We start from the raw sequence: 56995 nt of genomic DNA, 5'->3' as shown, positions 1-56995 counted from the left end.
GGCGTTCCCACGTCACGTGGAAGTTCGCCGCCACGCTGGACGGCAGGTCGGCCGCCGAGGACGGCACCAGCCAATGGATCACCTCGCCCGAGGCGCGGGCCGACGTGCACCGCCTGCGGGCCGCCTCCGACGCGGTCATGGCCGGCATCGGCACGGTGCTGGCCGACGACCCCCAGCTGACGGCCCGCCCGCCCCGCCCGGCCGGCGCGGCAGGTTCGAGCGGCGCGGCAGGTTCGAGCGGCGCGGCAGGTCCTAGCGGTGCGGCCGGCCCGAGCGGTGTCCAGAAGGGGCCGCTCCGGGTGGTCGTGGATCCGGACGCGCGCACGCCCGCGTCGGCGCGGGTCCTCGACGACCGGGCCCCCACGCTGATCGCGGTGGCCGACGACGTGGACACCGGCCTCAAGGCCGACCTGCTGCGCCTGCCCCGCCACGACGCGGGGCTCGACCTGCGGGCCCTGCTCAAGGAGCTGGCCGCGCGGCAGGTGGTGAGCGTGTTCCTGGAGGGCGGTCCCGCGCTGGCCGGGTCGTTCGTCCGCGAGGGGCTGGTGGACCGCGTGGTGGCGTACGTGGCGCCCGCGCTGCTCGGCTCGGGAAGGGCCGCGCTGGGCACGGCGGGGGTGGGCACGATCGGCGAGCTCCACCGCCTGACATTTGACGAAATTTCCGTAATCGGGCCGGACGTGCGGCTGATCGCCAGGCCCGTCCCCACCCACCGGCAACCAGGCGAGGAGCGCTAGATGTTCACCGGAATCATCGAGGAAAAGGGCGAAGTGACGGCCATCGACCAGGCGGGCGGCGGCGCGCTGCTGTCGGTGCGCGGCCCGCTGGTCACCTCCGACGCGGGGCACGGCGACTCCATCGCGGTCAACGGCGTCTGCCTGACCGTGGTCGAGGTCAAGGACGACGTGTTCACCGTGGACGTGATCAGGGAGTCGCTCGACCGCAGCTCCCTGGGCGGCCTGAAAGAGGGCTCGGCGGTGAACCTCGAACGCGCCGTACGCGCCGACCAGCGCCTCGGCGGCCACATCGTGCAGGGCCACGTGGACGGCACCGCCGTGCTGCTGTCCCGCGAGCCCGGCGAGAGCTGGGACGACCTGCGCTTCACGCTGCCGCCCGCGCTCAGCCCGTACGTCGCGGAGAAGGGCTCGATCGCGATCGACGGAATCAGCCTGACGGTCACCACGGTTGACGACGAAAGCTTCGGCGTGAGCCTGATCCCGACCACGCTCAAGCTGACGACCATGGGCGAGCGCCAGGTGGGTGACGTGGTGAACATCGAGGTCGACGTGATCGCGAAGTATGTGGAGAGGCTGGTGGGCAAGTGAGCTGGGCCGAGGCCGGATTCGAGATATTCGGCACGCATGTGTTGTGGACCGACCTGGTGGGCAACATCGCAGCCCTGGCCACGGTCGTGCTGGCGATGCGCAAGTCGATGTGGACGTGGCCGGTGCAGTTCGCCGGGGCGGTGCTGCTGCTGATCGCCTCGATCAGCGCCCACGTCACCGGCAACGCGCTGAAGCAGGTGCTGTTCGCCGGCCTGGCGATCTACGGGTGGTACGCCTGGCGGCGCGGCACCCAGGACGGCAGGCGGCTGGCGATCAGGCAGGGCGCATGGTGGGAGCGGCTGCTGCTGGTCGTCATCGCGGTGGTGGGCACCATCGCGGTCGCGGTGGTGTTCTGGGTGACGGGCCTGTCGTGGGGCGCGCACGTGCCGCTGCCGGAGGGCGCGGTCCTGGTGGCCGCCGACGCCTACATCTTCGTCGGCAGCGCGCTCGCGACCTGGGCGCAGGGCCGGGCACTGGTGGACTTCTGGATCGTGTGGCTGGCGGTCGACCTGGTCGGGGTGCCGCTGGCGTTCAGCTCGGGGCTGGTGGTCTCGGGCGCCGTCTACGGCGTGTTCTTCGTTCTGGTGGTGGTCGGGTTCGTCAAGTGGCTGCGGGAGTCTCGATCCGCGCCGCTGAGCGTGCCGGTGACCGGGGGAGCGGCCCCCGAGGGAGTGGCCCGATGAGTGACATCAAGCTCGACCCGATCGAGCGCGCGATCGACGACATCCGCAACGGCAAGCCGGTGGTCGTCGTGGACGACGAGAGCCGCGAGAACGAGGGCGACCTCATCTTCGCCGCCTCGAAGGCCACGCCCGAGCTGTGCACGTTCACGATCAGGCACACCAGCGGCATGATCTGCGTGGCCATGGAGGGCAAGGAGCTCGACAGGCTGGGCCTGCCGCTCATGGTCTTCCACAACAAGGAGCGCATGCGCACGGCGTACACGATCACCGTGGACGCCCGCGACGGCGTCACCACCGGCATCTCGGCGGCCGACCGGGCCAGGACCATCCGCACGCTCGCCGACTCGGCCACCGAGCCGGACGAGCTCGTGCGGCCCGGCCACGTCTTCCCGCTGCGCTACCACGAGGGCGGGGTGCTGGCCAGGCGCGGCCACACCGAGGCGGCGGTCGACCTCGCCAGGCTGGCCGGGCTGTCGCCGGCCGGGGCGCTGGCCGAGGTGGTCAACGACGACGGCACCATGGCCAGGCTGCCCGAGCTGCGCCGCTTCGCCGACGAGCACGACCTCGCGCTGGTCTCCATCGAGCAGCTCGTCGATCATCGGCGGCGGGCCGAGAGCATGGTCACCAGGGTCGCCGAGACGCGGCTGCCCAACGCGTACGGGATGTGGCGGGCCTACGGCTACGCCAGCGCCCTCGACGGCGGCGAGCACGTCGCGCTCGTCTACGGCGACCTGACCGGCGGCGAGAACATCCTGGTCAGGGCCCACTCCGAGTGCCTGACGGGCGACGTGTTCGGCTCGCTGCGCTGCGACTGCGGCGTGCAGCTCGACAACGCCATGGCGGCCATCGCCCGCGAGGGCCGCGGTGTGGTCATCTACCTGCGCGGGCACGAAGGCAGGGGGATCGGGCTGCTGGCCAAGCTCAAGGCGTACAGCCTGCAGGACAACGGCAGCGACACCGTCGACGCCAACGTCGAGCTGGGGCTGCCGGTCGACGCGCGGGAGTTCTCCAACGCCGGCCAGATCCTGGCCGACCTCGGGGTCAAGTCCGTCCGGCTGCTCACCAACAATCCGGCGAAGCTCAAGGGCATGGACGGCTACGGCATCAAGGTCGTCGGCAGGGAGCCGATGCCGGTGGCGATGAACCCGTACAACGAGCGTTATCTCACGGCCAAGCGCGAACGGCTCGGCCACGACATCTCGGAGGCGTCATGAGCGGGGAAGGACGGCCGGTCGCGAGCGCGCCGGACGCGGCGGGGCTGACGGTCGGCGTGGTGGCGGCGAGCTGGCACGCCGCGATCACCGACCAGCTCGTGGCGCGGGCGCTGCGGGCGTGCGACGACAGCGGCGCCGGCGCGACCGTGGTACGGGTGCCGGGGTCGCTGGAGATCCCGGTGGTCGCCCAGGCGCTGGCGCGGCAGTGCGACGCGGTGGTGGCCCTGGGCGCGGTCATCCGCGGGGAGACCGCCCATTTCGACTACGTCTGCGACTCGGTGACGTCCGGACTGACGCGGATCTCGCTGGATGAGGCGACGCCGATCGGCAACGGCGTGCTCACCTGCGAGTCGATGGAGCAGGCGATCGACCGCTCCGGCCTGCCCGGCAGTAAAGAGGACAAGGGGTACGAGTCGGCCGTCGCCGCCCTCGAGACCGCCCTGCTGCTGCGCCGGCTCCGCGTCTCCGAGGCCGGGCTGCGATAGGTTTCCCTTCGTGTCAGAGCCCGTATCCCCTCCGCCCCTGCCCGTCACCTGGCGTCCGCGCCGGGCCCGCGTCGTCGCCTACGGCTTCGCCGCGCTGATCGTGGTGGGGGCGGTGGTGATGGCGGTGCTCATCGCGCCGCCGTTCCAGATCGCCGACCGGGTGGCGATCGTGGCGTTCGGGTGCGCGGTGGCGTACGTGCTGCACCTGCTCGGCCGGGTCAGGGTCGAGGCCGACGACGAGGGCGTCACGATCGTCAACGCCGTCCGCACCCACCGCTACACCTGGCCCGAGGTCCTGGAGGTGACGCTGCTTGTGGGCGACCCCTGGCCGCGCATCGACTTCTCCGACGGGCGCACGATCGGGGCGATGGGCATCCAGGGCTCCGAGAAGGCGCGTGCCCGCCAGGCCACCGCCGAGCTGGAGGCCCTGATCAAAGAGCGTGGCGAGGCGCGCGAGTCGCAATGATCCGCGCCGGCCATCGCCTGGAGCGCGGTGGCGACGTAGCCTGAAGGCGTGCTGCGGCGGACAATCAGGGCAACGGACATCGAGTCGCCCGACGAGCTGATCGAGCTCCTCGACCGGCACTCTTACCTGGCCGACGAAGGGCTGGCCACGGCCGCCTTCCTGGCCCTGCGCATGGGCCGGCCGCTGTTCCTCGAAGGCGAGGCGGGGGTCGGCAAGACCGAGCTGGCCAAGACGCTGGCCGCGCTGCTGGACGCGCCGCTCATCAGGCTGCAGTGCTACGAGGGGCTGGACGCCGCCCAGGCGCTGTACGACTGGGACTTCGCCCGCCAGCTCCTCCACCTCAAGGCCGCCGAGGCCGCCGGCATCGCCGACGTGGGCCGGCTGGAGGGCGAGATCTACGACCGGCGCTTCCTCATCGCCAGGCCGCTGCTGAAGGCCATCGAGACGCAGCCGAGCGTGCTGCTGGTGGACGAGATCGACCGGGCCGACGACGAGTTCGAGGCGTTCCTGCTCGAGGTGCTCTCCGACTTCACGATCTCGATCCCCGAGCTGGGCACGGTGAAGGCCGCCACCCCGCCGGTGGTCGTGGTGACCTCCAACAGGACGCGCGAGGTGCACGACGCGCTCAAGCGGCGCTGCCTCTACCACTGGCTCGAACATCCCGGCTTCGAGCGCGAGGTCGCGATCCTGCGGCGCCGCCTGCCCGCCTGCACCGAGACGCTGGCCGCGCAGGTCGCCCGCGCGGCCGGCCGGCTGCGGCAGGCGGACCTGGTCAAACCGCCGGGCGTGGCCGAGACGCTCGACTGGACCGAGGCGCTGCTGACGCTCGGCGCCGAGGAGCTCGACCCCGGACGGGCCGCCGCCACGCTGGGCGCGGCGCTGAAATACCGGGAGGACGTCGCGGCGGTGCTGGGCAACGGGCTGCTGGACAAGGTGCTGCCGGGCCATGAGTGAGCTGGTCGCCACCATGACGGGGTTCGCCAGGACGCTGCGCGCCGCGGGCGTCGCGGCCGACCACGAACGCACCCAGAACCTGCTCGGAGCCCTCGGCCACCTCGACGTGACCGACCCCGCCGAGGTCTACTGGGCCGGGCGGCTGACGTTGTGCGCGGGGCCCGACGACCTGCCCCGCTACGACCGCTGCTTCGCCGCGTACTTCGGGGGCCACAAGGCCGCGCTCACCCGTACGGCGACCGCGACCGTCACCCGCCACCTGGCCGAGCACGATGGCGACGAGGGCGGCGACGGCGAGGACGACGGCACCACCGCGCCCGCCGCCGCCAGCAGGGCCGAGGTGCTGCGGCACCGCGACGTGGCCCGGCTGAGCGAGGCAGAGCGGGCCGAGGTGCACCGCATGCTCGCCCTGCTGAGCCACGGCCGGGCCAGGCGCCGCTCGCGCCGGTTCGAGCCCGCCCGCAGGGGGAGCCTCGACCAGCGCCGCACCGTCCGCGACGCGCTCAGGAAGGGCGACGTGGCCAGGCTCCGCCGCCGCAGGCACAGCACCAGGCCGCGCCAGGTCGTGCTGTTCGTGGACGTCAGCGGCTCGATGGCCCCGTACGCCGAGACGCTGCTGCGCTTCGCCCACGCGCTGGTCAGGACCGAGCCGAGGGCCACCAGGGTCTTCTCGGTCGGCACCAGGCTCACCCCGATCACCGCCGAGCTGCGCCACCGAGACCCCGGGACGGCGCTCAACGAGGTGTCCAAGGTGATCCCCGACTGGAGCGGCGGCACCCGGCTCGGTGCGGAACTGAAGGAGTTCCTCGGCCGTTACAGCGCCAGGGGCGCGATCGCGGTGATCGCCTCCGACGGGTGGGAGCGTGGCGACCCCGCGTTGCTGGGCACCCAGATGGGCCGGCTCGCCCGGCAGGCGCGCCGGGTGATCTGGGTCAATCCGCACAAGGGGTACGACGACTACCAGCCGCTCACGGGCGGCATGCGGGCCGCACTGCCCCACCTCGACGACCTGGTGGCCGGGCACAGCCTGGCCGCGTACGAGCGACTCAGCGAAAGGCTCGCCCATGCGTGACGTGCTGCCGGAGATCATGAAGTGGTGGCGGTCGGGGCTCAAGTTCGGACTGGCCACCGTGGTGGGCACCTGGAGCAGCGCACCACGGCAGCCCGGCGCGGCCATGGCGGTGCGCGGCGACGAGGTGGTCGGCAGCGTCTCGGGCGGCTGCGTGGAGGGCGCGGTCTTCGAGCTGGCCGCCGAGGCCGACGCGCCCCTGCTGCAGCGGTACGGCGTCAGCGACGACGACGCCTTCGCCGTCGGCCTCACCTGCGGCGGCATCATCGACATCCTCGTCGAGCCGGTCTCGATCGAGACCTTCCCCGAGCTGGGCGAGATCGCGGCGGCGGTGGAGGAGCACCGCCCGGTCGCCGTGGCCACCATCGTCTCGGGGCCTGGCCAGGTCGGCGCCCGCCGGATCATCTGGCCCGACCACGCCACCGGCAGCCTCGGCCTGGAGCGCCTCGACGCGGCCGTGGACGACGACGCCCGCGGCATGCTCGCCCAGGGCCTGACCGGCCTGCGGCACTACGGCGGTCAGGGGGAGCGGCGGCTGGACGACCTCGCGGTGTTCGTGCAGTCGTTCGCGCCGCCGCCGCGGATGCTCGTGTTCGGGGCGATCGACTTCGCCGCCGCCGTCGCCAGGGTGGGCAAGTTCCTCGGCTACCACGTCACCGTGTGCGACGCCCGGCCGGTCTTCGCCACCGCCAAGCGCTTCCCCGACGCCGACGAGGTCGTGGTCAAGTGGCCGCACGACTACCTCGCCTCGGTGCAGGTGGACGAGCGTACGGTGATCTGCGTGCTGACCCACGACCCCAAGTTCGACGTGCCGCTGCTGGAGGTGGCGCTGCGCACGAACGCGGGCTACATCGGCGCCATGGGCTCGCGCCGCACCCACGACGACCGCATGGCGCGGCTGCGCGAGTCGGGGCTCACCGAGGACGAGCTGGCCAGGCTGCGTTCGCCCATCGGGCTCGACCTCGGCGCCCGCACCCCCGAGGAGACCGCGGTGTCGATCGCCGCCGAGCTGATCCAGCTGCGCTGGGGCGGCTCCGGCCGGCCGCTGACCACCACGGAGGGCCGCATCCACCACGAGACGCCGTGAGGGACGCGCGGGTGGCCGGGCTGCTGCTGGCCGCGGGCGAGGGGTCGCGGCTCGGGCGGCCGAAGGCGCTGGTCGAGTACGCCGGTGAGCGGCTCGTCGATCGCGGCGTGCGGCTGCTGGCCGAGGGCGGCTGCCATCCCGTCGTGGTCGTGCTGGGCGCGGCCACGGTGCAGGTGCGGGGCGCGGTGACCGTGCGCAACCCCGACTGGGCGAGCGGCATGGGCTCCTCGCTGCGCGCCGGGCTGGCCGCGCTGCCCGCGCAGGCGGAGGCGGTGGTGGTGGCGCTGGTGGACCAGCCGCTGATCGGGCCCGGCGCGGTGCGCGCGCTGATCGGCTCGGGGGCGGGGCTGGCGGTCGCCACGTACGGCGGGCGGCGCCGCAACCCGGTGCTGATCGCCCGTACGCACTTCGCCGGGGTGGCGGAGCTGGCCGTGGGCGACGTGGGGGCGCGGGCGTACCTGAAGGCTCATCCCGAGCTGGTCACCGAGGTGCCGTGCGACGGGCACGGCGACCCGTCCGACATCGACACGCCCGCCGACCTCGACCGGCTGCTGCCCCGCTCCTAGAAGCGCAGGGAGGCGATCGCGGCGCGGTGGTCGCTGCCCGTGGCGGGCGCCACGCCCGCCTCGGTCGCCGTCATGCCGCGGTGGAGGATGTGGTCGGGCCTGGTGATCGGGAACTCGGCCGGCCAGGTGAACCCGAACCCGTCGCCCGCCTCGCTCTGCGCGTCGGTCAGCGGCGGCGTCAGGCCGCTCATGCCGCGGTCGGTGGTGGCGGTGTTGAGGTCGCCGAGCAGCAGGATGCGCTTGCTCGGGTCGGCGTCGACGAGCTCGCGCGCCCTGGCCAGCGAGACGTCGCGCGAGGTGGTGTGTCCCGGCCTGGCCGAGGCGAGGTGCATGACGTAGACGGTGACCTTGCCCTTGGGGGTGGTGACGACCGCCCGCAGGGCGCGCGGCCAGCCCATGCCGACGTCGAGCGGCTTGGTCTCGCTGAGCGGGTAGCGGCTCCACAGCCCGACCGTGCTGACCGCGTAGTGGTGTTTGAACATCTTGTTGAGCTGCTTGGCCGCCGGGCCGCCCCTGGTCAGCTCCTGTGCGGCCAGCAGGTCGAGGTCCTTGGCGATGGCGCGTACGGCCTCGCCCGACGCGTTGTTGGTCACCCCCACGTTGACGGTGCCCACGGCCAGGTCGCTCGGACCGCCAGGCGGGGTGCGCAGCAGCGTGGAGCCGAACATGGCGGCCCAGATCAGGCCGGGCAGCAGCGCGGCGGCCACCGCGCCGGTCGAGCGGGCGACGGCGGCGAAGGCCAGCAGCAGCGGCACCGCGAGGCCCATCCACGGCAGCAGGCTCTCCAGGACGGGGGTGAACCCACCCAGCGCCGGGATCAGCCGATGGCCCGCCAGGGCCGCGGAAACCACGACGGAGACGACGATGACGACCCGCTTCAGCACCTGATCCAGGCTAGCCGCTCCTGCCCGGCGCACCGGCGCGATAGCATGGTGCCGTCTCAACAGAACATCATTCGGTCAGTGGGAGCCCTGAATGCGCATCGGTATGGCACTCAACTACGCGGGCGGCTTCAAGGAGTCGGTGGCCGAGCTGGCCGACTACGAGAAGGCCGGGCTGGACATCGTGTTCGTGGCCGAGGCCTACTCCTTCGACGCCGTCAGCCAGATGGGCTACATCGCGGCCAGGACCGAACGGCTGCAGATCGCCTCCGGCATCCTGCCGATCTACTCGCGCACGCCGACGCTGCTCGCCATGACGGCCGCCGGGCTCGACTACGTCTCCGACGGGCGGTTCACGCTGGGGCTCGGCGCGTCGGGGCCGCAGGTGATCGAGGGCTTCCACGGGGTGCCGTACACCGCGCCGCTCGGGCGTACGCGGGAGGTCATCGAGATCTGCCGGCAGGTCTGGCGGCGCGAGCGCGTCCAGTACGACGGCCGCCACTACACCGTGCCGCTCCCGCCCGACCAGGGCACCGGTCTGGGCAAGCCGCTGAAGCTGATCAACCACCCCGTACGCCCCCGCATCCCCATCATGATCGCCGCCATCGGCCCCAAGAACGTCGAGCTGACCGCCGAGCTGGCCGAGGGCTGGGAGCCGATCTTCTACCTGCCGGAGAAGGCCGCCGACGTCTGGGGCGCCTCGCTGGCCGCGGGGAAGGCGAAGCGCGACCCCGAGCTGGGCGAGCTCGACGTCGTCGCGCACGCCACGCTGGCGATCGGCGACGACGTGGCGGGGCTGCGCGAGTTCGGCCGGCCGATGGCCGCCCTCTACATCGGCGGCATGGGCGCCAAGGGCCGCAACTTCTACAACGACCTGGCCAGGCGCTACGGCTACGAGAAGGAGGCCGAGCAGATCCAGGACCTCTACCTGGAGGGCAAGAAGGACGAGGCCGCCGCGCTGGTCCCGGCCGAGCTGCTGGAGAAGACGTCGCTCATCGGCAGCGAGGGCTTCGTGCGCGACCGGGTGCGGGCGCTGAAGGAGTCGGGGGTGACCACCCTGAATGTGGCGCCGATCGCCAAGACGCACGAGGACCGGGTCAGGCTCATCGAGCAGATCAAGGAGATTGTGTCGTAGATCACACTTCATCAGGGAATTTGCCACATTTCCTGATGGTTATGCCGGGCTGTGAGGTTTTCCGTGGTGATCGTGTGGCTCATCGAGCGGCTGCACATCGATCTGTGCAGGCTGCACGGATCGCTCTGTAGCTGACGCCGCTCTCGTCCCTGTCGTCAACTCCCTCACCCCGGCATGCCTCTGGCATGCCCGCATGCGAAGGCATCCCCCCGTGAAGAGATTCACCTTCTCCCTGCAGTTGCTGCTGGGCCTCGCCGTCGGCATCGCCCTCGGCTTCGTCGCCAAGATCTGGGACGTCGCCTGGCTCACCGAGACACTCACCAAGGTCGGCTCGATCTTCGTCCAGCTGCTCAAGCTCGCCGTACCGCCACTCGTCTTCACCGCGGTCCTGGTCAGCGTGGCCAACCTGCGCAACGTCAACGGCGCCGCCAGGCTCGCCACCAAGACGCTGGTCTGGTTCCTCATCACCGCGGCCGTCTCGGTGGCGCTGGCGATCGGGCTCGGCCTGCTCATCAACCCCGGCCAGGGCGTCACCCTCGACACCGGCGCGGCCAAGGCGCCCGAGCACGCCGGCACCTGGCTCGACTTCGTCACCGGCATCCTGCCCACGAACATCGTCACCGCCTTCACCGAGGTGGAGGTCCTCCAGATCGTCTTCCTCGGCGTCGTGCTCGGCGCGGCCGCCCTGGCCGCCGGCGACAAGGCCGAGCCGTTCCTGAACCTCGCCCGTTCCGTCCTGGAGCTGGTGCAGAAGGCGCTGTGGTGGGTCATCAGGCTCGCCCCCATCGGCACCGCCGGCCTGATCGGCAAGGCCGTCTCCACGTACGGGTGGGACCTGCTCGCGCCGCTCGCCAAGTTCAGCGCCGGCGTCTACATCGGCTGCTTCATCGTGCTGCTCGCCGTCTACCCGGCGCTGCTGGCCTTCTGGGGCAAGGTGAGCCCCGTCCGGTTCTTCCGCAACGCCTGGCCCGCGATCGAGCTGGCGTTCGTCTCCCGCTCCTCGGTCGGCACGCTGCCGCTGACGCAGCGGGTCTCGGTCGAGCGCAACGGCGTGGACGCCGACTACGCCTCGTTCGCCGTGCCGTTCGGCGCGACCACCAAGATGGACGGCTGCGCCTCGGTCTACCCGGCGCTCGCCGCGATCTTCGTGGCCCAGGTGTTCGGCATCCAGCTCGGGGTGGGCGACTACCTGCTCATCGCGTTCGTCTCGGTGGTCGGCTCGGCCGCCACGGCGGGCCTGACCGGCGCGACCGTCATGCTGACGCTCACGCTCAGCACGCTGGGCCTGCCGCTCGAGGGCGTCGGCCTGCTGCTGGCCATCGACCCGATCCTGGACATGATCCGCACCGCGACCAACGTGACCGGGCAGATGGTCGTCCCGGTGCTGGTGGCGCGCTCGGAGGGCCGCCTCGACACGGCCGTGTTCAACGCGCCGCCGCAGCCGCTCGACCAGCCGCGCGTGGCCCGCGTGGCGGAGCCCGCGACGGCCTGAGTCCGTGAAAAAGGGGGGCGGGTGCACCGCCCCCCTTTTTCCTGCCCGTACGCGGCCTGGCAGCGTGTACGCGGGGCGTCGGGGGCCGCGGGGGCCTATGGTAAGTCGGAAATCCTGATAATCCTGATTTCTAAGTATTTGGCGGGGATATGTCCGACGCGGAGCGCGCGCCCTCCTTGATCGCCGGCCGGTACCGGCTCGACGAGCGCATCGGCAGCGGCCCGATGGGCGAGGTGTGGCGGGGGTACGACACGCGGGCCGACTGGGTCGTGGCCGTCAAGGTGCTCGGCGCCAGAGCGGCCGGCCCGGCCACCCGTGAGGTGCTCAGGCAGCACGCCCAGGCCGTCGCCAAGGTCATCCACCCCAACGTCGCCATGGTCCTGGACGTCGGAGAGCACGACGGGGCGCCGTTCCTCGTCATGGAGCACCTGACCGGGCTCAGCCTGGGCGAGGAGCTGGCCGCGCGCGGCAGCCTGACCATCGTCGAGGTGTGCGACCTGATCGGGCAGGCCGCCGCCGGCCTCGACGCCGCGCACCGGGCCGGCGTCGTGCACGGGCAGGTCGATCCCGACGCCTTCAGGATGGCCGCCAGCGGCGTGCTCAAGGTCGTCGGGTTCGGGATGGACGGGCGCGAGCCCGTACGCGGCAGCGGCCGCTACGCCGCCCCCGAGCGGGTCCCCGGCGAGCCCGCCGAGGCGCCGGGCGACATCTACGCGCTGGGCTGCGTCTGCTACGAGCTGCTGTGCGGGCGCCCGCCCTTCGACGACGACGCGCCCAGGGGTCAGGTGGCGCCGCCCGGCGGCATCAGGGCCGAAGTGCCCGCCGAGCTGGACCGGCTGGTGCTCGCCATGCTCGCCGACGACCCGGCCAGGCGGCCGGGCAGTGGCGAGTCCATCAGGCGTACGCTCGCCGCCATCGCCCGCCCCAAGCCCGCCGCGCCGCCCCAGACCGGTGCCTTCCCCGACGGCGCCTTCCCCGACGGCGGCGTCCCGCCCCAGACCGGTGCCTTTCCGCACGGCGGCGTCCCGCCGCAGACCGGTGCCTTTCCGCACGGCGGCGCCCCGCCCCAGGCCGGTCCCGGTCCTGGGCCCGGGGGGATGCCGCAGACCGGGGCCTCGCTGCGCGGGGCCGGGCTCGGGCAGGGGGCCGGCGCCACCGAGGTCTACGCCGTTCCGCCGCGGGCCGGTGACACCGCCGTCTTCCAGGCCGCCGACCTGGAGCCCGAGCCGCCGTCGGGAGCCCGTAACCGCAAGCTGATCCTGCAGATCGGCATCGCCGTCGCCGTCATCGCGGCCGTGACCGTGGTCATGGTCTCGATCGCGGGACAGCGCGAGGAGCAGCCGGTCGCGGAGCCCACCCCCACCGTCGTCCCGACCGACACGCTGCAGGAGGTGGAGCCCAGCTCACCGCCGCCCAGCCCCGACCCCACGCCGGAGACCGTGGCCACGATCGGCGAGGACGACATCACCTCGCTGAACGAGGCCGTGACCCCCAAGGCCACCCTCGGCGGCAGGTCCGAGCCGGCCGGCGGGTACGGCACCTGGCTCCAGCGCTTCGACCAGGCCCTGATGGCGCAGGAGGCGACGGGCGGCATCGACCCCCGCGTCTCCGGCAAGGCCCGCGAGAAGCTCAGGAAGGCCGCGAGGAAGCTCGGCGAAGGCCACCTGGACTCGACGCTCAACCACGTGGCAGGCGTCTACCGCGACCTGCTGCGGGCCCAGGAGAAGGGCGACATGCGGTCCTCCGGCCCGGCTGCCGAGTTCATGCGCGACTGGCGCCTGCCCGGCCACTGACCCAGCCTGGGAGCCCGCCTGGGAGCCCGCCCGGGAGCCCGCCCGGGACAGGCGGGGTGAGCGTGTGCGGACGGTGTCCTTGTCGCCCGGGGGGCGTAGATTGGCGGAATGACCTTCGACTACGCGGCGCGGCGGGCGCGGCTGGCCGAGTCGCTGGCCGGCCACGAGGTCCACGCGCTGCTCGTCACCTCGCCGGTCAACGTCCGCTATCTGACCGGCCTGGCCAGCTCCAACGCCGCCGTCCTGGTGGGCGCCGACGGCGGCGCGGTGCTGGCCACCGACAACCGTTACATCGGCGCGGCCAGGGCGCTCGACCTGCCCGTGGTGGAGGCGGCCGACGTCGCGGCGCGGCTGCTCACACCCAGCCCCGGCGCGCAGGAGGGCACCAGAGGGGTGGGCATCGAGGCGGGGTGCATGAGCGTGGCCACATACCTGCGGTTGGGCGAGGGTCTCGTGCCGCTCGGGCCGGTCGTGGAGCGGCTGCGCGCGGTCAAGGACGAGCAGGAGCTCGACCTCATCCGCACCGCCTGCGCGCTCACCGACCAGGCGTTCGCGGACGTCGCGCCGCGCATCGCCCCCGGCATGACCGAGCGCGAGCTGGCCCGCCTGCTGGAGCAGCGGATGGCCGAGCTGGGCGCCGACAAGCCCGCGTTCGACACGATCGTGGCGGCGGGGGAGAACGGCGCGGTGCCGCACCACAGCCCCACCGGCCGCGAGCTGCGCGCCGGAGACCTGGTCACCATCGACTTCGGCGCCCGCTACCAGGGCTACCACGCCGACATGACCCGCACCGTCAGCCTGGGCCCGCCCGCCGCCTGGCAGCGCGAGCTGTACGACCTCGTCGCCGAGGCCCAGCGCGCCGGACGGCATGCCCTGACCCCGGGCGCCGGGGCCAGGGAGGTCGACTCCGCGGCCAGGTCGATCGTGGCGCTGGCGGGCCACGGCGAGCACTTCAGGCACGGTCTCGGACACGGTGTCGGCCTGGAGATCCATGAGGAGCCGTTCCTCGGCCCGTCGAGGACCGGTAGACTAGAGGATCGAGTTCCGATCACCGTCGAGCCGGGGGTCTACCTCCCGGACCGGGGCGGGGTTCGCATCGAGGACACGCTCGTGACACGTGAGGGCGGGCCGGAACTCTTCACCAAGACGACCAAGGAGCTGCTCGTCCTTTAGAGCGGCCGCACGCGGGAGAAGAACGAGTGGCGACGACCAACGACCTCAAGAACGGCATGGTGCTGAAGCTCGAGGGCGGTGAGCTCTGGAGCGTTGTCGAGTTCCAGCACGTCAAGCCGGGCAAGGGCGGCGCGTTCGTGCGCACCAAGCTCAAGAACGTCCTCTCCGGCAAGGTCGTCGACAAGACCTTCAACGCCGGGGTGAAGGTCGAGGTGGCCAACGTCGACAAGCGCGAGATGCAGTACTCGTACAAGGACGGCGACGACTTCGTGTTCATGGACACCGAGACCTACGACATGGTCAACGTGCCGGCCGGCACCGTCGGCACCGCGGCCAACTACATGCTGGAGAACACTCTGGCCACGGTCGCGTTCAACGAGGGCTCCGCGCTCTACGTCGACCTGCCCGCCGCCGTCGAGCTGACCATCTCCAACACCGAGCCCGGCCTGCAGGGCGACCGCTCCACCGGCGGCACCAAGCCGGCCACGCTGGAGACCGGCGCCGAGATCAAGGTGCCGCTGTTCATCACCACCGGCGAGAAGGTCAAGGTCGACACCCGCAGCGGCGAATACCTCGGCCGGGCCTGAGGTGTCGGCACGCGGCAAAGCACGCAGGAGAGCGCTCGACATCCTCTTTGAGGCCGAGCTGCGCGACGAGGATCCGCTGAAGATCCTCGCCGAGCGCGTGGAGCGGCAGGAGCCGCCGGTCAACGAATACACCTCGACCCTCGTCGAGGGGGTCGCGAGGCACCACGCGCGCATCGACGAACTCATCACGACGTACGCCGAGGGCTGGACACTCGACCGGATGCCGGCCGTCGACCGTAATCTGCTGCGCGGCGGCACGTACGAGCTGTTGTGGATGCCCGGCGTGCCCGAGGGCGTGGTCATCAGCGAGTGGGTGCACCTGGCGGGGGAGCTGTCCACCGACGAGTCGCCGCAGTTCATCAACGGGCTGCTGGCGCGCTTCAAGCAACTCAAGCCAAGCCTCACCCTTTAGACACCCATTAGGTACCCCGTTTCGGGGGACCGGAGGGCCACGTTCGGGGTACGTTTCCAACCACGCCGGTCCGTACGGATAAGGGGCGCGTCACCAGCCGCGACGCGCCCTTTTCCCGTTCTCGCAGGTGAGCGACCGGGTTTTCGTCGGTGCCGCTGGCTAGGGTGACCGCATGGTGACAGAGGACGACGTACGCGGGCTGGCGCTCGCGCTGCCCGAGACCGCGGAGCGCGCCATGTACGGCACGCCCGCCTTCTACGTGCGCGGCAAGTGGTTCGCCCGGATGCGGGAGGAGGGCGACCTGCTGGTGCTCCCGGTGCCGTCCGAGGAGCACAAGCACGAGCTCCTGACCGCTGAGCCCGCCACGTTCACCACCACGCCTCACTACGACGGGCACGCGATCGTGCTCGTGCGGCTGGCGGCGGTCGATCCCGGCGAGCTGGGCGAGCTGCTGGCGGAGGCGTGGCGGTTGCGCGCTCCCAAGGGCCTGGCGGCCGCCGCAGAGCCGGCTGACGGCCACGGGCGCGGCTCACCGTGACCCACGGGTGGCCCGGCCGCCGCCCGCAGGGCTGAGCGCCGCTCAGACGGTGACGCGCCGGCTTTCCGTAATGGGTCCTTCAGCGGGGGAGCGGGTGCTCCCGCGTACGGCGTAGGCTGGGGCCCGTCCATGGAGAATGCCGTCCGCGAAGTGCACGTTTCGCGAGACGCGCGAGCCGCGTCTCGCGGCGGCCTGCCCGGTCGACCCGGGCGCCGCCCGTGGGGCGCCGGTCGCGGCGGAGAGGGAGGCGAGCCGAGGTTGCGTGCAGAAGGCGTCACCACGAGGACCCCGGCGGTGCGCACCGCCGTCGTCTGGGACGCGTTGCGATCCATGCTGGCCGAGCGCACGGCGGCCACCGGGCGGACGTCGCTCGACATCGTCGACGCCGGCGGCGGCACCGGCGGGTTCGCCGTGCCGCTGGCCGAGCTCGGCCACTCCGTCACCGTCGTCGACCCGAGCCCCGACTCGCTGGCCGCGCTGGAGCGCCGCGCCAAGGAGCGCGGCGTGAGCGTGCGCGGCCTCCAGGGCGACGCCGCCGACCTGGGCGAGCTGCTCAGCCGCGACGCCGCCGACCTGGTCCTGTGCCACAGCGTGCTCGAATACGTCGAAGACCCGATCAGCGCGCTCACCGCCGTTGCCGGGCTGCTGCGCAGGGGCGGCACGGTCAGCGTGCTGGCCGCCAACCCGGTAGCCAGCGCCATCCACCGGGCGCTGACCGGGCAGTTCGACGAGGCCAGGGCCGTGCTGAGCGACCCGGGCGGCACCTGGGGCGACCGCGACCCGACGCCGCGCCGCTTCTCCGCCGAGACGCTGGCCGAGCTGCTGGGCGCCACCGGGTTCACGATCGGCTCCATCCACGGCGTGCGCGTCTTCGCCGACCTGGTGCCGAGCCGGCTGCTCGACGGTGAGCCGGGCGCCGCCGAGGCGCTGGTCGCGCTGGAGCAGGCCGCCGCCACCCATCCCGTGCTGCGCGACGTCGCGACGCAGCTGCACGTGCTCGCCCACCGGACCTGAGCCCGCGGAAGGGAAGAATCGATGACCGCTCCCCTCGGTGTAGAACGCCTGTTCGGATAGAATCGGCGGCGTGTCTCGCAAGCAGATCACCGGCATCGGCCCCGCTCCGCGGACCGGGGTCGATGACAGCGGCTGCCCGATCCTCCACGTCGACATGGACGCCTTCTACGCCAGCGTCGAGCTGCTCGAGCGGCCCGAGCTGAAGGGGCGTCCGATGATCGTGGGCTCACCGGCCGGGCGCGGCGTCGTGCTCAGCGCCACCTACGAGGCCAGGGCGTTCGGCGTGCACTCGGCGATGCCGATGAGCCGGGCGCGCCGGCTCTGCCCGCAGGCCACGATCATCCCGCCGAGTCACGGCAAATACTCCGAGGTCTCCAAGGGCGTCATGGAGATCTTCCACGCCATCACCCCGCTGGTCGAGCCCATCGCGTCCGACGAGGCGTTCCTCGACGTGGGGGGTGCGAGGCGGCGGCTCGGCCCGCCCGCGACGGTGGCCGCCATGATCAGGGAGCAGGTGTCGGAGCGCTACGGCATCACGTGCTCCGTGGGCGTGGCGAGCAGCAAATTCATCGCAAAACTCGCCTCCAAGCAGTGCAAGCCCGACGGGCTGCTGGTGGTGCCCGCCGACGAGGTGGTCGACTTCCTCCACCCGCTGCCCGTCTCGGCCCTGTGGGGCGTCGGCGAGCGCACCGAGCAGTCCCTGGTACGCCTCGGCATCCGCACGGTCGGCGACCTCGCGAGGGTCCCGCCCACCACCCTCCAGCGCGAGCTGGGGCAGGCGGTGGGCGGCCATCTGGCGGCGCTGGCCTGGGGGCGCGACGAGCGTCCTGTGACCGCCCATGTCCCCGACAAGAGCATCGGCAACGAGGAGACGTTCGCCGCCGACGTCGACGATCCCGACGTGATCAAGCGTGAGCTGCTGCGGCTGTCGGAGCGGGTCGCCGCTCGCATGCGTAAGGCCGGTCACGTGGGAAGAACTGTAAGTGTGAAGCTACGCCGAGCCGATTTCACCACGATCAGCCGGTCGCGCACGCTGCGTGAGCCGACCGACGTGGCTCAGGTGATTTACGCCACAGCCTGCGAGCTGTTCGATGCGGCCGGGCTCCAGCGGGTGCGGCTGCGCCTGGTGGGGGTCCGGATGGAGAACCTCCGACCGGCCGGCGAGGCCACCCGGCAGCTCAGTCTCGGCGAGAAGGAGACCGGGTGGCGCGAGGCGGAGCAGGCCATGGATCGCGCGATCCACAGATTCGGTCCCGATGCGGTGCTCCCTGCGTCGCTGGTACGTGGCAAGCTTGATGAAATAGAGACATGACGTTCGATGTCAGGACTTGCTGGGGGCGTCCGTGTCAGGATTTTGGGGAGAGGGAGGCGAGATGGGCCACAATGGAGCCATGACGTCACCTCCGGTTTGGTCTGCGTTGGACGTTTGCTTTCGCCTACGCCTACAGCCTCGTATTCTGGGGATAACCGACCGCGAGGTTCGGACACCCCGTGTCGTCCGTTGCCGTCTTCCCCGTCCTGGGGCCGTCCTTGGGAGGCGCCGTGCCGCTCTCTGAGCACGAGCAGCGCTTGCTCGACCAGATCGAGCAGGCCCTCTACGCCGAGGACCCGAAGTGGGCCAACACCGTAAGGATCAGCGACCCGCGCAGCCATTACAAGCGTCGCCTGGTCAAAGCCTCCATCGGCTTTGCCCTCGGCGTCGTCGTCATGATGGTCGGCGTCGTCGTCAGTGGCACCGCCCTGATCCCGCTCGGCGTCGGCGGTTTCGTGGTCATGCTCGCCGCGTGTCTGTGGGGCCTGTCCAGCTGGAAAAAGATGAACGGGTTCGGAGACTCCGCCCCCGCCGCAGGCACGGCCACTCCTCCGGGCAAGCAGGCCCGCCGGGGCAACCGGGGCAGCTTCATGGAGCGCATGGAAGAGCGCTGGCGCCGTCGCCACGACGAGCGCTGACCCGCGAGGCTAGCTGACGCGGCCGCCCCCGGCACGGGGCGGCCGCTCGCATGCCCACCCCCCCGGCCGCCCGCCGCCCGCCGGGCGCCGTGGCCGCCACACGAGCCGCGACCACCCGACCGGTGCGTTCCAGGGGGGTGAGTTCAGCGCCTCAGCAGTCGCGACATGACGCGCCCGGCCCTCGCGGACCCGGCCGATGCCGTCTTCAGCGCCCCAAGTGACGCGACCGCCCGGCCCCGTACGGGGCCGGGCGGTCGCTGTTTCGAAGTCAGGCGCCCTTTTGGGAGGTGCGGCGCAGTCTGATCGTCTCCAGCAGGTCGAAGCCGTCGAGCAGGCGTTCGCCCAGCATCCGGATGCGCCGCAACGTGGACGGCGGCATCAGGACGGCGCGCAGCCGCCGCCCGCGTGACACGGTGGCCGCCAGCGCCAGGCGCACCTTGCGCAGGTCCTTGCCCATGGGCGCGATCCTGCCCGGCTCCCGGGCGAACAGCACCCGCTCCACGTTGCCCGCGATGGCCGTCATGGCAGCGGCGGACTCGGCGTCGAACTCGTACTGCTGGGTGAGCCGCCGGGCCAGCGCCCGCGGGGTCTCGCTGGGCAGGCGGGCCATGCCGTAGTCGTACAGGACGTCGTCCAGCTCCGCCCACACGGCCGCGACGGTGGTCTGGCCGCGGCCCACGGCCATCCTGGCGGTCAGCTCGTCGGAGGGCTGGGAGACCTTCCAGGTGAGGCGGCGTACCCGCCGGTTGCGCGAGACCAGCCGCAGACCCGCCGGGATCAGCAGGACGAGCAGCAGCGCGCCCGCCCCGATGCCGATCTTGCCGGCCAGCGGCATCGAGTCGTCGGGCGGCAGCGTGCCGGTCGCGACGGTGCCCTCGCGGTCCAGCTCGCGGATGTTGCGCCGGGCCTGCGGGTCCTGCGGGGCGTCCGCCTCGGAGCTGGTGGCGCCGGGCGACGGCTCGCTGGTGGTGGCGGCCGGCTCGGGCCGCGGCCGGGAGTATTCGGGCACCCGGGCGCTGCCCTGGCCCGCGGCGCCGGATGGCGTCGGCTCGAACGGCAGCCAGCCCACGCCCTCGAAGTACAGCTCGGGCCAGGAGTGGGAGTCGTTCGTGCCGACCTCCCAGTGGTCGCCGACCTTGGTGCCGCCGGTGTAGCCGATCGCGACCCGCGACGGGATGCCGATCAGCCGGGCCAGCACCGCCATCGACGCGGCGAACTGCTCGCAGTAGCCCGCGCGCGAGCGCAGCAGGAAGTCGCTGAGCGCCGAGTTGCTGTGGCCCTGCGTCTCCAGGTTGTAGGTGAAGCCGCCGTCGGTGGTGAAGAACTCCTGCAGCATCACCGCGGCCTCGTACCTGGTGTTCGCCTCGGCGGTCTCCTTCTCGGCGAGCTCCAGGATGCCGGGCGGCAGGTTCTCGGGCAGGGCGAGGAAGCGGTCGTCCACCTGGGGCGGAGTGTTGTCGGTCGCGTCCAGCAGGTCGGCGGTGGGCTGGGGCTCGCTGGTGCTGACGTCGTACTCGATGCCGGCGGCCTCCTCGCGGGTGGAGAAGACCATGAGCGTGTCCACGTCGGCCCGCCAGTCACCGTCCACCTTGATCTGCCGCGGCGGGTACGGCAGCGGCAGGAACTGCAGCCGCGCGATCTCGTCGCTGATCCTGACGTTCGTGACCACGTTGTTGATCTTGGGATCGCGGCCCAGCCCCGGCGGGGCGGGCAGCGGGCCGTTCTCGGTCCTGTTCTGCGGCGCGCCCTTCGGCTGGGTCATGCCGAACTGCTGCCCGTCGAACGTGTCGAGCGCGTAGATGCGCAGATAGCGGGGCTGGTCGTCGTTGTTGGTGTAGGTCAGCACCACCCGCCGGTCCGGCAGCTGCAGTTGCCCCTTGAGGTTGGCGATGGGGTTGGGGATGCTGATCGAGTTCCCGGGCCCCGAGCCGCGCCCGCCGACGCCGAAGGTGAAGAACGACACCGGCTCCATCGCGGGCAGCGCCGCCGGCAGCAGCACGGCCAGCACGATCGCCGCGAACCCGATGCGCTTGCCCGACAGCCGCAGCCCGCTGGTGTCGGCGGTGTCGCGCGGCGGCGTCCCCTGGGACGGGTTCACCACGCGGGTCCGGCGTACCAGCACCGCCCGGCCCCAGTGGCCGATCCGCTCGCGCCCGTCGGAGATGAGCAGCCCCACGAACCCGAGCGCGGCGATGATGAACGCCGGCCAGCTGATCGGGTCTGTCAGGATCGTCGCCGGCACCGTGGCCAGCGCCAGCAGCGGCAGCCCGGCCAGCGCCGCCCGGCGCAGCCGCGCGGCGAGGAAGTCCACGGCGATCGCGATGAGCGCCACGCCGCCCGACGTCAGCAGCGTGATGCCGTCGGTGTCCGGCACGGGCGCCGCGAACCGCTGGATGTCGGCCCACCCGACGCCGAGCAGCCTGACCAGCTCCGCCACCGAGTCCTTCGTCGGCACGATGAGCGCCCACGCCTCCTCCGAGGCGAAGGAGACGGTCAGGAAGATCCCCGTGGCCGCCAGCCCGACCAGCGGCGCCGCCCACGCCGGCAGCGACAGGCGGCTGCTCAGCAGGCCCGCCGCGACCACGGCCAGCACCGCGCCGAGCGAGGTCCAGAACCAGGCGCCGCCCGCGAAGAGGGGGTAGAGGAGGACGGCCGCGGTGAACGCGGCCACCCCCGAGGCGATCGTCAGTCTCATGCCGCCCCTCCCGCGGGATCGAGCACGTATCTGCCGCGTCCCGCGGCGTCCGGCCAGACGGTGGCGATGGAAGTGCCCGCGGGCAGGGTGACGATGCGCCAGCCGTACCCGGCGAGCACCGTCTCGACGGCCCGCTGGTTCTCGGCGGCGGTGCCGTCGCCGCCCTCCCACGAGCTGACGTCCAGCAGCACCGCCACCGCGGTGATGCCGCTGTGCCGCAGCCTGCCCAGCTCCCTGGCCTCCTCGGGCTCCATCGCGCCGAGCACGGCGACGATCAGCCCGTCGCCGCCGCCCTGGCGCAGCGCCGAGACGCCCATCTCCAGGGAGCGGGCCGGGCTGTGCCTGATCACGGCGAGGGTGTCCAGCAGGGAGTGGCTCAGGCCCTGGTCGGTGAGGTGCTCGGCGCCCTGGTCGGTGACCAGCCGCAGGCCGAGGCCCTCGCGGGCGAGGTGCACGCCGATCGAGGCCGCCGCCGAGACGGCCACCTCGAACGACGAGCGCGGGCCCTCGCCGCGGTGCGCGTGCCTGCGGGTGTCGAGCAGGAGCGCGCCGCGGCTCTGCCACTGCTGCTCCTCGCGGCGCACCATCAGCTCGCCGTGACGGGCCGTCGAGCGCCAGTGCACCCGCCGCAGGTCGTCGCCCTGCCGGTATTCGCGCGGCGCCACGTCGTCGTCGCCGGCCGCCGCCACACTCCGCGTACGGCTGTCGCCGCCGCCCGTCCACTCACCTGACAGCCGTACGTGCGGCAGCGCCACCACCTGCGGCGTCACCACGAGCGTGTCGCTGATCGTGAACGACCGGGCCAGCTCGACCAGCCCGAACGGGTCGGCGATGCGGATCGACAGCGGCCCGATCGTGTAGCGCCCGCGCAGGTCGGAGCGCACCCGGTAGTCGATCTCCCGCACGCCCCTGGCCTCGACCCTGTCCAGCACGAACCTGGGCCGCACGCCCAGCGCGTACGGCACCGTGTCCTCGATGAGCAGCAGGCCGGTGGGCAGGCGGGTGACGTTCTCGAGGCGCAGGGTCACGGTGGCCTCGCCGCCCACCTCGGCCCGCGCCGGGTCCAGCCGCCTGGCGCAGCTCAGCCGGTAGCGCGTCCGCGCCACCACCATCGCGGCCAGCAGCGGCAGCGCCGTGATCAGGACGCCGATCCTGAACAGGTCGTTCTCGCCCAGGAGGACGGCCATGACCAGCGCCGCGATCCCGGACGCCAGGAACGATCTGCCCCGGGAGGTCAGCGCCCGCAGCCCGGCCCTCACCGCGCCTCTTCCGGCGGGCGCGGGTCCTGGATGTCGGCCATCAGGCCCCCCGCGTCTCCGGCACCGGGACCCGCCTGACGAGGTCGGTCACGACCTGCTCGGGCAGGCGGCGCTGGCCCTGGGCCTCGATGCTGGGCAGCAGGCGGTGCGCCAGCACGGGGATGGCGAGGTCCTGCAGGTCGTCGGGGATGACGTAGTCGCGGCCTGACAGCGCGGCGTGCGCCCTGGCGGCGCGTACGAGCTGCAGCGTGGACCTCGGGGAGGCGCCCAGTCGCAGGTCGGGGGAATGGCGGGTGGCCACGACGAGGTCGATGGCGTACTTCTTGACCGGCTGGGAGACGTAGACGCCGCGTACGGCCTCGATGAGGGCGCGCACCTCGGCGGTGGTCGCGACCGGCTCCAGCTTGTCGAGCGGTGAGGTGCCGCCGTGCACGTCGAGCATCTCCAGCTCGGCGGTCGGCTCGGGGTAGCCCATCGCCACGCGCGCGGTGAAGCGGTCGCGCTGCGCCTCGGGCAGGGGATAGGTGCCCTCCATCTCGATGGGGTTCTGGGTGGCGATCACCATGAACGGCGCGTCGAGCTGGTACGTCCGCCCGTCCACCGTCACCTGCTGCTCCTCCATGCACTCCAGCAGCGCGGACTGCGTCTTGGGCGAGGCACGGTTGATCTCGTCGCCGACGACGATGTTGGCGAAGACGGGACCGGGCTTGAACTCGAACTCCCGCGTCTGCTGGTTGTACGCGCTGACCCCGGTGATGTCGCTGGGCAGCAGGTCGGGGGTGAACTGCACGCGGCGTACCGGACAGTCGATGGAGCGCGCGAGCGCCTTGGCGAGCATCGTCTTGCCGACTCCCGGCACGTCCTCGATGAGGAGGTGGCCTTCGGCGAGCAGGACGGTAAGGGTGAGGCGGACGGCGTCGCTCTTGCCCTCGATCACCGATTCGATGGCCTGCCGGATCCGGTGGGCGGTGGTGACCAGCTCGTCGAGCTGGGGAGGGACGTCATGGGTTACTGCCACCAGGCCTCCATGAGAAGTGCGACGGCTGTCCCGGTACGGTGCCTTTGCGGGAGCCATGCCATTCCTTTTCCATTGTCTGTACGACCCTACGACGCTGCGGGTTCTGTAGCGACATTTGTGGATATTCAGGGAACACCGGTGATGTTCCGGTTCTTGTGGCATGGTCGTGCGAATCCCGTGACACAGCGCACCGCCATGTGCCCCGCGAAGCGCCCCACTTTCCTCCACCCCGAGCTTCGCCGCCCCCGCGAAGGCCCTATTTGAACGGCGTTTCAAAGCCCCGACACGCCCATGGCGGTCGCCGCCACCCCACCGCCCCCCACCCCAGGCCATGCCTCTGACCTGCGGTAACGCAAGGGAAACCGATGATGAAGACGGTTCGAATCAGTTGACGGTGGGGAGAAGTGGAGTATGGTGGTGCGCAGTGGAGGGCCCGGTGCACCAGCGCTGAGCGCTTCACGAGGCACGGGAGGTGGGGCCGGTGTTCCTCGGCACCCATCAACCGCGTCTGGACGACAAGGGACGGCTGTTCCTGCCGGCTAAGTACCGTGAGGAGCTGGCGGAGGGTCTTGTGATCACCAAAGGCCAGGAGCGATGCCTCTACGTCTTTCCCGTGGAGGAGTTCCAGCGCATTACCGAGGCTCTCAGCACCGCCCCGGTCACCGCCAAGGCGGTACGTGACTACAGCCGCGTCTTCTTCGCCAGTGCGTCCGACGAGAAACCAGACAAACAAGGACGCATCACGATCCCGCAGGGCCTTCGCGCGTACGCGGGCCTGGAACGTGACTGCGTCGTCATCGGGGCCAACACCCGGCTGGAGATCTGGGACGCGCAGGCCTGGGACACCTATCTCAGCGCACAGGAGCAGGCGTTCGCCGAACTGTCGGAGGAGGTGCTGCCAGGGATCTTGTAGGAACCACGGTCGATCCGTCGGTGATGTCGTTCGGCGAGGTCTCCACCCGCAACCACTGTCCGCCAGCTGATGCACCTTCCCCGGTGTCAGATGGCGGGCGTCCACGAAGAGGGTGCGGATGGGGACCTGGCCGGGCGGCGCCGGGTGGGGACCCAGGAAGGACCGGCGATCGACCGATGAACGCGTCATCCGCGAGCAGGGACGCGAGAGGGGGGTTGGAGATGGACGACAGCGTCGCCAAGGGCGGTCACGTTCCGGTGATGCTCGAGCGCACACTGGAGCTGCTCGGCCCCGCGCTGTCCGGCCCCGCCCCCGTCGTCGTCGACGCCAACCTCGGCCTCGGCGGCCACTCCGAGGCGCTGCTCGCCGCACATCCCGCGCTGCACCTCATCGGCATCGACCGCGACCCCTTCGCGATCGAACACTCCACCCGCAGGCTGAGCCCCTACGCCGACCGCATCACCCTGGTCCACGCCTCGTCCGCAGACCTGCCCGACGTGCTCGCGCGCGCCGGGCGCAGCACGATCGACGCGGCGCTGTTCGACCTCGGGGTCTCCTCGCCGCAGCTCGACGAGGCCGAGCGCGGGTTCGCCTACTCCTACGACGCGCCGCTCGACATGCGCATGGACACCTCGCAGGAGCTGACGGCGGACGAAGTGGTCAACACCTACTCCGCCGCCGAGCTGACCCGCATCCTGCGCGACTACGGCGAGGAGAGATTCGCTCAGCGTGTCGCGGGCCTGATCATCAGAGAACGTGCCAAAGAGGCAATAACCTCGACGAAGCGGCTCGCGGAGATCGTTCGCGAGGCCATCCCCGCCGCGACCCGGCGCACCGGGGGAAACCCCGCCAAGAGGACTTTCCAGGCGCTGCGCATCGAGGTGAACGCGGAGCTGTCCGCCCTGGAGGCGGCGCTGCCCGCGGCACTCGACGCACTGGCGCTGGGTGGGCGAGTCGTCGTGCTCTCCTACCACTCACTCGAGGACCGGCTCACCAAGCAGGCCCTCACGGCGCGAACCAGGGACACCAGCCCTCCCGGGCTGCCCGTCCCGCTGCCGGCTCACCAGCCGAGGTTCCGCCTGCTGACGAGGGGAGCAGAGCTCCCGAGCGAAGAAGAGCTCGCCCGCAACCCGCGGGCGGCCTCGGCCCGGCTACGGGCGGCAGAGAGGATCCGTGTTGACGACTGAGCAGGAGACCGGCCGGGGGGCTCCCGTCCGCCGCGCGGTGCCCAAGACGGGCACCCGCAGGTCGGCCGTGTCGCAGCAGCCCAAGCCGCGGCCCCGTATCGACACGCGGCCCGAGGCCGGGGGCAAGGGCTCGGCCGCCGAGCGGGCACGCGCGGAGGCCGCCGCCGAACGCGCCCTCCTCGACGGGCGCGCCGGCGCGCCCGGCGCCGCCCGCGGCAAGGCGCCCGCGCCCGAGCGCGGCAAGCCGGCCCCCGCACGAGGGGCGGCTCCCGCGCGCGGCAAGAGCGCGACCGCCGAGCGGGGCACGCCCGCTCCCGTGCGTGGCAAGGCGCCGGCTCCCGAGCGAGGCACGCCCGCTCCCGTGCGTGGCAAGGCGCCGGCTCCCGAGCGGGGCAAGACCGCGCCCGCACGCGGCAAGGCCGCGGCTCCCGAGCGGGGCACGACCGCCGCTCCTTCGCGGGGCAAGACCGCGGCTCCCGGGAAGGCGCCCGGCACCGAGCGTCCCGAGGCGGCCAAGGGCCGCGCGCGCGTCAAGGCGCCGGCGGCACGCCCCGCGGGCGGCCGTGGGCCCGCGCGGCGGCAGCGCACGCCGTTCGTGCTGCTCGTCGTCGGCCTGCTCTGTGGCGGCCTGGTGAGCCTGCTGCTGCTCAACACCATGCTCGCCCAGGACACGATCACCGACGCCAAGCTGCGCGAGGAGATCGCGGTGGCCAAGCGCGAGAACGAGAAGATCGACCAGGAATACCAGCTCAAGACCCAGCCGGGGAACATCGCCAAGCTGGCCGAGATGCAGGGCCAGCACACCGACTGGGACGAGGTCAACGCCTACAGCAGCGCCGGTGACCAGGCGAGCCAGGCGGATCCGCAGCGGTGAGGGAAACAGGCGGCAGGGGGCAGGGTCCCGGCCGCGGCGCAGGCGGCGCCGGCTCTCAGGGAGGGCCAGGCGCCGCTCGTCGTACGCCGGGCGGGCCCGGGAGGACGGCACGTCAGGGCGGCGCGTCGCGCGGTGATTCCGGGCGCGACCCGGGGCGCGGGGGCTCCTCAGGCGAGGGGCGTCCGCCGTCGCAGGAGAACCCGCCGCGCCGGCCGCGCGATCGCGACGACCCGCTCGACCTGCCGTTCGGCCGCGAGACCTTCGGCCCGGACGACGGCCGCAACCGCCGCCGCCCCGACCCGGCCGACGACTCGGCCCACGGCGCTGCCCGTGACTCTGCCCGTGACTCCGCCCGCGACGGCGACCGTCCCGGCGCCCGCAGGCGTCCCCGCGACGACGAGGACGCGGGCGGCCGCCGCCGTCCGCACGACGACGAGCGCCCTCGGTCACGGGGGGCCCAGGGCCGCGACGACGACCGGCCGCGTGGCCGCAACCCCCGCGACGACGACGATCGGCCGCGTGGGCGCGGTCCCCGCGATGACGACCGGCCGCGTGGCCGGAGCTCCCGTGATGACGATGACCGGCCGCGTGGGCGCGGTCCCCGTGACGATGCCGATCGGCTGCGTGGGCGCGTGCAGGGGCGTGACGACGATCGGGGGCGTGCGGGCGGTTCGTCCGGCGGCCCAGGCGGCCCAGGCGGCCCAGGTGGTCGTGCGGGCGGTTCGGCGGGCAGGCCGGGTCCCGGCGCCGGCGCCAGAGGGGCCGGGCAGGCCGGGGGCAAGACGCGGCGTACCGCCGATGAGGACTCCCGGGGGCGGGGCCAGGACGCGTTGCGGCGTACCCCGTCGGGGAGCCCCAGGCCGGCGGCGGGTGCGCGGCCCGAGGCGGCGCGGGGGCGCGACGGCGCCACGGCCCGGCGCGGCCCGCACCCCGGTTCCCGCAGCGGCGCCGCAGGTGGCTCGCGGGGCGGTGCCGACGTGCCGCCGCCCAGGGGACCGCGGCGCCCGCCGCCGCGCCCGCCGCTCGTGCTGCGGCTGGGCAACCCGCGCAGGCGCATCAACATCGGCTTGATCGGCATGACGTTCGTGCTGTCCATCTTCGCGGGCCGGCTCATCCAGCTGCAGGGCCTCGACTCCAAGGTGTACGAGGCCGCGGCGGCCAAGCAGCGCCTGCACACCGTGACGATCCCGGCCAAGCGCGGCGCGATCACCGACGTCAACGGCCACAACCTGGCCGTCACGGTCGAGGCCCGCGAGGTGTCGATCGACCCGACCAAGGTGCCCGAGGCCATCAGGGCGAAGGCGGCCGCGATCCTGGCCCAGCAGCTCGGCAAGAGCGAGCAGGACATCGCCGCCAAGCTCGCCAGGACGGGCACCCACTACCAGCTGCTGGCCAGAGACGTCGACCCGGTCGTCGCCACCCGGCTGATGCAGGCCCGCATCCCGGCGCTCTCGGCGAAGAAGACCTACCGCAGGCTCTACCCGGCGGGCGACCTCGCGGGCAGCCTCATCGGGTTCGTCGGCGACGACGGCACCGGGCTCGGCGGCGTCGAACGTACCCAGAACAAGCTGCTGGCGGGCCGCGACGGCGAGCAGCGCGTCGAGACCGGCCGCGACGGCCAGCAGATCCCGATGACCGCCAGCCAGCAGACGGCGCCCGTGGACGGCAGGAACGTCCGGCTCACCATCGACCGCGACATCCAGTGGGCCGCCCAGAAGTCCATCGCCGAGCAGGTGAAGAAGTCGGGCGCCGACAGCGGCACCGTCATCGTCATGGACGTGCGGACCGCCCAGATCGTCGCCATGGCCAACGCGCCCGAGCTCGACCTGAACAACTGGCGCAAGGCCCCCGCGGAGAGCTTCGTGAACAAGGCCGCCGCCGTCGTGTTCGAGCCGGGCAGCACCAACAAGGTGATCACGGCCGCCGCGGCGCTGGAGGCCAAGGCGGTCACGCCCGACACGGTCTACCAGGTGCCCGACCGCATCAAGTGCGCCGACCAGGTGTTGCGCGACGCCCACAGCCACAAGGTGGAGTCGATGACGTTCCGCCAGGCGATGGCGCAGTCGAGCAACGTGGCCACGGTCATGGCCGCGCGCAAGGTCGGCAGCGAGCGGCTGCACGCCATGCTCAAGGCGTTCGGGTTCGGCACCAGGCCGGGCGGCGGAGTCCCCGGCGCCGAGGCCGGTCTGCTGCCCGACTACAAGAAGTGGTCGGGCAGCCAGAACTGCACGGTCGCCTACGGGCAGGGCGTCTCGGTGACCGCGCTGCAGATGGCCAGCGTCTACCAGACCATCGCCAACGGCGGCGTCAAGATGGATCCGCAGATCGTGGCAGGCACGACCGACGCGTCCGGCAGGTTCGTCCCCGCTCCCGCAGGTAAGCAGACCAGGGTGGTGAGTGAGACGACTGCCAAGGAGATCGCGACCATGCTGGAGAGCGCAGTGGGCGAGGAGGGCACCGGCCAGCTGGCCGCCATCGACGGATATCGGGTGGCGGGCAAGACGGGCACCGCCAACCGCTACGATGCCGAACTCGGCCGTTACGACGGTTACACGGCCTCGTTCGCCGGGTTCGCGCCGGCCGACGACCCCCGCCTGGTGGTGCTGTCGGTGCTGCAGAACCCGAAGAACGGCCACTTCGGCGGGCAGCTCGCGGCCCCCGTCTTCAAGGATGTGATGACGTTCGCCATCAAGAGCAAGAAGATTCCTCCCACAGGCTCCGCCGCCCCGCCGGTGCGGAACCGCGCGGGACAGTGACCAGGGAAGGTACGCTCTCGCCGTGCGTCCCCCGTCGTCTATGCGTCCCACGACCAGCCCGCCCCGCCCGCTGAGCGGGCTCGCGACCATGCTCGATGCCGATTCGGGCACCTCGCGCTCACCGCACGCCGCGCTGACCGGCGTCACCATCGACTCCCGTGAAGTCCGGCGCGGCGACCTCTACGTCGCCCTGCCGGGCAACCGGGCCCACGGCGCCGCGTTCGCCGCGGACGCGATGGCGAGCGGAGCCGTCGCCGTGCTCACCGACCGCGCCGGGCGCGACGCGGCGGTGGCCACCGGGCTGCCCGTGCTCATCGTGCCCGACCCGCGCGCCCTGCTCGGGCAGATCGCGTCCTGGATCTACGGCCAGCCGGCCCACGACATCCAGGTGCTCGGTGTGACCGGCACGAGCGGCAAGTCCACCACCACGTTCATGATCGAGGCGGGCCTGCGGGCCGCGGGTCACCGTACCGGCCTGGTGGGCGGCGTCGAGATCCACGCCGGCGAGCAGCGCTTCCAGCCCAGGCTCACCACGCCGGAGGCGACGGAGCTGCACGGCCTGTTCGGGCTCATGCGCGAGCTGGGCGTCACCGCGGCGGCCATGGAGGTCTCCAGCCACGCGCTCGCGCTCGGCCGGGTCGACGGCGTCTACTACGACGTCGCGCTGTTCACCAACCTGTCGCAGGACCACCTCGACTTCCACAAGGACTTCGAGGACTACTTCATGACCAAGGTCAAGCTGTTCCAGCCCGAGCTGAGCCGCGTCGGGGTGACCAACCTCGACGACCGCTACGGGCGCGAGCTGCTGGGCCTGGCGAAGGTGCCGATGACGACGTTCTCGGCGCTGGGCGATCCCGAGGCCGACTGGCGGGCGGTGGAGACCAGGCTCGGCGCCGACGGCAGCACGTTCCGCGTGGTCGGTCCCGGAGGGGTCGAGGCCGACGCGAGCGTGGCGCTGCCCGGGCCGTACAACGTGGCCAACGCGCTCGGCGCGGTGGTGACGCTCGTCGAGGCCGGCGTGCCGCTCCAGGCGGCCGTGGAGGGCCTCGGCACGCTCGCCGGGGTGCCCGGCCGCATGCAGCGCGTCACGGCCGCGGACGACGAGTTCCAGGCCGTCGTGGACTATTCGCACAAGCCGGGCGCCGTCGAGTCGGTGCTGCGCTCGCTGCGGTCGGTCACGGAGGGGCGGCTGACGATCGTGCTCGGCTGCGGCGGCGACCGCGACAGCGGTAAACGCCCCATCATGGGGGAAATCGCTGCACAACTGGCTGATGTGGCCATCTTCACGAACGACAATCCGCGGTCCGAGGATCCGCTGGCCATCCTCGCGGCGATGATGGAAGGGGCGCTCCGCGTTCCGCAGCACGACCGCGCTCATGTGATCATTGAGCCCGACCGCGCGGCCGCCATCGGCCTGGCGATCGCCCGGGCCGGGCGCGGCGACGTGATCGTCGTAGCGGGCAAGGGTCACGAACAGGGCCAGTACGTTTCAGGCGAGGTGATCCCCTTCGACGACCGCGAAGTGGTCGCCGAAGCGATCGACGCACGCAAGGAAAGCAGGAAGCACTAATGATCCCGTTGCCTCTGGCCAGGATCGCCGAGATGACCTCGGGCGCCCTGTCGGGCATGGCCGATCCCCGCGCGGTGGTGCGCGGGCCCGTCGTGATCGACTCGCGGGCCGTAGAACCGGGATCCCTCTTCGTCGCCATCAAGGGCGCGCGGGTCGACGGTCACGACTTCGCCGCCCAGGCCGTACGCGACGGCGCCGTCGCCGTGCTCGCGAGCCGCCCCGTCGACGCGCCCGCGGTGATCGTCCCCGACGTCGCCGCCGCGCTCGCCGAGCTGGCCGCCGCCCAGGCGCGCACGCTGCCCGAGGTCACCGTCATCGGCGTGACCGGGTCGGCCGGCAAGACCGGCACCAAAGACCTGCTGGCCCGTCTCACCGGGCGGATCGGCGCCACCATCGCGCCCGTCGGCAGCTTCAACAACGAGCTCGGCCACCCGCTGACCGTGCTGCGGGCCGGCCTCGACACCCGCTTCATGGTGCTCGAGCTGGCCGCCCGCAACATCGGCCACATCAAGGACCTCACCCGCATCGCGCCCCCCAAGATCGGCGTCGTGCTCAACGTCGGCACCGCCCACCTCGGCGTGTTCGGCGGCAAGGAGGCCATCGCCAAGGCCAAGGGCGAGCTGGTCGAGGCGCTGCCGCGCGACGGCGTCGCGGTGCTCAACGCCGACGACCCGCTCGTGCGCGGCATGGCCTCGCGCACCGAGGCGCGGGTCACCTACTTCGGGCAGAGCGAGTCCGCCTCGGTCAGGGCCGAGGGCGTCGTGGTCGACGCGCGCGGGCGGGCCTCGTTCACGCTGCGCACCCCGTCGGGGTCGGCGCACGTGGCGCTCAAGCTGATCGGGGCGCACGCCGTCGAGAACGCGCTGGCCGCCGCCGCCGCTGCCTACGAGCTGGGGCTGCCGGTCGCCACGATCGCCGAGGAGCTGTCGGCGGCCACGCCGCGCAGCCGGTGGCGGATGGAGGTCACCGACCGGCCCGACGGGGTGACCGTGGTCAACGACGCCTACAACGCCAACCCCGACTCGATGCGGGCCGCCTTCCAGACCTTCGACGTCATCGGACGCGGGCGGCGGCGCTTCGCCGTCATCGCGGCGCTGCGCGAGCTGGGGGAGGAGAGCGGGGCGCTCAACACCGAGCTGGGCCGCATGGCCGGCGCCGCCGGTCTGGCCGGGCTCATCGTGGCCGGCCCCGATGCCGAGCCCGTCCTCCAGGGGGCGCGCGCCGCCGCCATGGAAACGGCCGCGGCCATGGAATCCCAGAACACCTTCCAGCCCCCCGCCACACTCCCCGGCACCCCCGCCCCGGGCCCCCAGGCCCCGGGCGCTCCCGTCCCCGGCCCCCAGGGCCCTGGCGTTCCCGCCTCCGGCCCGCAGGCCCCGCAAGTGGCCGGGCCCGGGCCGCAGGTTCCTGGGGCCGTTCCCGTGTCTCCTGTGCCCGGTCCCCACGGGCAGGGCGTGCCGGGGTGGCAGGGGCCGCCCGGGGGGCCGCCGCTCGGGCCGCCCGGTGGGTACGGGCAGCCGACGACGGTCGTGCACGTGGCCGACGCCGAGGCGGCGGCGCAGCAGCTCGCCGCGTGGCTGCGGCCTGGTGACGCGGTGCTGATCAAGGGCCCCAGGGCGATGGGCCTCGAGCGGACGGCCGAGCTCGTGCTCGGAGGTGCCCCCCAGTGACCAACATCATCATCGCCGGCGCGGTTGGCCTCATCCTCTCGATGCTGGGCACCCCGCTGGCGATCCGGCTGTTCTCGCGGCGCGGCATCGGCCAGCAGGTCCGCGAGGAGGGCGTGCAGGCCCACCTCGGCAAGCGGGGCACCCCCACCATGGGCGGCACGGTGTTCGTCCTGGCCGCCCTGCTCGCCTACGGCGCCTCCCACCTGGCCACCCTGACCCCCATCACCGTGTCGGGCATGCTGGTGCTGTTCCTGATGACGGGACTCGGCGCGGTCGGCTTCCTCGACGACTTCATCAAGATCTACAAGCAGCGCAGCCTGGGCCTGCGCAGCGGCGCGAAGGCGCTCGGCCAGCTCGTCGTGGGCGCGGTCTTCGCCGTCCTCGTCGTACGCCAGCCCAACGTCTACGGCATCACCCCCGCCGAGACCCGGGTGTCGTTCCTGCGCGACATCGGCCCCTCGATCGGCATCGTCGGGTTCACCATCTGGGTGCTCATCATGATCGTCGGGTTCTCCAACGCGGTGAACCTCACCGACGGCCTCGACGGCCTGGCCAGCGGTGCGACCGGCACGGTGCTGGCGGCGTACGTGCTGATCGGCAACTGGCAGCTGCGCAACAACTGCATCGACCAGCTCGGCCCCAACTGCTACTGGGTGCGAGATCCGCTCGACCTCGCCGTGGTGGCCGCCGCCGTGCTGGGGGCGCTGATCGGGTTCCTGTGGTGGAACGCCCCGCCGGCCCGCATCTTCATGGGCGACACCGGCTCGCTGGCGCTGGGCGGCGTGCTGGCCGGCCTCGCCATCGCCACGCGTACGCAGCTGCTGCTCATCATCCTGGCCGGTCTGTGTGTGATCATCACCCTGTCGGTCATCATCCAGGTCGGGTTCTTCAAGATGACCAGGAAACGGGTGTTCAGGATGGCGCCGTTGCAGCACCACTTCGAGCTCAAGGGCTGGGCGGAGACCACGATCGTGGTCCGCTTCTGGCTGATCGCGATGCTGTGCGCGGCGCTCGGCCTCGGCCTGTTCTACGTCGAGTGGATGCCGCGGCCATGACGCTCACGTGTGTGGCCGGGCTCGGCGTGTCCGGCACCGCCGTGGCCGAGGTGCTGGCCGCGCGGGGCGAGCGGGTCGTGGTGGTCGAGGCGACCGAGGGCGAGCGGCAGCTCGCCGCCGCCGCCGAACTGGCCGGGGTCGGCGTCGAGACCAGGTTCGGCGAGATGGCGCTGCCCGACGGCGTGACCCGGCTGGTCACCACCGGCTGGCCGCCGCACCACCCGCTCATCGCCGCCGCGCTGAAGGCGGGGGTCGAGGTCGTGGGCGAGGTCGAGCTGGCCTGGCGGCTGCGTCCCGGACAGGCGGCGCCGTGGCTGGCGCTGACCGGCACCAACGGCAAGACCACCGCCGTGCGCATGCTCACCTCGATCCTGCTGGCGGCCGGCCGCAAGGCGCTGGCCGTGGGGAACGTGGGCGTGCCCGTGGTGCGCGCGGTGGGCGAGCCGTACGACGCGCTGGCCGTCGAGCTGTCCAGCTTCCAGCTCCACTGGTCCTCCACGCTGGCCCCGCACGCCGCGGCGGTGCTCAACGTGGCGCCCGACCACCTCGACTGGCACGGCTCCATGGAGGAGTACGCCGCCGCCAAGGGCCGCCTGTTCGAGCGGGCCGGCACGGTGATCTTCAACGCCGACGACCCCGAGGCCACCCGGCTGGCCGCGCCCTATCCCGGCGCGGTCGGTTTCACCCTGCGGGTGCCCAAGCGGGGCGAGATCGGCGTGGTCGAGGACCTGCTGGTGGACCGCGCGTTCGTGGCCGACCCCGTGGAGGCGGCCGAGGAGCTGGCCACGCTCGACGACGTCAAGCCGTTCGCGCCGCACAACGTGGCCAACGCGCTGGCCGCCGCCGCCCTGGCCCGCTCGCTCGGCGTGCCGTCCGAGGCCGTACGCCAGGGGCTGCGCGACTTCGTCCCCGACCCGCACCGGCTCGCCCACGTGGACAGGATCGGCGAGGTCGACTACGTCGACGATTCCAAGGCGACCAACCCGCACGCCGCGGCGGCGGCGCTGGCCTCCTACCCGTCGGTGGTGTGGGTGGCGGGCGGCCTGCTCAAGGGTGCCGACGTGGACGACCTCGTACGCCAGGCCGCCCCGAGGCTGCGCGCCGCGGTGCTGATCGGCGCCGACCGCGCCAGGATCGCCGAAGCCATCGCGCGACACGCGCCGAATGTCCCCCTCGTGGACATCGCGGATCGGGACACTGGTGCGATGGACAAAGTCGTCACCGAAGCGGCCCGGCTGGCCTCGCCAGGCGACACCGTGCTGCTCTCCCCGGCGGGGGCTTCCTTCGACATGTTCGCGAACTATCCGGCGCGGGGGGAGGCCTTCGCGCGTGCCGTACGCGAGCTGAGGGCACGACGTGAGCACGAGCGCTGAGGAGCGGGTGCGGCCGCCGGCCCGCGCCCAGGAGAGCCCGCAGAAGTTCCTGCGCGAGCAGCTCGTCGCGCTCAAGGAGCTGCTCGACAAGCCGCTGACCACCTACTACCTGATCATCATGTGCAGCGCGCTGCTGCTCGCGCTGGGCCTGATGATGGTGCTGTCGGCCTCCAGCATCGAGGCGCTGAACAAGACCGGCAGCCCGTTCTCGTGGTTCATCAAGCAGTCGCTGTCGGCCGCGATCGGCGTGCCGCTGATGTACGCGTGCTCGCGGCTGCCGGTGAAGTTCTTCCGCTGGGCCGGCTACCCGCTGATGGCGCTGTCGATCATCGCGCTGGTCATGGTGCTGTTCATCGGCTCGTCCGAGCTGGGCGCGCAGCGCTGGATCTACATCGGCCCGCTGACCGTGCAGCCGTCGGAACCGGCCAAGCTCGGTCTCGCGCTATGGGGCGCCGACCTGCTGGCCAGGCGGGCCAGGCAGGGCAGGATCGAGTGGCGGCAGATGCTGATCCCGCTCATGCCGGGCACCGCGATCCTGGCCGTCATGGTCATGCTGGGCAGCGACCTCGGCACCACGCTCGTGCTGTTCATGATCTTCCTGGCGCTGCTGTGGGTGGTGGGGGCGCCGATCAAGCTGTTCGGCGGCATCATGGCGCTCGCGGTCCTGGCCGCTGTCATCATGATCAAGGTGGAGCCGTACCGGATGGCGCGCATCGGCGCCTTCCTCGACCCGTGGGCCGACGCGCAGGGCGCCGGCTACCAGGCCGTGCAGGGGCAGATCGCGATGGGCTCCGGCGGCTGGTTCGGCGTCGGCCTGGGCGAGAGCAGGCAGAAGTGGAGCTGGCTGCCCCACGGCGAGAGCGACTTCATCTTCGCCATCCTCGGCGAGGAGCTGGGGCTGATGGGGACGCTGATCGTGGTCGCGCTGTTCGGCCTGCTCGGCTACGCGGGGCTGCGCGTGGCCGTGCGCGTCAACGACGCCTTCACCAGGCTCGCCGCGGCCGCCATGGTGGCCTGGGTGGTGGGCCAGGCGACCGTCAACATGGGGGCCGTGCTGGGCGTGCTGCCGATCACCGGCATCCCCTTGCCGCTGGTCTCGTACGGCGGCTCGTCCCTGCTGCCCACCCTCGCCGCGCTCGGCATGCTGCTGTCGTTCGCGCGGCGCGAGCCCGGCGCGCGCGAGGCCTTGGCGGCACGTGGCCCCGGACCCGCCGCCCGGGCCCTAAGCTGGCTGGGCCTGCGGCGTACGACCAGAGGCCGAGCGACACGTTAGGGAGTGACCGAGATGAGGGTGGTCCTCGCCGGTGGGGGGACGGCCGGGCACATCGAGCCCGCGCTCGCCCTTGCGGACGCGCTGCGCCATCTTGACGCGAGCGTCGGCATCACCTGCGTGGGCACGGAGCGCGGCTTGGAGACGCGGCTCGTGCCTGCCCGGGGATACGAGCTGGAGCTGGTGCCCGCCGTGCCCCTGCCAAGGACGATCACCCCGAGCCTGCTCACGGTGCCGGGCCGGCTCGCGGGGGCGATCAACGCCACGGCGAGCATCCTCGACCGGGTGCGGGCCGACGTCCTGGTGGGCTTCGGCGGCTACGTCGCCACGCCCGCCTACCTGGCGGCCAAGCGGCGCGGCCTGCCGATCGTCGTCCACGAGGCCAATCCGCGTCCAGGGCTGGCCAACCGCCTGGGCGCCCGGCTGACCGAACACGTCTTCACCGGCTTCCCCGACGCCCAGCTGCTGCCCAAGGCCGAATACGTCGGCACCCCGCTGCGCCGCGACATCGTCTCGCTCGACCGGCTGTCCATGGGTGACAAGGCGCGCTCGTGGTTCGGGCTGGAGAACGACCGGCCGACGCTGCTGGTGTTCGGCGGCTCGCAGGGCGCGCGCTCGATCAATCAGGCGGCGCTGGCCGCCGCCCCCGCGCTGCGCAGGGCGGGGGTGCAGGTGCTCCATGTGCTGGGCCCGAAGAACACGGTCGAGCACGAGCCGCCGCCCGGCGACCCGCAATACGTCCTGCTGCCCTACGTCGACCGCATGGACCTCGCCTACGCCGCCGCCGACGTCGCCCTGTGCCGCAGCGGCGCGCTCACGTGCGCCGAGCTGACCGCGGTGGGGCTGCCCGCCGCCTACGTGCCGCTGCCGCACGGCAACGGCGAGCAGCGCATCAACGCCGAGCGGATCGTGGCGGGCGGCGGCGGCCTGGTGGTCGACGACGCCGAGCTGTCCGCCGAATGGATCATCAACCACGTGCTGCCCATGCTCCACGACCCCGAGCGGGTCGCCATCATGTCGGAGAACGCCTCCAGGCTCGGGAGCAAGGACGCCGATATCATGCTTGCCAGGAAAGTGTTGGAGATAGCCGGATGAGTCTCGTGAAGCTGGTCGATCCCGTCGCCGTCGAAGAGTTGGGGCGCGTGCACTTCATCGGCATCGGCGGCGCCGGCATGTCGGGCATCGCCCGCATCCTGCTCAAGCGCGGCGTACGCGTGACCGGCAGCGACGCGCGCAGCTCCGAGCTGATCACCGAGCTGCGCGAGCTGGGCGCCACCGTCCACATCGGCCACGCCGCCTCCCACATCAGAGACGTCGACACCGTGGTCGTCTCCACCGCCATCCGCGACTCCAACCCCGAGCTGGGCGAGGCGCTCAAGCAGGGGCTGCGCATCATCCCGCGGGCCGCCGCGCTGGCCTCCGTCATGGCCGGGCGCACCGCGGTCGCCATCGCCGGCACCCACGGCAAGACCACCACCACCTCCATGCTCACGGTGGCGCTGCAGAAGTGCGGCGCCGACCCGTCCTACTGCGTGGGCGGCCAGCTCGTCACCACCGGCCTCGGCGCCGACGACGGCCAGGGCGGGGTGTTCGTGGCCGAGGCGGACGAGAGCGACGGCTCCTTCCTCATGCTCGCCCCCGACATCGCCGTGGTCACCAATGTCGAGGCCGACCACCTCGACAACTACGGCGACCCGCGGGCGGTGCACGACAGCTTCGCGCGCTTCGCCGACCGGGTCGGCTCGCTGCTCATCCTGTGCGCCGACGACCCGGGGGCGGCCGAGCTGACGCGCCGGGCCGCCGAGCGTGGGCTGCGGGTCAAGACGTACGGGCTGCGCGGCGACGACTACCGCGTGGGCGAGGTCAGGCCCGACGGTTTCGGCACCGTGTTCTCCATCGAGGGCAGGGGAGAGGTCAGGCTGGCCGTTCCCGGGGCCCACAACGCGCTCAACGCCACCGCGGTGATCGCCGTGGCCGACGAGCTGGGGCTGCCGTTCGAGGAGATCAGAGAGGGCCTGGGCGCCTTCACGGGGGCCAAGCGGCGCTTCGAGGCCAAGGGCGAGGCGGGCGGCGTCGCGGTCTTCGACAGCTACGCCCACCACCCGACCGAGCTGGCCGCCGACCTGCGGGCCGCGCGCGACGTGGTGGCCTCCTACTCCGGCACCGGCCGGGTCATCGCGATCTTCCAGCCCCACCTCTACTCGCGCACCCGGTTCTTCGCCGACGAGTTCGGCGCCGCGCTGGGCCTGGCCGACGAGGCCATCGTGCTCGACGTCTACGGCGCCAGGGAGGACCCTGAGCCCGGGGTGTCCGGCGCCATGGTGGCGGAGCGGGTGCCGCTGCCGGCCGGGCGGGTGGCGTACGCGCCCGACAGGTCGGCCGTGCCCGGGCTGGTGGCCGAGCGGGCGCGGCCCGGCGACATCGTGCTGACGATGGGCGCGGGCGACGTCACCGAGCTGGGGCCGCAGATCGTCGCCCGCCTGTCCTGAGCGTCCGCGCTTTGGGCGTGGCGCGCGGGCCGCACGCCGCCGTCGGCGTAGGTTCGGTGCCGACATGAGCCGCATGTACGTGGGAGGGCGATGAAGGCGCGCACGGCGTTCCTGGTGCTGCTGACGGCGGGAGTGGTGGGCACGGCCGCGTGGCTGGTGTTCTTCTCGCCGGTGCTGGGGGTGCGCTCGATCGAGATCGTGGGAAATCTCACAGTGCCGAGCGAGCGCATCAAGCAGCAGGCGGGCGTGCCCGACCTGCATCCCCTGGCCACCGTGAACCTCGCCGACGTCGAGGGCCGCGTCCTCGGCATCAGGCAGCTCGCCTCCGCCAAGGTCGACCGGGTCTGGCCGGGCACGCTCAAGATCGAGGTGGTCGAGCGTGAGCCGGTCGCGGCGATCGAGACCGGCGGCAAGGTGGCGATCGTCGACGGGCAGGGCGTGGTGATCGAGGTCGAGTCGGCCGTACCGCCCCTGCTGCCGGTGCTCAAGGTCGACCGTCCCGTTCCCGGCGATCCGGTCATGACGGCGGCGCTCAAGGTCGTGCGCGCGGTGCCGCCCGAGGTCGCGGGCAAGGTCAGGCAGGTGCGCGCGGGCACGGCCGAGGGCGTCACGCTGGCGCTGTCCGACGGGCGTACGGTGCTCTGGGGCGGGCCCGACCGTCCCGAGGAGAAGGGCCGCATCCTGGCCTCGCTTCTCAAAAAGGAACGATCCGCCACCTTCTACGACGTCAGCTCCCCGGACGTGGTGACGCTGAAGTGATCGTGATCGTCAGGGCCCGGCAAGTCCGTGGCAACGGCATCGCCGAGCCTGTGCCGGGTGGGGCCCGCGACATGAGAGCCTGTAAGCCGGACTTTCGGCATAGGAGGCTCGCCACCAGGCGTGACTGCGGAGCGAAACGGACAGCGCGCGACACGCCGGACGTGCTTGCGGCGCGGTTAGTTGACCGGCCCGGAGCGTAACTCCTACTGTCCGTATCAATCCTCAGGTTGACATAAATCTAAATCTCAACCTGAGGTTGAGAGTTACCCGAACTGACAAAAAGCGGAGACAATCCGCACCGAAATGGCAAGTCAACGAGCGGAAAGGCCCCTCGTCGTGGCAGCACCGCAGAACTACCTCGCGGTCATCAAGGTCGTCGGCATCGGCGGCGGCGGAGTCAACGCCGTCAACCGGATGATCGAGGAGGGACTCAAGGGCGTCGAGTTCATCGCGATAAACACCGACGCCCAGGCGCTGCTGATGAGTGACGCCGATGTGAAACTCGACGTGGGCCGTGAGCTCACGCGCGGGCTCGGCGCCGGCGCCAACCCCGATGTCGGCCGCAAGGCGGCCGAGGACCACCGTGAGGAGATCGAGGAGGTCCTCAAGGGGGCCGACATGGTCTTCGTGACGGCGGGCGAGGGTGGCGGCACCGGCACGGGCGGCGCGCCCGTCGTGGCCAACATCGCGAGGTCGCTCGGCGCGCTCACCATCGGCGTCGTGACCCGTCCGTTCAGCTTTGAGGGACGACGCAGGGCATCGCAGGCCGAAGCGGGCATCGAGACGCTGCGTGACGAGGTCGACACGCTCATCGTGATCCCCAACGACCGGTTGCTGTCGATCTCCGACCGGCAGGTCAGCGTCCTCGACGCCTTCAAGGCGGCGGACCAGGTGCTGCTCTCCGGTGTCCAGGGCATCACCGACCTGATCACCACGCCCGGTCTGATCAACCTCGACTTCGCCGACGTCAAGTCGGTCATGTCGGGCGCCGGCTCGGCCCTCATGGGCATCGGCCACGCCCGCGGCGACGACCGCTCGGTGGCCGCCGCCGAGATGGCCGTCTCCAGCCCGCTGCTCGAGGCCAGCATCGACGGCGCGCACGGCGTGCTGCTGTCCATCGCGGGCGGCTCCGACCTCGGCCTGTTCGAGATCAACGAGGCCGCCCAGCTCGTGTCGATGGCCGCGGCGCCCGACGCCAACATCATCTTCGGCACGGTCATCGACGACGCGCTCGGCGACGAGGTGCGGGTCACCGTGATCGCGGCCGGCTTCGACGACGTGCCGGGCCCGACGGAGAAGCAGGCGCCCCGGCCGGCGGGCCGTCCCGCCGCGCCTCCCGCGCCGCCCGTGTCGTCGCCTGCGCGGCCGAACGTGGCCTCCCCGAGCATCAAGTCCGACCCGCCGCCGTTGCGGGCTGAGCCGCGCGCTGAGGTGCGTCCTGAGCCCCGTACGGACTTCCGGCCCGAGCCGCGTCCCGAGATCAGGCCCGAGCCGCGCGCCGAGGCGAGACCTGAGCCGCGTCCCGAGCCCCGCGTCGAGCCGCGCGTCGAATCCCGGCCCGAGCCGCGCTCGGAGTTCCGGCCCGAGCCGCGCTCGGAGTTCCGGCCCGAGCCGCGCTCGGAGTTCCGTCCTGAGCCGCGCGCCGAGTCGAGGCCGGAGCCGGTGCGGCCGGTCGAGCCGGTGCACGACCAGGGGCCCGAGCGTTCGGGTTCAGGCGATCGCGACGACAGGTCCGAGCTGGGAGAGTCCGCCGACGGGCCGTCCGGCCCCGTCTCGATCCCCCGGCCCACGCCCGAGCCCGCCAACCCGCCCACGCCCATCACCTCCCGCATGTCGGAGCCCCCCAAACGTCCCCGGGTGATCTTCGAGGAGCAGGAAGAGGAACTCGACGTTCCCGACTTCCTCAAATAGCCGGTAGCCACGTTGTCCCGCCTGACGCCGCTCCCCGCAGGGATCCGGGAGCGGCGCCGTCGTGCGTACGGTGGCGGGAACGCGCCAAAAGCCGGTCACCTGGTGAAAGCGAAGAGGGAGAGGCACGTGAGAAGGGACGAGATCGCGGCCGGTCTCGCCGAGGTCGACGAGCGCATCACCGCGGCGTGCCACGCCGTGGGCCGCGACCGCAGCGAGGTCACGCTGATCGCCGTCACCAAGACCAGGCCCGCCGGCGACGTCCGCATCCTGGCCGAGCTGGGCGTGCGCGACGTCGGCGAGAACCGCGACCAGGAGGCCGCCCCGAAGGCCCGCGAGCTCGCAGGGCTGCCGCTGACCTGGCACTTCGTCGGCCAGCTGCAGACCAACAAGGTCCGCTCCGTGGTCGGCTACGCCGACGTGATCCACTCCGTCGACCGGCTCAGGCTGGTGGAGGCGATCAGCAAGGAGGCCGTCCGCCAGGGCCGCGAGATCACCTGCCTGCTGCAGGTGGCGCTCGACGACGACCCGGGCAGGGGCGGCGCCAGGCCCGCCGACCTGCTCGCGCTCGCCGACGAGGTGGCGCTGGCCGGCGGGGTGCGGCTGGGCGGCGTCATGGCCGTGGCGCCGCTGGACGAAGAGCCCGCCAAGGCCTTCGCCAGGCTCCGCGACCTCGCGGTGGCGCTGCAGGAGCAGCACCCCCGCGCGACCATGGTCTCGGCGGGCATGAGCGCCGACCTCGCCGAGGCGATCGCGTACGGCGCGACACACGTGCGGGTCGGTACGGCGTTGCTCGGTCGTCGCAAGCCCTTCGTCAGGTAATGTCCCCTCAAGTGGGTCTTCAGGCCCATGATCAAGTAGAGGTCGAGTCAGCGGTGAGCTCCAGGGGGTACGCCTACCGCCTCAGGGCACGGCGACGGGCCCGAGCGAGTGCGACCATGAGCAGGAGGACGACGTAGCGATGGCCGGCGCGATGCGCAAGATGGCGGTCTACCTCGGTCTCGTGGAGGACGACCGCTACGAGAGGTACGAGACCTACACCGACGACTACGCCTACGACGACGAGGTGCAGCGGCCCGGCGAGGAGCGTCCCGTGGCGGTCCAGGACCGCGACGACGAGCCCGAGGCGGGCGTCCCTGCACCCAGGCCCACGACCACCATCGTGGAGCGCCGCACGACCGATCTGGCCCGCATCACCACCCTGCACCCCCGCACCTACAATGAGGCGCGTACGATCGGCGAGCACTTCCGTGACGGCACCCCCGTCATCATGAACCTGACCGAGATGGTCGACAGCGACGCCAAGCGGCTGGTTGATTTCGCGGCAGGTCTCGTCTTTGGCCTACATGGCAGCATTGAACGTGTTACCAACAAGGTGTTCCTGTTGTCCCCTGCCAATGTCGAGGTGACCGCCGAGGACAAGGCTCGAATCGCGGAACGCGGGTTCTTCAATCAGAGTTAGAGTCTCTGTATGCCTATCGGACCCAACCAGGTCTACCCCAAGACCTGGAGGCACATCAGAAGTGGAGGCGCGGCCGGGCCGTGGAGATCGTGAGTGGGATCTTGGTCGTAGTCCTGTCTCTCTATTTGGTGCTGCTCATCGGCAGGATGATCTTTGAGACGGTGCAGGCGTTCGCCCGGCAGTGGCGTCCCTCCGGAGTGGTGCTCGTCGTGGCGGAGGCCACGTACACCGCAACTGACCCACCCCTCAAGTTCCTCCGCCGTTTCATTCCTCCGCTCCGGTTGGGTACGGTGGCCTTTGACCTAAGCTTCACTGTCCTGTTCATCGTGGTTCTGATCTTGATTCAGATCGCCGGGGCCCTCGGCCCACGATGAGCGGGGCCCGTGGGGCCGCCGGTCGTGATCCAACTCGTGTCCGCGCTGAAGTGATTCGGGTTACCGTCCTCCGGACAGACTCCAAGCGCGCCAAGGAGACCAAAAAATGCCGCTGACGCCCGCTGATGTGCGGAACAAGCAGTTCAGTACCACCCGGCTCCGGCCGGGCTACGACGAGGAGGAGGTCGATGCCTTCCTCGACGAGGTGGAGGCTGAGCTCGACCGCCTGATCCAAGAGAACGAGGAGCTCCGCGCGAAGCTGGCCGAGTGCCTGCGCGGGAAGGTGCCTGGCGGCATGAACATGCCCATGGCCTCGGCGCCGGTCCAGGAGCAGCCCAAGCCCGAGATGATGCAGCCGCCGCAGCCGGAGCCCATGCGGGCCCCCGAGCCGCCGCCGGTGCAGCAGCAGCCGCAGGTTCCCGTGGCCATGAGCATGCCTCCCGCCGAGGACAACATGGACACCGCGGCCCGCGTGCTCGCCCTCGCCCAGCAGACCGCCGACCAGGCGATCGCCGACGCCCGCCGGGAGGCGGACGAGACGGTGACCCGCGCCAGGCGCGAGGCCGACGAGATCCTCACCAAGGCGCGCCGCCAGGCCGAGCAGGTCATCGGCGACGCCAGGGCCCGCGCCGAGACGCTCGAGCGCGACGCCCAGGAGCGCCACCGCCAGGCGATGGGCTCGCTCGTGCAGACCCGCGACGAGCTCGAGCGCAAGGTCGAGGAGCTGCGCAGCTTCGAGCGCGAATACCGCAGCAGGCTCAAGCTCTACCTGGAGAACCAGCTCGCCGAGCTCAACGTCTCCGCCGAAGGCAGCGGCGGGTTCCCCGTGCTGTCCGGTGGTCCGCAGGGCCAGGCACCCGCCATGTCGCACGCCGTGCCCCAGGGCGGCCAGCAGCCTCTCCCCGGAGGCCCCGGCCCGTTCGGCGGCGACGCTCCGCAGGGCGCTTTCCCCGGCGGTGACGGTCCCCACAACGACCGGCGGTAAAGTAACGGGTCACTAGGACCTGCCACTCGAAAGAGCCCCCTGTGATCCTTATCAGTGCTGGTTTGGTGCTCGCGGCAGTGGTGCTGCTGATCGCGGGCTTCGTACTGGCGAAGCCGTTCCTGATCATGTGGTCCATCGTGGTCAGCGTGCTGTCCGCGCTGTTCCTGGTGATCGGGGCGTTTCTGCGACGGAACGAGCTTTTTCCCGGAGGTGGGCAGGCCGCTGCGCCGGCCACCCCCCCGAAGGGGCTCATGCCGCCCGCGCAGCCGTACACCCAGACCGGCCCCATGGCTCAGCAGCCGCCCCCGCAGTCCCGACCGCATCCGCAGGCACCGCAGCAGCGCACGGCGACCGTTCCGGCCCCCGTTCCGCGCCGCCCCGCGGCCGCCGGCATCGCGCCGGATGCGATCGTGCTGGTGATCCCGGGACGCAAGCGCTACCACGTCCCCGGGTGCAGGCAGCTGGCCGGACGGGATCACGAGGAACTGACGTACGAGGAGGCACGCGAGGAGGGCTTCACGCCCTGCACGACGTGCCTGCCCGACGCCGCGCTCGGCGGACGGCAGCTGCCGCCTGCCGCCGACCCCGAGCCTGCGGCCCACCCCAGCACCGCTCCTGCCAAGAGCCGATCTGACAACTCCGCGGAGACCCGCGACCTTCGTCCGCCGGTCACCCCGCCGAAGCCCGACACGAAGGCTTCCACCCCCAGCCCGGAGCCTGCCGCCGCCCACGAGGAAGGCGCCGCCGGGTGGTTCGGCCGTCCCTCGGCCGCCCCGGCCGACCAGGCAACGGGCTCACCTTCCGCCGCCCCCGAGACCGGCACCGACACCGGCGCCGACACCGGTGGTGGCTCGGACGACGAGCAGGCGGACGCAGAGACCTCCTACTTCCGGCCGCCGCCTTTCGCGCGCAGAGCCGACTCCGCCTCCGGCAAGCCCGGAGCGCCGACGTCAGGACCCGCGAAGGCCAAGCCGGGCACGCCCGCGAAGGGCACGACCGCAGCCGGTGCTTCCGGCGACACGACCGGCGCCTCCGACGACGAGACGTCCCCCGACGTCCCCACCCCTGCCAAGCCCGCACATGGCTCCACCCCACCCCGTCCAGGCACCACCGGCACCGACCAGAGCCGCACCGGCGCCAAGCCCGGCACGGCCGGTGGGTCCGCGTCAGAGATGACGCGGAACGCCAGTGGTTCCGCTTCAGGAAAGCCGGGCGCGGCCGGGGGCTCTTCGTCCGGGAAGCCCGGGCAGGGGGGCAAGCCCGGCGGTGAGCAGGCCGGGTCGGGTGGCGGCAAGGCCGGGCCGGCGTCCGGTGCGGGTGAGGCTGACGATGACGCCGCCGGGCCCGCCACGGCACCGCAGCCACGCGTGACGGCGTCGGGCATGCCACAGCGCCCTGGGGCACCCAAGCCCGCGGGGCCCACGTCCGGTGCGCCGGAGCGTCCCTCAGGGGCCGGGAGCAAGCCGGGCAAGCGTCCCGCCGGCGATGAGCCCGCGCCGGGGGAGACCGTCATTCTGCACGAGCGGCCCGCCTCCTCGGCCGAGGCGACGGCCAAGCCCGGGGGCCCGCTGCCTCCGGGCGCGTCGTCCAGGACTCCCGTCGCCAAGCCCGGAGCCACACCGGGCAAGAGCGGAGCCGAGCGTCCGCCGTCCGGCGGCTCAGGCTCCAGCAACGCAACTCCGTCCACGGCGACGGACGACCCCAAGAGCACCACCACCAACGGCTCCGGCACCAGACCACAGGGCGCCGGGGGCGGCACAGGGCCGCAAGCGGGCAAGGGCGCCTCAGGGCCGCAGGGCGGTGGCGGGACCGGCCCGCAGGGAGCCACCTCAGGCACCACTCCCAAGGGACAGCCCGCTCCTACCGATGACGCTCCCAAGGGGCAGGCCGGGGCTTCCGGCGGCGCGGCCAAGGGACAGCCCGGGGCTTCCGGCAGCGGCACAGACCAGCGTCCCGGCTCCTCAGGACCCGGCTCCGGATCCTCAGGGAGCACCGGCAGCGGGGCTCCGGCGGCCAAGGGCGGCGCTTCCCAGGGGCAAGGACCCCGAGCTGAGGGAAGCGGCTCGTCCAACGGCGGCACCGCTTCCAGGACCACCGATGCGGGGCCCGCAGACTCCAGGACGACAGACGCCAAGGACACGGGCTCCAAGGCCGGATCGTCCAGCTCCCAGCCCGGCGACGAGCCGGCGGGGTCCAAGGACCACGGAAACGGCAAGGCACGAGGGCCGCAAACGGTCAAGGTCATCACCGGCACCCGCCGCTACCACGGCACCTCCTGCCCCCTGGTTCGCGGAGCGGGCGACGGCGTGGAGACGATGACCCTCGCCGCCGCGGAGGCCGCCGGCCTGACGAGCTGCCCAGTCTGCCAACACGACCGCCAAAGGGTCAGCTGAACAACCAGCTCCTCCTCACCGCCGCAGGACAGTCGTGCCGCTGACTCTTGGAGGAGGCGGTCGGCCTGCTCACCGCTGGGCAAGGTGGGTGCGTCGCTGACTTCTGCGGGAGGTAGGCGGGTTGCTCGTCGGTGGGCGGGCAGCCGTCTCACTGGCTTCTGCGGAAGGCGGTTGAGTCGCTCGCCGCCGAACAAGACGTGCGGGCCGGGTACTCCTGAGCGCCGTGATCCAGGACGAGCGCCGTGGCGCGTGCTGCTTCCGGTTGAGCGGTGTGGGGGTGCGCTCGGCCGGGCAGCGGCGGCACGGTGCCGTCCTCCTGCTGCGTGATGTTGTGAAGACGTGGCTTGGCGCGTGGGGTCTCTTCGGTGGGGTTCGCTCGGGGCGGTTCTGTCTGAGGGGTGTTGCTCTGGCCGAAGGGCCCATGAGACGGCCCCTGGCGGTGGTCGCCAGGGGCCGTCTTACCGCGGCGTTCAGGCGCGGCGGAGCTGGAAGGTGAGGCCGAGGTCCTCGTCCGTGTGGGTCGGCAGGTCGGCGGTGGTGCCTTCCGTGAGGGAGGTGGCGAGGACTTCCTCGGTCACCACCTGGCCCTGCGCGCGCAGCGCCGTCGCCAGCTCGGGCGACGTCGTCGTCCACCACAGGTCGATGCGGTCGGTGATGGACAGGCCGGTCGACTTGCGGGCGTCCTGGACCAGGCGGATGACCTCGCGCAGCAGGCCCGCGCGGCGCAGCTCGTCGGTCAGCTCCAGGTCGAGCGCCACCGTCTCGCCGGTGCCGGTGCCGATGGCGCCGGTCTCGACGGCCCAGCCGGAGCGGGGCTGCTCGGTGACGATCACCTCGTCGGGGCCGAGCATGACCTCGCCCACCTCCTCGGCCTCCACCATGACGGTGGAGCCCGAGCGCAGCGCGCGGGCCACGCGGGTGGCGTCGGCGGCGGCCAGGGCGGCGGCCACCAGTTTGGTCTGCGGCCCGAACCGCTTGCCCAGCGCCCGGAAGTTGGGCTTGACCGTGTAGGACACGAGGTCGGCGCTGAAGCCCGACATGTCCTCCAGAGCCTGGACGTTGAGCTCGTCGGCGACCAGCCCGCGCAGCTCACCGGGCAGCGACGGCCAGTCGTGCGCCCCCACCAGGGCCCGCCGCAGCGGCTGGCGGGTCTTGACCCCGGAGGAGGCACGGGCCGAGCGGCCCAGCTCGACCAGGCGGCGTACGAGCGCCATCTGGTCGGACAGCACCGGGTCGATGAGGTCTTCCCTGGCCCGCGGCCAGGAGGTCAGGTGCACCGAGGACGGGGCGTCGTCGGCGCGCAGGACGTCCCAGAGGTGGTCGGTGATGAACGGCGTGATGGGCGCCATCAGCCTGATCACCGTCTCCAGGCACTCGTACAGGGTCGCGAACGCCTCTTCCGAGCCCTGCCAGAAGCGGCGGCGCGAGCGGCGGACGTACCAGTTGGACAGGTCGTCGAGGAAGTCGGCCAGGCGGCGGCCGGCGCGCTGGGTGTCGTAGTCGTCGAGCGCCGCGGTGACCTCGGCGACCGTGCGGTGCAGCTCGGCCAGCGCCCAGCGGTCGAGCAGCGGGCGCTCGGCCGGCGGGACGGCCTGGGAGAGCCGGGACGGCGACCAGGACTCGGCGTTGGCGTAGAGGGTGAAGAAGGACGCCGTGTTCCACAGCGTCAGCAGCACCTTGCGGACGATCTCCTCAAGAGTGCCGTGCCCCACCCTGCGGGCCGCCCACGGCGAGCCGGAGCAGGCCATGAACCAGCGCAGCGCGTCGGCTCCGTGCTGGTCCATCAGCGGGATCGGCTCGAGGATGTTGCCGAGGTGCTTGCTCATCTTGCGGCCGTCCTCGGCGAGGATGAGGCCGAGGCAGAGCACGTTCTCGTAGGAGGACTGGCCGAAGACGAGCGTGCCGACGGCCATCAGCGAGTAGAACCAGCCGCGCGTCTGGTCGGTGGCCTCGCAGATGAACTGCGCCGGGTAGACGCCCTCGGGCTTGCCGCGCTCGCCCCACTGGGCGAACGGCATGGAGCCGGAGTCGTACCAGGCGTCGATGACGTCGGGCACGCGGCGGGCGAGCGCCCCGCACGACGGGCAGTCGAAGGTGACGTCGTCGACGTAGGGGCGGTGGGGGTCGAGGGCGGAGATGTCCTGGCCGGCTAGCGCGCCCAGCTCCTCCAGCGACCCCACGCACGTGACGTGGGACTCGTCCTGCGTGCACACCCACAGCGGCAGCGGCGTGCCCCAGTAGCGGGAGCGCGACAGCGACCAGTCGACGTTGTTGCGCAGCCACTCGCCGAAGCGGCCCCACTTGATGGTGTCGGGGTACCAGTTGGTGCCGGCGTTCTCGGCCAGCATCTGGTCCTTGACGGCGGTGGTGCGGATGTACCAGGACGGGAGCGCGTAGTAGAGCAGCGGGGTGTGGCAGCGCCAGCAGTGGGGGTAGCTGTGCTCGAAGTGGCCGCCGCGGAACAGCAGCCCGCGCCGCTGAAGGTCCTCGGTCAGCTCCTCGTCGGCGTCCTTGAAGAAGCGGCCGCCCACCATGGGGACGTCGTCGAGGAAGCGGCCGTCGGGGCCGATCGGGTTGACGACGGGCATGTCGTAGCGCTTGATGACGGCCATGTCGTCCGCGCCGAAGGCGGGCGCCTGGTGGACCAGGCCGGTGCCGTCTTCGACGGTGACGTAGTCGCCGAGCACGACGTAGTGGGCGCCGGGGATGTCGACCAGGTCGAACGGCCGGTTGTAGGTGGTGTGCTCCAGCTCGCGGCCGGTGTGGCGGGAGACCTCGGTGACGCCCTCGCCGAGCACCGACAGCAGCGGCTCGGCCACGACCAGCACCTCGCCGTCGGCGGTGCGGGCGGCGACGTAGGTGACGTCGGGGTGGACGGCGACCGCGGTGTTGGAGACCAGCGTCCACGGCGTGGTCGTCCAGACCAGCAGCGAGGCGCCGGCCTCGGCCAGCGGGCCCGAGGTGACGGGCATGCGGACGTAGACCGACGGGCTGGAGACGGTCTCGTAGCCGCCCGGCTGGCCCAGCTCGTGGTCGGACAGCCCGGTGCCGCAACGCGGGCAGTAGGGGGTGATGCGGAAGTCGCGGAACAGCAGGCCCTTGTCGAAGACGACCTTCAGCGACCACCACACGGACTCGATGTAGGACGGGTCCATCGTGCGGTAGGCCTGGGACAGGTCGATCCAGTAGCCCATGCGCTCGGTCATCTGCTCGAACGCGTCGACGTGGCGCAGCACCGACTCGCGGCACTTGGCGTTGAACTCGGCGATGCCGTAGGTCTCGATGTCCTTCTTGCCGGACAGGCCCAGCTCGCGCTCGACGCCGACCTCGACGGGCAGCCCGTGGCAGTCCCAGCCGGCCTTACGCGGAACGCTGAAACCGCGCATCGACTTGTAGCGCGGGAACAGGTCCTTGAACACGCGGGCCTCGACGTGGTGCACGCCGGGCAGGCCGTTGGCGGTGGGAGGGCCCTCGTAGAAGACCCACGACGGGTTGCCGGCGTTCTGTTCTACGGAACGCTCGAAGATCTTCCCGTCCCGCCAGCGGTCCAGGACCTCGCGCTCGAGCGCGGGCAGGTCGACCTGCGCGGGAAGAGAGCGGAACGTTGGGGAAGACATCTCGGGCGTGACCTCCACGCGTGAATCGGCCGGTTGGGCTCTGGCGTGAAGGGACGAAGCCTCGCGGCCCCGCGGTACCACCCTTCTTGACCCCGCCCGCGGGCGAGGCCCTCTTCGTTTGACTGCTGCCGGGTCTAATGAGCTCTGACGAGCCGTTCTTCCGGCGGCTCCGGGGTGATATCCCTCACAGCGGGCCCCATCAACGCCTTGCAGGCTTAAACCATAACGCAGAGTCGAGGTCAAGGCTTCCAGGTTTCCGGGTCAGGAGGTTCATCGCCGCCCAGCGGTACGTGGGTCGTAAAGGGCGCAAAGATGTGGGAATGGACGCCGGTGTGGAGGAGTTGAATGCGCGAGGCGGGATAGTACGGGCTAGGTAAACCGTCCGGCGGGTCGTTTGCCGTTCCGTTATCAGGATCCTAAGCTGCCCGCACCATTCACGGCCTTGATCAGCATGGAGGCAGCCATGGCGGCAGTCACGCAGACCGCTACACCGTCGATGTGGTCGGATGAGGAGCTGGCCGAGGTACGCGGCAGGCTCCAGCAGGAGATCGACGAGCTCGAGGCGGACATCCTGCGCCACGAGTCGGAGATAGCCTCTGGGGACGTCACACAGGGCGCGGGCGACGACCAGGCGGACGCCGGCGCGAAGACGTACGAGCGCGAACGCGAGATCGCCCTTACCCTGAATGCGCGCGATCTGGTCGCGCAGAACGAACGTGCGATCGCCAGGATCGACGCAGGGACCTATGGAGTGTGCGAATCGTGCCACAAGCCGATCGGCAAGGAACGCCTCCAGGCGTTCCCGAGGGCGACGCTGTGCGTGGCCTGCAAGCAGAAGGAGGAGCGCCGGTAGGACAGGGGGGCACCGCCGGCCGGCCACGCGGGCGCCTGTTCGCCGTCCTCGTTGCGCTGGGAGCCGTGATCTACGCGGCCGACCTCGCCACCAAGACGCTGGTGCTGCGCACCCTTGAGGGTGAGGCGCCCCTGGTCGTGATCCCCGGCGTGCTCCAGTTCAGGGTCATCTTCAACTCCGGTGCCGCCTTCAGCATCGGCACCGGAATGACCTTCGTCTTCACCTTCATCGCCGCCGGCGTGGTCGTCGCCATCATCCGCACGGCGCGCAAGCTCGGCAGCCTCTCGTGGGCGATCGCGCTCGGCCTGCTGCTCGGCGGCGCCGTCGGCAACCTCACCGACCGGCTGCTGCGCTACCCCTCGGGGTTCGGGCGCTCCACCCAGCTCCAGGGCCACGTGGTCGACTTCATCGAGGTGCTGCCGGGCAACTTCCCGGTCATCGACTACTTCCCCGTCTTCAACATCGCCGACTCCGCCATCGTCTGCGGCGGCATCCTGGCCGTGATCCTGGCCTGGCGCAACGTACAGATCGACGGGTCGAAGGAGATCGACGGGCCGAAGGAGGCGGCCAAGGATGAGTGAGCAGCGCAGCCTGCCCGTGCCCGACGGGCTGGAGGGCGAGCGGCTCGACGCCGCGCTCTCGCGCCTGTTCGGGTTCTCCCGCACGCGCGCGGCCGAGCTGATCGGCGCGGGCGAGGTGCTGGTGGACGGCCGCGTGCCGGCCAAGTCAGACCGCGTGCACGCCGGCGCGTGGCTCGACGTCACGATGCCGCCGCCGGTCACCACGCCCATGCCGGTCGCCGAGCCGGTGCCGGGCATGACGATCGTGTACGAGGACGACGACGTCATCGTGGTCAACAAGCCCATCGGCGTGGCCGCGCACCCCACCGTCGGCTGGACCGGGCCCACCGTGATCGGCGGGCTGCTCGGCGCCGGTCACACCATCGCCACCAGCGGGGCCGCCGAGCGCCAGGGCATCGTGCACCGGCTCGACGCCAACACCACGGGCGCGATGGTCGTGGCCAAGAGCGAGCACGCCTACTCGTTCCTCAAGCGGGCCTTCAAGGAGCGCACGGTCGACAAGCGCTACCACGCGCTCGTGCAGGGGCACCCCGACCCGTTCAGGGGGACCGTGGACGCGCCCATCGACCGGCACCCGTCGGGCGACGGCCGCTGGGCCGTCGTCGCCGGTGGCAAGCCGTCGGTGACCCACTACGACACGGTCGAGGCGTTCCGCGCCGCTTCCCTGCTGGACATCAAGCTCGAGACGGGGCGTACGCACCAGATCCGGGTGCACATGTCGGCGCTGCGCCACCCGTGCGTCGGTGACCTGCTGTACGGCGCCGACCCCACGCTGGCGACCCGCCTGGGCGTCACCCGGCAGTGGCTGCACGCGGTCGCGCTCGGCTTCGAGCACCCGTCGACCGGTGCGTGGATGTCGTTCAGCACGGACTACCCGCAGGACCTGCAGAAGGCCCTCGACCTGGTCCGCGCCGAGTCCTGACCGGAGTCGGCGGGCCGTCGGCCTGAGGCTCGCGTCCAGCGGCCCTCGCGCGGGGCGCGGTTCGTGCCCTGCGGCCCCTGGGCCGATCACGCTTGCGGCGGCCCCTTGCGCGGGCTCAGCCGCCGTCCGAGCCTTCGATCTGGCCGGGGGTCTCCTCCGAGGGGGACTCGCTCTGCCGCTGCGGGCGGTCCGTCTCGTCCTTCCGGGCGGTCTCGTCCTTCCGGGCAGTCTCATCCTGCCGGGGGGTCTCGTCCTTCCGGGGGGTCTCGTCCCGCGTCCTGGCCGGGGTGTCGTCGGGGCGGGGGCGGCGGTTCTGGGTGCGTTCGCCGGTGTCCGGGGTTCTCGGCTGGGTGCGGGCGGGTGGCGGGGTGCTGCGGGGAGTGACCACCTCGGTGTCGCTGCGGGGCGACTCGCCCGCCGGTGGCGGTTTGGTCGTCGTGTCGCGGTCGGCCGGCGCGGAGGTGGTCGCCACCGCCGGTACGGGCCGCCCGCCGCGCGGCTGCTCACGGCCCTGCTTCGACCACCAGGCCGCCCCGCCCGTGACGATGCCGACGAGCAGCGCGCCGCCCGCGATGGCGGCCACCGGCAGCACCCGTGACCGCCGGCGCGGCACCACGACGGGCCCGGTACGCGCGGGCAGCGGGACGGGCCCGGTCTGCTCGGGCGAGCCGCCCGCCAGGATGCCGGCCAGCCGCCGCTCGGTCTCCTCCAGCGTCATCCGCTCCGCCGGGTCCTTGCGCAGCAGCCCGTGCAGGACGGGAGCCAGCACCCCCGCCCTGGCCAGCGGCGCCGGCTCGGCGTGCATCACCGCGCCCAGCGTGGCCAGCGCGTTGTCCCGCTGGAAGGGGGAGTGGCCCTCGACCGCGAGGTACAGCGTCACGCCCAGCGCCCACAGGTCGGACGCGGGCCGCGCCCGGCCGCCCGCGGCGCGTTCAGGGGCGACGAAGGCCGGGGTGCCGACCAGGACGCCCGTACGCGTGACCGGCGCCTCGTCCTCCGTGGTGGCGATGCCGAAGTCGGTGAGCACGGCCCTGCCGTCCTCGGTGAGCAGCACGTTGTCCGGTTTGACGTCGCGGTGCAGCACCCCGGCCGCGTGCGCGGCGCGCAGCGCCTCCAGCAGTTGCAGCCCGATGTCCGCGGCCCGCAGGGGCGTCATGGGGCCCTCGTCGCGCAGCAGCTCGCCGAGCGTGCGCGATCGTACGAGCTGCATGACGATCCAGGGGTGCCCGCGTTCCTCCAGCACGTCGTAGACCGTGGCCACGCCCGGGTGCGCCACCCGGCCCGCCGCCCTGGCCTCCCTGAATGTGCGCACAGCGAAATCCTCGCGCTCGGCGCCCGTCAGCTCAGGAGGCGGAGGCACCTCCTTGACCGCCACGTCACGGCCGAGCACCTCGTCGTGTGCGTGCCACACCGTGCCCATGCCGCCCTTGCCGATCGTCCTGAGGAGCCGGTAACGCCCACCGACCATCACCGCGGATTCGGACATGCACCGGCGACTACCCCAGAAGAAACCGGACAAGCGCCGTCATTGCCGCCGCTGCCGCCAGAACGACCAGAAAAGGGGCGCGGAGCAGGAGGGCGACGATTCCCGCGCCGAGTCCCGCCGTACGGGCCGCGTCGAAGGTCAGCCCGCCCTCCTGCGTGAACACCTGCACCGCGATCAGCGCCGCCAGCAGCGCCACCGGCACCAGCTCCGCGAACCTGCGCACCTTCGGATGGTCCAGCACCGCGCGCGGCGCGGCGAGGCCCGCGAGCTTCAGCGCGTAACAGCCCGCGCACACCAGGGCGATCGCCCACCACAACGTCATCGCACCATCACCACCAGGACCGCCACGGCCGACAGCAGCACCGGCACGCCGGGCGGGAAGAACGGCGTCGCGCACAGGGCGATCACCGCCGCCACCGCGGCCAGCCCGCGCAGCTCGGCGCTGCCCGCCAGCCGGGGCCACAGGATCGCCAGGAACGCCACCGGGCCCACGACGTCGAGGCCGAGGACGGCGGGGTCGCCGAGGAAGGAGGTGCCGTACGCGCCCGCCAGCGTGGTCAGGTTCCAGGTGAGGTAGAGGGTGGCGAAGGTGGTGACGAAGGCCGTACGCGAGGAGCGAGGGTCGGGCTGGGCCATCGCCACGGCCGTCGTCTCGTCGATGACGCCCTGGGCGGCCAGCAGCTTGCGGGGGCCGCGTACCTGGAGGAGGTCGGCCAGGCGCAGGCCGTACAGGGTGTTGCGGCCGCCCAGCAGCAGCGCGCCCAGGCTGGCGGCCAGCAGATCGCCGCCCGCGCCCACCGCGCCCGTCAGCGCGAACTGCGAGGCGCCCGTGAACGCCAGCAGGCTCAGCACGCACGCCTGCGCCACGGACAGGCCCGCGGTGATCGCCGCGGCGCCGAAGGCGAGCCCGGACAGCCCCACGGCCAGGCCCACGCCCAGACCGTCCCGCACTGCCGCGGAACGGTGAGTTGTCGGTTCCATGCCTCCCGAGGTTATGAGATGCGGGAATGTCGGTTCTTGTACGATCCTGCGGCCCGCTGGTACGCCGCCGGCGGCACACCCACGACGCGCTTGAAATGCCGGCTGAGATGCGCCTGATCGGTGAACCCCGACTCGGCCGCCACCTGCGCCGGCGGCATGCCGCTCAGGAGCAGGTGCCGCGCCTTGGCGACGCGCAGGGAGATCAGGTAGGCGTGCGGCGGCAGGCCCGTCGCCGCCTTGAACGCCCGCAGCAGCGGGAACGGCCGCGCCCCCACCGCCTCCGCCAGCCCGTCGAGCGTCGGCGGATCGAGCAGGCTCTCGTGCAGCAGGTCGAGCGCCGCGCGCACGGCCATCCTGCCCTCGCCGGGCAGCGCGGCGGGCGGCTTCGGCGCGGAGTGCCGCGTCAGCAGCCGGGCGAACAGCGTGCGGCTCAGCGTCGACGCGGCCAGCGCGTCGCCCCGCTCGGCCGCCTGGTGCGCCCGCCGCAGCAGCACCGCCACGTCGGCGTCGCGCACCACCTGGCGCGGGAAGTGCGGCGTCCCGCCGGGCCCGCCCAGCTCACGCGCGATCGCGGCCACCGCCTCGATCGACGGATAAAGCATCCGGTACGCCCAGCCGCCCGGCACCCCCGCGTGCCCGGTGTGCACCGACTCCGGGTTGACCAGCACCACCTCGCCCGCGCCCGCCCGGAGCAGCGTGCCCCGGTAGTCGAACTCCTCCACCCCCGAGACGATCAGCCCGATGGCGTAACCGTCGTGGACGTGCCGGGAGAAGCGGTGGGTGACGTAGCGGGCCTTCAGCAGGTCGGTCTCCGGCACCGCCGGGTGCCGCCAGAACGTCGCCCGCTCCTCGGTCGTCCTGCTCACAGCGTTTCACTCACAGGTCTTACTCCCAGCGTCCTACTTACAGGGGCCGGAACGTCTCGAGGAAGTCGTAGAAGTAGTGGCGGTCCTCGGCCCAGCGCGCGTGCGTGGTCTCCCAGTAGACGGCGAACGGGCGGCCGTCGGCGGTGCGCAGGCCGCGGTTGAGCACGTGGATCGTCACGCCGTCGCGGACCCTGGTGAACTCCCAGTCGGCGGCCGGGCGGCCCAGGAACTCGGTGGACTCGATGCCGATCCGCCGGTAGCTCTGGAACTCGCCCTTCTTCTTGATCTCCGCCTCCAGGCGGAGCCAGTGCCGTTCCGGGTCCGTCCAGGTGATGTCGGGGACCGTCCACTCCACCAGCAGCTTGCCGGGAGTGCCCGGACCGGTGACCGACACGCTGTCGCGGCCGTCGGTCTTCTTCACCTGCCACCCGGCGGGCAAGGCGAGCTGGAAGCGGCCGTCGGCGTTCCGGTAGGGCCGCCAGCCTTCCGGGATCTCAGGCTCGTCGGTGGGCTCGTCGGTGGGCTCGTCGGTGGGCTCCTCCGCCGGGTCGTCCGTCGGGTAGTCCGTGGGCTCCTCGGACGGCTCCTCCGTCGGCTGCTGCGTCGGCTCCTGTGGTCCCGTCGTGGGCTCGCCCGTCGGGGTGTCCGCCGTGGGCGAGGGGCTCTGCCCGGCGGTCGTGCCCGTCCAGCGGTCGGACAGCAGCACGCCGCCGGCGCCCAGCACCGCCACCACGAGCACCGCCGCGGGCAGGCCCACCCACAACGTCTTGCGCCGCCCGCCCCGCGGCCGGTCCATCGTCGCCTGGCCCTGCCCGGCGGGCCGCCGATCCCCGGTCGGCTGCCCGCCCGGGTAGG

The 56995-nt window shown here is 72.1% G+C and carries 51 protein-coding genes and 1 pseudogene (2 of these 52 only partly in view); 41 read left to right on the top strand and 11 right to left on the bottom strand.

From position 1 onward, the window contains the following. The 10 genes in view from ribD to ACFFR3_RS14785 are tightly spaced (at most 48 nt apart) and all read left to right on the top strand, a layout consistent with a single transcriptional unit that may run on beyond the window. A protein-coding gene (gene ribD / locus ACFFR3_RS14830) for a bifunctional diaminohydroxyphosphoribosylaminopyrimidine deaminase/5-amino-6-(5-phosphoribosylamino)uracil reductase RibD (RefSeq protein ID WP_379483284.1) crosses the window boundary here: on the top strand, nucleotides 1-737 show its 3' portion. Its footprint begins 445 nt before the window's first position; only the last 737 of its 1182 coding nucleotides appear in the window; the start codon falls outside the window, past its left edge; the stop codon is at nucleotides 735-737. Further along, entirely contained in the window at nucleotides 738-1325 is a 588-nt protein-coding gene (locus ACFFR3_RS14825; protein WP_345401258.1) for a riboflavin synthase, read from the top strand. Continuing rightward, the gene (locus ACFFR3_RS14820) at nucleotides 1322-2008 is read left to right on the top strand and encodes a nicotinamide mononucleotide transporter family protein (protein ID WP_364365967.1); all 687 of its coding nucleotides are present in this window, start codon (nucleotides 1322-1324) and stop codon (nucleotides 2006-2008) included. The genes ACFFR3_RS14825 and ACFFR3_RS14820 overlap by 4 nt, the downstream gene beginning before the upstream one ends. After that, nucleotides 2005-3222 carry a bifunctional 3,4-dihydroxy-2-butanone-4-phosphate synthase/GTP cyclohydrolase II gene (locus ACFFR3_RS14815; RefSeq protein WP_345409685.1) on the top strand — a complete coding sequence of 406 codons (1218 nt, stop codon included), beginning with the start codon at nucleotides 2005-2007 and terminating at the stop codon, nucleotides 3220-3222. Before ACFFR3_RS14820 ends, ACFFR3_RS14815 begins: the two co-directional genes overlap by 4 nt. Then, complete coding sequence (ribH, locus tag ACFFR3_RS14810; protein ID WP_345401261.1) at nucleotides 3219-3707, top strand: 6,7-dimethyl-8-ribityllumazine synthase; 489 nt, start codon at nucleotides 3219-3221, stop codon at nucleotides 3705-3707. The genes ACFFR3_RS14815 and ribH overlap by 4 nt, the downstream gene beginning before the upstream one ends. A gap of 10 nt (nucleotides 3708-3717) precedes the next feature. Next, entirely contained in the window at nucleotides 3718-4173 is a 456-nt protein-coding gene (locus ACFFR3_RS14805; RefSeq protein WP_364365976.1) for a PH domain-containing protein, read from the top strand. A gap of 48 nt (nucleotides 4174-4221) precedes the next feature. Further along, on the top strand, nucleotides 4222-5127 hold the full coding sequence (locus ACFFR3_RS14800; protein WP_379483283.1) for an AAA family ATPase: 906 nt from the start codon (nucleotides 4222-4224) through the stop codon (nucleotides 5125-5127). Further along, nucleotides 5120-6199, top strand: a complete 1080-nt coding sequence (locus tag ACFFR3_RS14795; protein WP_345401267.1) for a vWA domain-containing protein — start codon at nucleotides 5120-5122, stop codon at nucleotides 6197-6199. The genes ACFFR3_RS14800 and ACFFR3_RS14795 overlap by 8 nt, the downstream gene beginning before the upstream one ends. After that, complete coding sequence (locus ACFFR3_RS14790; RefSeq protein WP_364365985.1) at nucleotides 6192-7283, top strand: XdhC family protein; 1092 nt, start codon at nucleotides 6192-6194, stop codon at nucleotides 7281-7283. Before ACFFR3_RS14795 ends, ACFFR3_RS14790 begins: the two co-directional genes overlap by 8 nt. Further along, the gene (locus ACFFR3_RS14785; RefSeq protein ID WP_364365988.1) at nucleotides 7280-7849 is read left to right on the top strand and encodes a nucleotidyltransferase family protein; all 570 of its coding nucleotides are present in this window, start codon (nucleotides 7280-7282) and stop codon (nucleotides 7847-7849) included. Before ACFFR3_RS14790 ends, ACFFR3_RS14785 begins: the two co-directional genes overlap by 4 nt. On the opposite strand, the gene ACFFR3_RS14780 is transcribed toward ACFFR3_RS14785, so the two are convergent. Further along, nucleotides 7846-8733 (bottom strand): endonuclease/exonuclease/phosphatase family protein, encoded by an 888-nt coding sequence (locus ACFFR3_RS14780; RefSeq protein ID WP_364365991.1) that lies wholly within the window; start codon nucleotides 8731-8733, stop codon nucleotides 7846-7848. The two genes, ACFFR3_RS14785 and ACFFR3_RS14780, sit on opposite strands and share 4 nt — an antisense overlap. 91 nt (nucleotides 8734-8824) lie before the next feature. Between ACFFR3_RS14780 and ACFFR3_RS14775 the strand changes: the two genes are divergently transcribed. The 10 genes from ACFFR3_RS14775 (at nucleotide 8825) to ACFFR3_RS14730 (ending at nucleotide 18824) form a co-directional block, all read left to right on the top strand. Further along, nucleotides 8825-9865, top strand: a complete 1041-nt coding sequence (locus ACFFR3_RS14775) for an LLM class F420-dependent oxidoreductase (protein WP_379483282.1) — start codon at nucleotides 8825-8827, stop codon at nucleotides 9863-9865. Nucleotides 9866-10076: 211 nt separating this feature from the next. Further along, nucleotides 10077-11357: a dicarboxylate/amino acid:cation symporter gene (locus tag ACFFR3_RS14770; protein ID WP_364365997.1), complete on the top strand. Its 1281-nt coding sequence runs from the start codon at nucleotides 10077-10079 to the stop codon at nucleotides 11355-11357. Between the two features lie 149 nt (nucleotides 11358-11506). After that, nucleotides 11507-13150, top strand: a complete 1644-nt coding sequence (locus ACFFR3_RS14765) for a serine/threonine-protein kinase (RefSeq protein WP_379483281.1) — start codon at nucleotides 11507-11509, stop codon at nucleotides 13148-13150. Nucleotides 13151-13258: 108 nt separating this feature from the next. Beyond that, nucleotides 13259-14323, top strand: coding sequence for a M24 family metallopeptidase (locus tag ACFFR3_RS14760; RefSeq protein WP_379483280.1), 1065 nt, complete (start codon nucleotides 13259-13261; stop codon nucleotides 14321-14323). 26 nt (nucleotides 14324-14349) lie between these two features. Beyond that, nucleotides 14350-14910, top strand: a complete 561-nt coding sequence (gene efp, locus ACFFR3_RS14755; RefSeq protein WP_345401287.1) for an elongation factor P — start codon at nucleotides 14350-14352, stop codon at nucleotides 14908-14910. Nucleotide 14911: 1 nt separating this feature from the next. Next, nucleotides 14912-15322 (top strand): transcription antitermination factor NusB, encoded by a 411-nt coding sequence (gene nusB, locus ACFFR3_RS14750; protein WP_345401290.1) that lies wholly within the window; start codon nucleotides 14912-14914, stop codon nucleotides 15320-15322. A 172-nt stretch (nucleotides 15323-15494) separates the two neighbouring features. After that, nucleotides 15495-15860, top strand: a complete 366-nt coding sequence (locus ACFFR3_RS14745) for an MmcQ/YjbR family DNA-binding protein (RefSeq protein WP_345401293.1) — start codon at nucleotides 15495-15497, stop codon at nucleotides 15858-15860. 330 nt (nucleotides 15861-16190) lie between these two features. Further along, nucleotides 16191-16874: a methyltransferase domain-containing protein gene (locus ACFFR3_RS14740; protein ID WP_379483385.1), complete on the top strand. Its 684-nt coding sequence runs from the start codon at nucleotides 16191-16193 to the stop codon at nucleotides 16872-16874. A gap of 70 nt (nucleotides 16875-16944) precedes the next feature. Continuing rightward, nucleotides 16945-18186, top strand: a complete 1242-nt coding sequence (dinB, locus tag ACFFR3_RS14735) for a DNA polymerase IV (protein ID WP_364366011.1) — start codon at nucleotides 16945-16947, stop codon at nucleotides 18184-18186. Between the two features lie 230 nt (nucleotides 18187-18416). After that, complete coding sequence (locus tag ACFFR3_RS14730) at nucleotides 18417-18824, top strand: SCO2097 family morphological protein (RefSeq protein WP_379483279.1); 408 nt, start codon at nucleotides 18417-18419, stop codon at nucleotides 18822-18824. A 268-nt stretch (nucleotides 18825-19092) separates the two neighbouring features. On the opposite strand, the gene ACFFR3_RS14725 is transcribed toward ACFFR3_RS14730, so the two are convergent. Genes ACFFR3_RS14725 through ACFFR3_RS14715 form a run of 3 tightly spaced genes read right to left on the bottom strand, consistent with a single transcriptional unit; the run spans nucleotide 19093 to nucleotide 23853 of the window. Then, on the bottom strand, nucleotides 19093-21519 hold the full coding sequence (locus ACFFR3_RS14725; RefSeq protein ID WP_379483278.1) for a transglutaminase TgpA family protein: 2427 nt from the start codon (nucleotides 21517-21519) through the stop codon (nucleotides 19093-19095). Beyond that, nucleotides 21516-22778 (bottom strand): DUF58 domain-containing protein, encoded by a 1263-nt coding sequence (locus tag ACFFR3_RS14720; RefSeq protein WP_345401311.1) that lies wholly within the window; start codon nucleotides 22776-22778, stop codon nucleotides 21516-21518. The genes ACFFR3_RS14725 and ACFFR3_RS14720 overlap by 4 nt, the downstream gene beginning before the upstream one ends. A 40-nt stretch (nucleotides 22779-22818) precedes the next feature. Beyond that, entirely contained in the window at nucleotides 22819-23853 is a 1035-nt protein-coding gene (locus ACFFR3_RS14715) for an AAA family ATPase (RefSeq protein ID WP_379483277.1), read from the bottom strand. Nucleotides 23854-24277: 424 nt separating this feature from the next. Between ACFFR3_RS14715 and mraZ the strand changes: the two genes are divergently transcribed. From mraZ to ACFFR3_RS14700, 3 genes are all read left to right on the top strand, one after another. Continuing rightward, the gene (gene mraZ, locus ACFFR3_RS14710) at nucleotides 24278-24709 is read left to right on the top strand and encodes a division/cell wall cluster transcriptional repressor MraZ (protein ID WP_345401317.1); all 432 of its coding nucleotides are present in this window, start codon (nucleotides 24278-24280) and stop codon (nucleotides 24707-24709) included. Nucleotides 24710-24930: 221 nt separating this feature from the next. Beyond that, on the top strand, nucleotides 24931-25896 hold the full coding sequence (gene rsmH / locus ACFFR3_RS14705; protein WP_364366022.1) for a 16S rRNA (cytosine(1402)-N(4))-methyltransferase RsmH: 966 nt from the start codon (nucleotides 24931-24933) through the stop codon (nucleotides 25894-25896). Beyond that, nucleotides 25886-26770, top strand: coding sequence for a hypothetical protein (locus tag ACFFR3_RS14700; protein WP_379483276.1), 885 nt, complete (start codon nucleotides 25886-25888; stop codon nucleotides 26768-26770). Before rsmH ends, ACFFR3_RS14700 begins: the two co-directional genes overlap by 11 nt. A gap of 167 nt (nucleotides 26771-26937) precedes the next feature. Here ACFFR3_RS14700 and ACFFR3_RS14695 read toward each other — a convergent pair whose 3' ends face one another. Further along, entirely contained in the window at nucleotides 26938-27198 is a 261-nt protein-coding gene (locus ACFFR3_RS14695) for a hypothetical protein (RefSeq protein WP_345401323.1), read from the bottom strand. Between the two features lie 597 nt (nucleotides 27199-27795). Between ACFFR3_RS14695 and ACFFR3_RS14690 the strand changes: the two genes are divergently transcribed. From ACFFR3_RS14690 to ACFFR3_RS14620, 15 genes and pseudogenes are all read left to right on the top strand, one after another. Then, nucleotides 27796-29526, top strand: coding sequence for a peptidoglycan D,D-transpeptidase FtsI family protein (locus ACFFR3_RS14690; RefSeq protein ID WP_446686042.1), 1731 nt, complete (start codon nucleotides 27796-27798; stop codon nucleotides 29524-29526). Between the two features lie 40 nt (nucleotides 29527-29566). After that, nucleotides 29567-31096 (top strand): UDP-N-acetylmuramoyl-L-alanyl-D-glutamate--2,6-diaminopimelate ligase, encoded by a 1530-nt coding sequence (locus tag ACFFR3_RS14685; RefSeq protein WP_345401333.1) that lies wholly within the window; start codon nucleotides 29567-29569, stop codon nucleotides 31094-31096. Continuing rightward, nucleotides 31096-32331 (top strand): annotated as a pseudogene (locus ACFFR3_RS14680) (UDP-N-acetylmuramoyl-tripeptide--D-alanyl-D-alanine ligase); the annotation flags it as partial. The gene ACFFR3_RS14685 and the pseudogene ACFFR3_RS14680, both read left to right, overlap by 1 nt. A gap of 431 nt (nucleotides 32332-32762) precedes the next feature. Then, nucleotides 32763-33821, top strand: a complete 1059-nt coding sequence (mraY, locus tag ACFFR3_RS14675) for a phospho-N-acetylmuramoyl-pentapeptide-transferase (protein ID WP_355420670.1) — start codon at nucleotides 32763-32765, stop codon at nucleotides 33819-33821. Next, complete coding sequence (gene murD / locus ACFFR3_RS14670) at nucleotides 33818-35194, top strand: UDP-N-acetylmuramoyl-L-alanine--D-glutamate ligase (RefSeq protein WP_364366039.1); 1377 nt, start codon at nucleotides 33818-33820, stop codon at nucleotides 35192-35194. Before mraY ends, murD begins: the two co-directional genes overlap by 4 nt. Then, nucleotides 35178-36467 carry a putative lipid II flippase FtsW gene (ftsW, locus tag ACFFR3_RS14665; RefSeq protein WP_364366042.1) on the top strand — a complete coding sequence of 430 codons (1290 nt, stop codon included), beginning with the start codon at nucleotides 35178-35180 and terminating at the stop codon, nucleotides 36465-36467. Before murD ends, ftsW begins: the two co-directional genes overlap by 17 nt. Nucleotides 36468-36479: 12 nt before the next feature. Next, nucleotides 36480-37559: an undecaprenyldiphospho-muramoylpentapeptide beta-N-acetylglucosaminyltransferase gene (murG, locus tag ACFFR3_RS14660; RefSeq protein ID WP_379483274.1), complete on the top strand. Its 1080-nt coding sequence runs from the start codon at nucleotides 36480-36482 to the stop codon at nucleotides 37557-37559. Beyond that, nucleotides 37556-38953, top strand: coding sequence for a UDP-N-acetylmuramate--L-alanine ligase (gene murC / locus ACFFR3_RS14655; protein ID WP_364366048.1), 1398 nt, complete (start codon nucleotides 37556-37558; stop codon nucleotides 38951-38953). Before murG ends, murC begins: the two co-directional genes overlap by 4 nt. Before the next feature lie 90 nt (nucleotides 38954-39043). Continuing rightward, nucleotides 39044-39712, top strand: a complete 669-nt coding sequence (locus ACFFR3_RS14650) for a cell division protein FtsQ/DivIB (protein WP_364366051.1) — start codon at nucleotides 39044-39046, stop codon at nucleotides 39710-39712. A gap of 336 nt (nucleotides 39713-40048) precedes the next feature. Continuing rightward, entirely contained in the window at nucleotides 40049-41623 is a 1575-nt protein-coding gene (gene ftsZ, locus ACFFR3_RS14645; protein WP_379483273.1) for a cell division protein FtsZ, read from the top strand. Between the two features lie 126 nt (nucleotides 41624-41749). Then, nucleotides 41750-42442 carry a YggS family pyridoxal phosphate-dependent enzyme gene (locus ACFFR3_RS14640; protein ID WP_364366057.1) on the top strand — a complete coding sequence of 231 codons (693 nt, stop codon included), beginning with the start codon at nucleotides 41750-41752 and terminating at the stop codon, nucleotides 42440-42442. Nucleotides 42443-42581: 139 nt separating this feature from the next. Further along, on the top strand, nucleotides 42582-43082 hold the full coding sequence (locus ACFFR3_RS14635) for a cell division protein SepF (RefSeq protein ID WP_364366060.1): 501 nt from the start codon (nucleotides 42582-42584) through the stop codon (nucleotides 43080-43082). An 80-nt stretch (nucleotides 43083-43162) separates the two neighbouring features. Beyond that, nucleotides 43163-43456, top strand: coding sequence for a YggT family protein (locus ACFFR3_RS14630; RefSeq protein WP_345401346.1), 294 nt, complete (start codon nucleotides 43163-43165; stop codon nucleotides 43454-43456). A gap of 106 nt (nucleotides 43457-43562) precedes the next feature. Then, a complete protein-coding gene (locus ACFFR3_RS14625) occupies nucleotides 43563-44441 on the top strand; it encodes a DivIVA domain-containing protein (protein WP_364366063.1) in 879 nt (292 codons plus the stop codon). 62 nt (nucleotides 44442-44503) lie between these two features. Further along, nucleotides 44504-46834, top strand: coding sequence for a hypothetical protein (locus ACFFR3_RS14620; protein ID WP_379483272.1), 2331 nt, complete (start codon nucleotides 44504-44506; stop codon nucleotides 46832-46834). Between the two features lie 470 nt (nucleotides 46835-47304). On the opposite strand, the gene ileS is transcribed toward ACFFR3_RS14620, so the two are convergent. After that, nucleotides 47305-50451: an isoleucine--tRNA ligase gene (gene ileS / locus ACFFR3_RS14615; RefSeq protein ID WP_379483271.1), complete on the bottom strand. Its 3147-nt coding sequence runs from the start codon at nucleotides 50449-50451 to the stop codon at nucleotides 47305-47307. A gap of 463 nt (nucleotides 50452-50914) precedes the next feature. Between ileS and ACFFR3_RS14610 the strand changes: the two genes are divergently transcribed. From ACFFR3_RS14610 to ACFFR3_RS14600, 3 genes are all read left to right on the top strand, one after another. Then, nucleotides 50915-51304: a TraR/DksA family transcriptional regulator gene (locus ACFFR3_RS14610; protein WP_364366072.1), complete on the top strand. Its 390-nt coding sequence runs from the start codon at nucleotides 50915-50917 to the stop codon at nucleotides 51302-51304. Between the two features lie 65 nt (nucleotides 51305-51369). Further along, nucleotides 51370-51885, top strand: a complete 516-nt coding sequence (gene lspA / locus ACFFR3_RS14605) for a signal peptidase II (RefSeq protein WP_345401349.1) — start codon at nucleotides 51370-51372, stop codon at nucleotides 51883-51885. After that, nucleotides 51878-52807: an RluA family pseudouridine synthase gene (locus ACFFR3_RS14600; RefSeq protein WP_379483270.1), complete on the top strand. Its 930-nt coding sequence runs from the start codon at nucleotides 51878-51880 to the stop codon at nucleotides 52805-52807. Before lspA ends, ACFFR3_RS14600 begins: the two co-directional genes overlap by 8 nt. A 115-nt stretch (nucleotides 52808-52922) precedes the next feature. On the opposite strand, the gene ACFFR3_RS14595 is transcribed toward ACFFR3_RS14600, so the two are convergent. The 5 genes in view from ACFFR3_RS14595 to ACFFR3_RS14575 are tightly spaced (at most 37 nt apart) and all read right to left on the bottom strand, a layout consistent with a single transcriptional unit that may run on beyond the window. Then, nucleotides 52923-54293: a serine/threonine-protein kinase gene (locus ACFFR3_RS14595; RefSeq protein ID WP_364366081.1), complete on the bottom strand. Its 1371-nt coding sequence runs from the start codon at nucleotides 54291-54293 to the stop codon at nucleotides 52923-52925. Between the two features lie 10 nt (nucleotides 54294-54303). After that, the gene (locus ACFFR3_RS14590) at nucleotides 54304-54615 is read right to left on the bottom strand and encodes a branched-chain amino acid transport AzlD family protein (protein ID WP_345409691.1); all 312 of its coding nucleotides are present in this window, start codon (nucleotides 54613-54615) and stop codon (nucleotides 54304-54306) included. Next, nucleotides 54612-55274, bottom strand: a complete 663-nt coding sequence (locus ACFFR3_RS14585) for an AzlC family ABC transporter permease (protein ID WP_364366084.1) — start codon at nucleotides 55272-55274, stop codon at nucleotides 54612-54614. The genes ACFFR3_RS14590 and ACFFR3_RS14585 overlap by 4 nt, the downstream gene beginning before the upstream one ends. A gap of 11 nt (nucleotides 55275-55285) precedes the next feature. Continuing rightward, nucleotides 55286-56140 carry an AraC family transcriptional regulator gene (locus tag ACFFR3_RS14580; protein ID WP_345401355.1) on the bottom strand — a complete coding sequence of 285 codons (855 nt, stop codon included), beginning with the start codon at nucleotides 56138-56140 and terminating at the stop codon, nucleotides 55286-55288. Between the two features lie 37 nt (nucleotides 56141-56177). Further along, nucleotides 56178-56995: the 3' portion of a protein kinase domain-containing protein gene (locus ACFFR3_RS14575; RefSeq protein WP_379483269.1), read on the bottom strand. Its footprint extends 982 nt past the window's final position; the window shows 818 of its 1800 coding nt (coding positions 983-1800); the start codon falls outside the window, past its right edge — the gene reads right to left on this strand; the stop codon is at nucleotides 56178-56180.

Origin of the sequence: Nonomuraea salmonea, from assembly GCF_042428605.1 — a bacterium.
Taxonomy (GTDB): domain Bacteria; phylum Actinomycetota; class Actinomycetes; order Streptosporangiales; family Streptosporangiaceae; genus Nonomuraea; species Nonomuraea salmonea.
Note: the sequence above shows the minus strand (reverse complement) of the source record. Positions and strands in the feature narration are given on the sequence as shown.

What these genes read in the sequence shown, in the direction of transcription:
- ACFFR3_RS14825 (WP_345401258.1), top strand. Translation starts at nt 738, where the DNA reads ATGTTCACCGGAATCATCGAGGAAAAGGGCGAAGTGACGGCCATCGAC.
- ACFFR3_RS14815 (WP_345409685.1), top strand. Translation starts at nt 2,005, where the DNA reads ATGAGTGACATCAAGCTCGACCCGATCGAGCGCGCGATCGACGACATC.
- ribH (WP_345401261.1), top strand. Translation starts at nt 3,219, where the DNA reads ATGAGCGGGGAAGGACGGCCGGTCGCGAGCGCGCCGGACGCGGCGGGG.
- ACFFR3_RS14795 (WP_345401267.1), top strand. Translation starts at nt 5,120, where the DNA reads ATGAGTGAGCTGGTCGCCACCATGACGGGGTTCGCCAGGACGCTGCGC.
- ACFFR3_RS14790 (WP_364365985.1), top strand. Translation starts at nt 6,192, where the DNA reads ATGCGTGACGTGCTGCCGGAGATCATGAAGTGGTGGCGGTCGGGGCTC.
- ACFFR3_RS14775 (WP_379483282.1), top strand. Translation starts at nt 8,825, where the DNA reads ATGCGCATCGGTATGGCACTCAACTACGCGGGCGGCTTCAAGGAGTCG.
- ACFFR3_RS14765 (WP_379483281.1), top strand. Translation starts at nt 11,507, where the DNA reads ATGTCCGACGCGGAGCGCGCGCCCTCCTTGATCGCCGGCCGGTACCGG.
- ACFFR3_RS14760 (WP_379483280.1), top strand. Translation starts at nt 13,259, where the DNA reads ATGACCTTCGACTACGCGGCGCGGCGGGCGCGGCTGGCCGAGTCGCTG.
- ACFFR3_RS14745 (WP_345401293.1), top strand. Translation starts at nt 15,495, where the DNA reads ATGGTGACAGAGGACGACGTACGCGGGCTGGCGCTCGCGCTGCCCGAG.
- ACFFR3_RS14740 (WP_379483385.1), top strand. Translation starts at nt 16,191, where the DNA reads ATGCTGGCCGAGCGCACGGCGGCCACCGGGCGGACGTCGCTCGACATC.
- ACFFR3_RS14725 (WP_379483278.1), bottom strand. Translation starts at nt 21,519, where the DNA reads ATGAGACTGACGATCGCCTCGGGGGTGGCCGCGTTCACCGCGGCCGTC.
- ACFFR3_RS14715 (WP_379483277.1), bottom strand. Translation starts at nt 23,853, where the DNA reads ATGGCTCCCGCAAAGGCACCGTACCGGGACAGCCGTCGCACTTCTCAT.
- rsmH (WP_364366022.1), top strand. Translation starts at nt 24,931, where the DNA reads ATGGACGACAGCGTCGCCAAGGGCGGTCACGTTCCGGTGATGCTCGAG.
- ACFFR3_RS14685 (WP_345401333.1), top strand. Translation starts at nt 29,567, where the DNA reads ATGCGTCCCACGACCAGCCCGCCCCGCCCGCTGAGCGGGCTCGCGACC.
- murD (WP_364366039.1), top strand. Translation starts at nt 33,818, where the DNA reads ATGACGCTCACGTGTGTGGCCGGGCTCGGCGTGTCCGGCACCGCCGTG.
- murG (WP_379483274.1), top strand. Translation starts at nt 36,480, where the DNA reads ATGAGGGTGGTCCTCGCCGGTGGGGGGACGGCCGGGCACATCGAGCCC.
- murC (WP_364366048.1), top strand. Translation starts at nt 37,556, where the DNA reads ATGAGTCTCGTGAAGCTGGTCGATCCCGTCGCCGTCGAAGAGTTGGGG.
- ACFFR3_RS14650 (WP_364366051.1), top strand. Translation starts at nt 39,044, where the DNA reads ATGAAGGCGCGCACGGCGTTCCTGGTGCTGCTGACGGCGGGAGTGGTG.
- ACFFR3_RS14635 (WP_364366060.1), top strand. Translation starts at nt 42,582, where the DNA reads ATGGCCGGCGCGATGCGCAAGATGGCGGTCTACCTCGGTCTCGTGGAG.
- ACFFR3_RS14625 (WP_364366063.1), top strand. Translation starts at nt 43,563, where the DNA reads ATGCCGCTGACGCCCGCTGATGTGCGGAACAAGCAGTTCAGTACCACC.
- ileS (WP_379483271.1), bottom strand. Translation starts at nt 50,451, where the DNA reads ATGTCTTCCCCAACGTTCCGCTCTCTTCCCGCGCAGGTCGACCTGCCC.
- ACFFR3_RS14610 (WP_364366072.1), top strand. Translation starts at nt 50,915, where the DNA reads ATGGCGGCAGTCACGCAGACCGCTACACCGTCGATGTGGTCGGATGAG.
- ACFFR3_RS14600 (WP_379483270.1), top strand. Translation starts at nt 51,878, where the DNA reads ATGAGTGAGCAGCGCAGCCTGCCCGTGCCCGACGGGCTGGAGGGCGAG.
- ACFFR3_RS14595 (WP_364366081.1), bottom strand. Translation starts at nt 54,293, where the DNA reads ATGTCCGAATCCGCGGTGATGGTCGGTGGGCGTTACCGGCTCCTCAGG.
- ACFFR3_RS14590 (WP_345409691.1), bottom strand. Translation starts at nt 54,615, where the DNA reads ATGACGTTGTGGTGGGCGATCGCCCTGGTGTGCGCGGGCTGTTACGCG.
- ACFFR3_RS14585 (WP_364366084.1), bottom strand. Translation starts at nt 55,274, where the DNA reads ATGGAACCGACAACTCACCGTTCCGCGGCAGTGCGGGACGGTCTGGGC.